Source organism: Bordetella ansorpii (genome assembly GCF_900078705.1).
GTDB lineage: Bacteria > Pseudomonadota > Gammaproteobacteria > Burkholderiales > Burkholderiaceae_B > Bordetella > Bordetella ansorpii_A.
In genome coordinates this window covers 804,897-861,526 of the sequence record NZ_FKIF01000001.1, presented here as the reverse complement: position 1 = coordinate 861,526, position 56,630 = coordinate 804,897, and the positions used below count along the sequence as shown (strand labels likewise).

The window sequence follows — 56,630 nt, the reverse complement described above, 5'->3', positions numbered from 1 at the left end:
GCCAGGCCGTCCGTTCGTACGGTCCCCAGACCCACCTAGTCAAGACCGGCACGCCCACCATGGGCGGCGCGCTGATCCTGATCTCCATCGCCATCAGCACGCTGTTCTGGGCCGACTGGACCAACCGCTTCGTGTGGGTGGTGCTGCTGGTCACCTTCGGCTTCGGCTGGATCGGCTGGATGGACGACTACAAGAAAGTGGTGCACCGCGATCCCGAGGGCATGCCGGCGCGCCAGAAGTTCTTCTGGCAGGCCACCATCGGCATGATCGCCGCCGTATACCTGGCCTTCGCCGTGTCCGCGCCGGCCAATGCCGAGCTGTGGCCGCTGTTCAAGGCCTGGGTGTCCAGCGGCTTCATCATGCCGCTGCCGACCCGCGCCGACCTGATCGTGCCGTTCTTCAAGAGCGTGAGCTATCCCCTGGGCGTGCTGGGCTTCGTGGGCCTGACCTGGGCCGTGATCGTCGGCACCAGCAACGCGGTGAACCTGACCGACGGCCTGGACGGCCTGGCCATCATGCCGACCGTCATGGTGGGCGCGGCGCTGGGCATCTTCGCCTACGTGGTGGGCCGCGTCGACTACTCGAAGTACCTGCTGTTCCCCTACATTCCCGGCGCGTCCGAGCTGATGGTGCTGTGCGCGGCCATCGGCGGGGCGGGGCTGGCCTTCCTGTGGTTCAACGCCTATCCGGCGCAGGTGTTCATGGGCGACGTCGGCGCGCTGGCGCTGGGCGGCGCGCTGGGCACCATCGCCGTGATCGTGCGCCAGGAAATCGTGTTGTTCATCATGGGCGGCGTGTTCGTGGTCGAGACGCTGTCGGTCATGGTGCAGGTCACCTGGTTCAAGTACACCAAGCGCCGCTATGGCGAAGGCAGGCGCATCTTCCGGATGGCGCCGCTGCACCACCACTTCGAAGTGGGCGGCTGGAAGGAAACGCAGGTGGTGGTCCGCTTCTGGATCATCACCATGATGCTGGTGCTGATTGGCCTGTCCACCCTGAAACTGCGATGAGCGAGATCGACGCAACCTCCCACGGCGCCCGTACCCTGATCCTCGGATTGGGCGAGACGGGCGCGGCTGCCGCGCGCTGGTGCGCCCGGCAGGGGGCGTCGCTGCGCGTGGCGGATACGCGGGCCGAACCCGCGGGCATCGAGGCGCTGAAGCAGTCGCTTGAGCAGGCCGACGTGCAGTACCGCCTGGGCTGCGGCAATGTCTTCGACGCCGACCTGCTGGACGGCGTCGGCCAGGTGGTGCTGAGCCCCGGCCTGGCGCCGGGCCAGGCGCCCGCGCTGGACCTGCTGACCGAGGCCGCCGTGCGCGGCATCGAAGTCATCGGCGAGATCGAGCTGTTCGCCCGCGCCCTGGCCGGCCTGGCGCAGACGCGCGAGTATCGGCCGCGCCTGCTGGCCATCACCGGCACCAACGGCAAGACCACGGTGACCGCGATGACGCGCCAACTGGTCGAGGCCTGCGGCCTGACCGCGCGCGCCGCCGGCAACATCAGCCCCGCCGCGCTGGCCGCGCTGATGGATGCGCTGGACAACGACGACCTCCCGCAGGTGTGGGTGCTGGAGCTTTCCAGCTTCCAGCTGGAAACCACGCATACGCTGTCGGCCGACGCCGCGGTGGTGCTGAACGTGACGCAGGATCACCTGGATTGGCACGGCGGCATGGACGCCTACGCCCAATCCAAGGCGCGTCTGTTACCCATGGCCCGGATCGCCATCGTCAACCGCGACGATCCGCTGACGGTGCGCATGGTCGAGGCGCTGAATGCCGAGCGCGTGCGCAGCTTCGGCCGCGACGTGCCCGAGCTGGTGGGCGACATGGGCCTGGAGCAGGGCCATGGCGTGGCCTGGCTGGCTGCCTGCGAGCCCAACGATTTCTACGAGCCGGCCCCCACGACCAGCCGCCGCAAGAAGGATGCGCCGCCGCCCGTCCGTCCGGCGGGCCGCCTGAGCCGCCTGATGCCGGTGGATGCGCTGCGCATCCGCGGCATGCACAACGCGATGAACGCGCTGGCTGCCATGCAACTGGCGCGCACGCTGGACCTGGGCTGGGGCCCGATGCTGCGGGCGCTGCGCGACTATGCGGGCGAGCCGCATCGCGCCGCCTTTGTGCGCAGCGTCGGCGGCGTGGACTACATCAACGACAGCAAGGGCACCAACGTGGGCGCCACCGTGGCCGCGCTGGAGGGCCTGGGCCAGCAGGCCGTGCTGATCGCCGGCGGCGTGGGCAAGGGCCAGGATTTCTCGCCGCTGGTGCCGGTGGTGACGCGCCATGCGCGCGCGGTGGTGCTGATCGGCGCCGATGCCGACGCGATCGGCCAGGTGCTGGAATCCACCGGCGTGACGTTGCAGCGTGCCGACGGCATGCGCGCCGCCGTGCGCGCCGCGGCCGATCTGGCGCAGCCCGGCGATGCCGTGCTGCTGTCGCCCGCGTGCGCCAGCTTCGACATGTTCCGCAACTATCCGCATCGCGGCGAGGTGTTCGCCGACGAGGTCGCGGAGCTGGCAATGGATCGGGGAGAAGTATGAGCCTGTTCGCCGACCTGACCGCCAGCGTCAACGCCGTTCCGCCCGGCCGCACCCGCATGCGCAATTGCGACATGGCCCTGATCGTGGCCGCGTCGACGCTGCTGTTGCTGGGCCTGCTGATGGTCTATTCGGCGTCCATCGGGCTGGCCGACGGGCCGCGCTACGCCTCGTATGGCCGCTACTACTTCATCCTGCGCCACGGCATCTTCATGGCCACCGGCGTGGTGGCCGCGCTGGTCGTGCTGACCATTCCGGTGCGGGTCTGGCAGCGCATGGCCGTGCCCTTGTTCATGGTGGCGATCCTGTTGCTGGCCGCGGTGCTGGTGCCGGGCATCGGCCGCGAGGTCAACGGCGCCCACCGCTGGATTCCGCTGGGACCGATCAACTTCCAGCCTTCCGAGCTGATGAAGCTGGCGGCGGTGGTGTATGCCGCCGACTACACGGTCCGCAAGCAGGAGCACATGCAGGCCTTCGCCCGCGGCTTCCTGCCGATGGCGGCCGCGTTGGGCGGCGTCGGCATGCTGCTGCTGCTAGAGCCCGACCTGGGCGCCTTCATGGTGATCGTGGCGATCGCCATCGGCATCCTGTTCCTGGGCGGCATCAACGGCAAGTACTTCAGCAGCCTGCTGGCCGTGCTGCTGGGCATGTTCCTGATGCTGATCTGGCTGTCGCCGTGGCGCCGGGCCCGCCTGTTCGCCTACCTGGATCCCTGGAACGAAGCCAATGCATACGGCAGCGCCTATCAACTGTCGCACTCGCTGATCGCCCTGGGGCGCGGCGAGTGGCTGGGCGTGGGCCTGGGCGCCAGCGTCGAGAAGCTGCATTACCTGCCCGAAGCGCACACCGACTTCCTGATGGCGGTGGTGGGCGAGGAACTGGGTTTCGCCGGCGTGATGCTGGTGATCTGCCTGTTCGCGGTCGTGGTGCAACGCGGCTTCGACATCGGCCGCCAGGCCATCGCCATGGAACGCACCTTCGCGGGCCTGGTCGCCAACGGCGTCGCCATGTGGTTCGGGGTGCAGGCCTTCATCAACATGGGGGTATGCCTGGGCCTGCTGCCCACCAAGGGCCTGACGCTGCCACTGATGAGCTACGGCGGTTCGGGCATCGTGATGAACCTGTGCGCGCTGGGCCTGCTGGTGCGCGTCGACATCGAGAACCGGGTCATGATGCGTGGGGGCAGGGTATGAACGCCCCGGCAAGGACCATCCTGATCATGGCCGGCGGCACCGGCGGGCACATCATGCCCGGCCTGGCCGTGGCCGACGTGCTGCGCCAGCGCGGCTGGCGCGTGATGTGGCTGGGCAACCCCGAGAAAATGGAAGGCCGCCTGGTGCCGGCGCGCGGTTTCGACCTGGTGCCGCTGCGCTTCGCGGGCCTGCGTGGGCGTGGCGCGGGCGCGATGCTGCGCCTGCCGTTCCTCTTGGCCAGCGCGCTGGGCCAGGCCTGGAGCCACCTGTCCGCCGTGCGTCCCGACGTGGTGCTGGGCATGGGCGGCTACGTCGCCTTCCCGGGCGGCGTCGTGGCCGCGCTGCGCGGCGTGCCGCTGGTGGTGCACGAACAGAATGCCGTGGCCGGCACGGCCAACCGCTGGCTGGCGCGACTGGCGCGCCGCGTGCTCAGCGGCTTCCCCGGCGTGTTGCCGAATGGCGATGCGCTGGGCAATCCGGTGCGCGCCGACCTGTGCGCCCTGCCCGAACCCGCGCGGCGCTATGCCGGACGCGGCGGTCCGCTGCGCCTGCTGGTGGTGGGCGGCAGCCTGGGGGCGCAGACCCTGAACGAAACCCTGCCGCGCGCGCTGGCGATGCTGCCTGAAGGACAGCGTCCGCAGGTGGTGCACCAGGCGGGCGAACAGCATATCCAGGCACTGGCGCAAGCCTATGCCGCTGCCGGTGTGCAGGCGGATTGCCGTGCCTTCATCGAAGACATGGCAAGCGCCATGGGCGAGGCCGACCTGATGGTGTGCCGCGCGGGCGCCATGACGGTGTCCGAGGTGGCGGCAGCCGGCGTCGCCGCGCTGTTCGTGCCGTTCCCGCACGCCATCGACGACCATCAAACCGCCAATGCGCGTTTCCTGGCCGACGGCCAGGCCGCCTGGCTGCAGCCCCAGCCGGGCCTGACGCCCGAATGGCTGGCGCAGTGGCTGGGCCAGCGCAGCCGGGATGAACTCCAGGCCGTGGCCGTACGGGCGCGCACGCAGGCGCGTCCGCAGGCCGCGGCCGACATCGCCGACGTCTGCGAACAAGCAGCGAGGCAAGAAAAATGACCCCCACGCTCACTATGTTCGCTGCCCCCCGAGGGGGCGTCAGCCTCCTCCGGGCGGCCGAGCGGAGGCTATGGGTTGCCCCCACGCTCACTGCGTTCGCTGCCCCCCGAGGGGGCGTCAGCCTCCTCCGGGCGGCCGAGCGGAGGCTGAATAAATGAAACACCGCATTCAACACATCCATTTCGTAGGCGTAGGCGGCTCGGGCATGAGCGGCATCGCCGAAGTGCTGCTGAACCTGGGTTACCAGGTCAGCGGTTCCGACCTGAACGACTCCGCCGTCACGCGCCGCCTGGCCAGTCTGGGCATGCGCGTGGCCATCGGCCATGACGCGGCCAACGTGGCCGACGCCGACGCCATCGTCACCTCCACCGCCGTGGCCGGCGACAACCCCGAAGTGATCGCGGCCCGGGCCGCGCGCATTCCGGTGGTGCCGCGCGCCGTGATGCTGGCCGAGCTGATGCGCCTGAAGCGCGGCATCGCCGTGGCCGGCACGCACGGCAAGACCACCACGACCAGCCTGGTGGCCAGCGTGCTGGCCGCGGGCGGCATGGACCCCACCTTCGTGATCGGCGGCCGCCTGAATTCGGCCGGCGCCAACGCGCAGTTGGGGCAGGGCGAGTACATCGTGGTCGAGGCCGACGAGTCCGACGCGTCGTTCCTGAACCTGCTGCCGGTGATGGCGGTCGTCACCAACATCGACGCCGACCACATGGACACCTATGGGCATGACGTCGCGCGCCTGAAGAGCGCCTTCATCGAATTCAGCCAGCGCCTGCCGTTCTATGGCAGCGCCGTGCTGTGCGTCGACGACGCCAACGTGCGCGAGATCATGCCGTTCGTGTCGCGTCCCATCACCACCTACGGGCTGAATCCCGAGGCGCAGGTGCGCGCCCTGGACGTACGGGCGGACGGCACGCGCATGCATTTCCGCGTGCAGCGCCAGGACCGCGACCCGGTCCAGTTGCCCGAACTGAACATCACGCTGAACCTGCCGGGCCTGCACAATGTGCGCAACGCCCTGGCCGCCATCGCGGTCGCCACGGAACTGGGCGTGTCCGATACCGCCATCGCCGAAGCCCTGGCCGCCTTCAAGGGCGTGGGACGCCGCTTCACGCAGTGGGGCGAGATCGAAGTGCCCGCCGAGCACGGTGGCGGCACGTTCACCCTGATCGACGACTACGGCCACCATCCCGTCGAGATGGCCGCCACGCTGGCCGCCGCGCGCGGCGCCTGGCCCGAGCGCCGCATCGTGCTGGCTTTCCAGCCGCACCGCTACACCCGTACCCGCGACTGCTTCGAGGACTTCGTGCGCGTGCTGGGCACCGCCGATGGCGTGCTGCTGACCGAAGTGTACTCGGCCGGCGAGGCGCCGCTGGTGGCCGCGGACGGCCGCGCGCTGACCCGCGCGCTGCGCGTGGCCGGCAAGGTCGAGCCCGTGTTCGTGGAAGACGTGAAGGAGCTGCCGCAGGCCGTGCGCGATTTCGTGCGCGACGGCGACGTGGTCATCGTGATGGGTGCCGGCACGATCAGCCGCGTGCCGGCTCAATTGGGGGGCAAGGCATGAGCATCATTGATCCCAAGTCCCTCGGCAAGGTGGGCGTGCTGTACGGAGGCCGTTCCGCGGAGCGCGAAGTCTCGCTGATGTCCGGCAATGGCGTGCATGACGCCCTGTTGTCGGCCGGCGTGGACGCGCATCTGTTCGACACCGGCGAACGCAGCCTGGCCGATCTGGCCCAGGCGGGCTTCGACCGCGTCTTCATCGCGCTGCACGGCCGCTACGGCGAGGACGGCACGATCCAGGGCGCGCTGGAATTGCTGGACATTCCGTACACGGGCAGCGGCCCGATGGCTTCCGCGCTGGCCATGGACAAGATCATGACCAAGCGCGTGTGGCAGCAGCATGGCCTGCCCACGCCGGCGTTCGAGGTGCTGGATGCCGCCACCGACCTGCGCCTGGTGCCGGACCGCCTGCAACTGCCGCTGATCCTGAAGCCGCCGCACGAGGGTTCCTCGGTGGGCATCACCAAGGTCGTCGGCTATTCGGACATGAAGTCCGCCTATGCCGAGGCCGCGCGCCTGGATAGCACGGTGCTGGCCGAGGCCTTCATCACCGGCCGCGAAATGACGGTGGCGGTGCTGGGCAGCGGTTCGCAAGCGCGTGCGCTGCCCGTGATCGAGATCGCGGCGCCGGGCGGCAACTACGATTTCGAGCACAAGTACTACTCGGACGAAACCCAGTACTTCTGCCCCGCGGACGTGCCGGCCGAGCTTGCCCTGCAGATGGGCGAGCTGGCGGTGCGGGCCTACCGCGTGCTGGGCTGCGAGGGCTGGGGCCGCGCCGACTTCATGCTGGACCGCCAGGGCAGGCCCTGGCTGCTGGAAATGAACACGTCTCCGGGCATGACCAGCCATTCGCTGGTGCCCATGGCCGCGCGGGCGGTAGGCATGAGCTATGCCGACCTGTGCGTGACGATTCTGGCCGGCGCCACCTGCAAGGTGCGCAGCCCGGCTCGCAAGGACTGACGGGAAGCTCTGTGTGGAACGACGCTCGCACCATCAACCTGATCGCCAACACGCTGGCCGTGCTGGCGGTTGCGGTCATGCTCGCCTGCGGCGTGGCATGGGTGGCGCAACGGCCCTACTTCACGCTGGCGGCCATCGAGCTCGAGCCCATGCCGGACAGCGAGCTGCATTACGTGTCGCCGGGTTCGGTGCGGGCCTCGATCGCCGGCCGTTTCCGGGGCAACTTCTTCACGATGGACCTGGACGAGGCCCGCGAGGTGTTCGAGTCGGTGCCCTGGGTGCGGCATGCCACGATCCGGCGCATCTGGCCGAATACGCTGCGCGTGCGCATCGAGGAGCAGCAGCCGCTGGCGCTGTGGAACGAGAACCAGATGATCAACACCTGGGGCGAAGCGTTCACGGCGAACACGGGCGAGCTGGACGACGACTCGGACCTGCCGCAGTTTTCCGGTCCGGAAGGCAGCCAGGAACTGGTGGTGCAGCGCTACGCCGAGCTGGCGCGCTGGTTCGCGCCGCTGGACCTGCGCGTGAAAGAGCTGGAACTGAGCCCGCGCTATGCGTGGCGCGCCAAGTTGTCCAACGACCTGCTGCTGGACCTGGGACGCGATCCGGCGGCCGACGCGCCGGACCCACTGGGCCTGCCCGGCGCGCTGCCGTTCGCCGCCCGCATTCAACGATTCGTGCAGGCCTGGCCTGCCGTTGCCACGCGCCTGGAAGGCCGCACGGTGACGCAGGCCGACCTGCGTTATCCGAACGGCTTCGCGCTGGCGCTGGCGCCGCTGCCCGAACCGCAATCTCATACGAAACCACCCAAGAAACGATAACGCCATGACTCGTGACATCAAGGACCTCATCGTCGCGCTCGACATCGGCACCAGCAAGGTGGTCGCGGTCGTCGCCGAAATCCTGCCGGAAGGCCGATTCGAAGTGCTCGGCCTGGGCCAGCACGAATCGCGCGGCATGCGCAAGGGCGTGGTCGTCAACATCGAGACCACCGTCAACTCCATCCAGCGCGCGCTGGAGGAAGCCGAGCTGATGGCCGACTGCAAGATCCGCGACGTCTACACCGGCATCGCGGGCAGCCACATCCGCAGCTTCAACTCCAGCGGCATGGTGGCGGTCAAGGACAAGGAGGTCACCGCCACCGACGTGGCGCGGGTGATCGAGACGGCCAAGGCGGTCAACATCCCGACCGACCAGCAGGTGCTGCACGTGCTGACGCAGGAATTCATCGTCGACGGCCAGGAAGATATCCGCGAGCCCATCGGCATGAGCGGCCTGCGCCTGGAAGTGCGCGTGCACATCGTCACCGGCGCCGTCAGCGCCGCGCAGAACATCGTCAAGTGCGTGCGCCGCTGCGGCCTGGAAGTACAGGACCTGATCCTGCAGCCGCTGGCCTCCAGCCTGGCCTGCCTGACGTCCGACGAGAAGGAACTGGGCGTGGTGCTGGTCGACATCGGCGGCGGCACCACCGACGTGGCGATCTTCACGGGCGGCGCGATCCGCCATACCGCCGTGATCCCGATCGCCGGCGACCAGATCACCAACGACATCGCGGCCATGCTGCGCACGCCGACGCCCGACGCCGAAGAGATCAAGCTGCGCTACGGCGTGGCCAAGCAGGTACTGGCGCGCCCCGAAGAGGCCGTGGAAGTGCCCGGCCTGGGCGACCGCGGCCCGCGCCAGGTCAAGCGCCAGGCGCTGGGCGCCGTGATCGAGCCGCGCGTGGAAGAGCTGTTCGGCCTGGTGCAGCAGGTGGTGCGCGATTCCGGCTACGAAGACCTGCTGGCCTCCGGCGTGGTGCTGACGGGCGGCACCGCCCAGATGCCCGGCATGATCGAGCTGGCCGAGGACGTCTTCCTGAAGCCGGTGCGCGTGGCCGTGCCCGAATACGAAGGCAGCCTGGCCGATGTGATGCGCAATCCGCGTTTCTCCACCGTGATGGGCCTGCTGCAGGAGGCGCGCATGCAACGCCTGCGCGGCCGCAAGGTGGCCGCGCAGACCGGCAACTTCAAGTCGCTGCTGCAGCGCATGAAGGAATGGTTCATGAATTAGGGAACGGTAGGCCTTGCGGCCCGCCGGAGGCCTGCCCACGAAGGCAGGCCCGAAGGAGGCGCTTCAAACCCGTAGCGGGCAACCCGGCCGGCTTCTGCTTTGAAGCGATTCACAAAAATAGGCAGTAATCGGGAATTTTGTGATTTGCAATTCTGACTTGTGAGGGAGTCATCATGATGAATTTCGAGATGCTTGAGAACAACACCAAAGGGACCGTGATAAAGGTCGTTGGTGTGGGCGGCGCGGGCGGCAATGCCGTGGCGCACATGATTCGCAGCGGCGTGAGCGGCGTGGATTTCATCTGCGCCAACACCGATGCGCAGGCACTGGCGGCGACCAACGCACCCGTGCAGATCCGCCTGGGCCGCACCGGCCTGGGCGCCGGCGCCAAGCCCGAGCAGGGCCGTGCCGCCGCCGAGACGGCGCGCGAAGAGATCCGTTCGGCCCTGAACGGCGCTCACATGGTGTTCATCACCGCCGGCATGGGCGGCGGTACGGGTACGGGCGCCGGTCCCGTGGTCGCGGAAGTGGCCAAGGAACTGGGCATCCTGACCGTGGGCGTGGTCACCAAGCCCTTCACCTTCGAAGGCAACAAGCGCCTGAAGATGGCGGAGGACGGCATCAACGAACTGGGCAAGCACGTCCACTCGCTGATCGTCGTGCTGAACGAAAACCTGTACGAACTGATGGACGAGGACGCGACGCAGGAAGACTGCTTCAAGTCCGCCGACGACATCCTGCACAACGCTTGCGCGGGCATCGCCGAAATCATCAATGTCGAAGGCAACGTCAACGTCGACTTCGAAGACGTCAAGACGATCATGGGCGAGCAGGGCCAGGCCATGATGGGCACGGCGACCGCTTCGGGCGCCGACCGCGCCCGCGTGGCCGCCGAAAAGGCCATCGCCTGCCCGCTGCTGGAAGGCGTGGACCTGAACGGCGCGCGCGGCGTGCTGGTCAACATCACCGCCAGCCGCTCGCTGAAGATGCGCGAAACGCGCGAAATCATGGAAACGATCCGCAGCTACGCTTCGGACGACGCCACCGTGATCTTCGGCACCGCCTATGACGAAACGATGGGCGAATCGCTGCGCGTGACCGTGGTCGCCACGGGCCTGGGCCGCGCCGTCGCGCGTCCGCAATTGGTCCAGAGCACCGAAGAGGCCCTGCGCACCGGCACGGACAACCTGCCGCTCGCCGGCATGATGGCCGGCGCTGGCCAGCAAGGCGGCGACTACCGCAACCTGGACATGCCCTCGGTGATGCGCAACCCGCGCAGCCAGGCCTCGGCCCAGGTGCGCGCGCTGGAAAGCTCGGGCATGGATCACTTCGACATCCCGGCCTTCCTGCGCAAGCAGGCTGACTGATCCGGCTCCCCGCCGAGGCCCTTCCGGGCTAAAGTAGTACCTCCCTCAACTCCGGTCCGTCTTCCCGAGGCGGACCGGACGCGGAGCTGCCAGAAGAATAAAATGGGGCCACAACGCCCGCTGAAACCATTTCGTCGTATTACAGACAAATGGCAAGGGTGGTCCTCCCGGGTTACAATGTTTGTCTCTTGCTGGCTATCCTGCTGCATTGCGGGAAGCGAGCCCAGTTGATCTCATAAGACATGTTCCGACAGCGCAGCATCCAGAACCTCGTTCGCACGACCGGTGTGGGCGTCCACTCGGGTCGCCGGGTCGAGCTCACCCTGCGTCCTGCCGAAGCCAATACCGGCATCGTCTTCCACCGCGTCGACCTGCCCCAGGTCGTCGACCTTCCGGCGCGCGCCGATGCGGTCGGCGATACGCGCATGGCCTCGGTGCTGCAGCAAGGCAACGTGCGTGTCTCCACGGTCGAGCACCTGATGTCGGCGCTGGCCGGCCTGGGCATCGACAACCTGCATATCGATCTCACCGCCGAAGAAGTTCCGATCATGGACGGCAGCGCCGCCACGTTCGTGTACCTGTTGCGCTCGGCGGGCATCGTCGAGCAGAACGCGCCCAAGCGCTTCATCCGGGTGCTGAAGCCCGTCGAGATCCGCGAAGGCGAGGGCCGCAACGAGAAGTGGGCCCGCCTCGAGCCGCACGAAGGCTATTCGTTGGCGTTCTCCATCGATTTTCGCCATCCCGCGATCGACTCCACGGCCAACTTCGCCGAAATCGACTTCGCCACGCATTCCTATGTGCGCGAGATCGCTCGCGCCCGTACCTTCGGCTTCGTCAACGAAGTCGAGGCGCTGCGCTCCATGGGCCTGGCCCGTGGCGGCAGCCTGGACAACGCCATCGTCATGGACGAGTACCGCGTGCTCAACAGCGACGGCCTTCGCTACGACGACGAGTTCGTCAAGCACAAGATCCTGGACGCCATCGGCGACCTGTATCTGCTGGGCAAGCCGCTGGTGGCGCGTTACGTGGCCTCCAAGTCGGGCCACAGCCTGAACAACCAGCTGGCGCGCGCGCTGCTGGCCCAGCAGGACGCCTGGGAATTGGTCAGCTACGAATCGCAGGCCGACGCGCCGCAGGCGTTCCGCCACGAGTGGCAGCTCGCCTGATGCGCTTCGGCGCGGGCCTGCATTGACTCTTGCGCGGCGTCCCGCGCAACGCTTTTCATACGCGGCATGGCAAAAGGCCCGGTACTTCCGTTACCGGCGGCCGCGCTATTTTTCCTTGTGATGCCGCAGCAGTCGGGCGATGGCGTCGGCCAGCGGCCCGGGGCGCACGTTCTGTCCCAGTTGCTCGAAAGCCTCCAGGGCTGACCCGGCCAGCGGCTGTGCCAGCTTGGGCGGGCGGGGCGCTTTTGCCCCAGGACGGGGCATCCCGGCTTGAACCTTCACGTTTATTTCGTTAAGGTTCCAGCCTTGTGCGGACAGTGTCTGCGCGATGCGCGGCGCCAGCTGACGCAGCTTGGCGGCATGCGCCGGGCCGGGAACGGCCAGGTACAGGCGCTGGCTTTCCATCTTGGCGACCACGCACACCGCGCCCAGGCCGGGCGGCAGAATCGCCGCCACGGCATGCTGGATCTGCAGGTGCACGCGCGCCGTGGCCAGTACGCCAGCGCCGCGGGTGTCCGAACCCAGCCAGCCCAGGGCGGTTTCGCCAGAGCGGCGGCTGGGCCGGGAACGCGAAGGGGGTGAGGCAGGTCTGACCATGCCGGCTCGAATTACAGGATACACACCTTGAAGATCGTGATTATGCACGCCCGGGGCGAACACAACGGGCATCTCATCCTGGAAGGCGTCCGTCTGGCCGCCATCCTGGGTGTGCTGCTGGTCGCCGCGGCGGTCTTCGGGGCCTCCCTGCAACGCTACCTGGCGCAGTCCACGGTCACCTCGGGCGGCATGCCCGACTACGCCGGCACGCCGCATCCCGAACGCGAAGCCGCGTTCCTGCGCGACACCGTCAACATGCTGGCCGCCAAGGTCGGCACGCTGCAGGCCCGCCTGGCCAGCATCGACGGCATGGGCAAGCGCGTGGCCGAAGTGGCCGGCGTGGCGTATACCGATCCCGAACTGGCCGTGGCACCCGCGATTCCCGCCCATCCCCAGGCCTCCGAGGTCATGGATGAACTGTTCACCGACCGCCAGCCGCCCAACGTCGAATCGGCCGAGGCCCTGGGGCGCCAACTGGATGAACTGCAGGAACGCATGACGCAGCAGTCGGACACGCTGCGCATGCTGGACGTGGCGCTCACCCGCCGCTCGGCCGACCAGGCCCGCCTGCCGACCACCTCGCCGGTCGTCGACTTCCCCTATCTCAGTTCCTCCTATGGCTGGCGCACCGATCCCTTCACCGGGCGCTATGCGATGCACGAGGGCCTGGATTTCGCCGCGCCCACCGGCACGCCCATCCTGGCCGCGGCGGGGGGTGTCGTGCTAGAGGCCAGTTTCCAACAGGGCTACGGCAACATGGTCGAGATCGACCATGGCGATGGCCTGATCACCCGTTATGCCCATGCTTCCAGCCTGACGGTCAAGCAGGGCGACCTGGTCGAACGCGGCCAGGAAGTGGCCCGCGTCGGTTCCACCGGCCGGTCCACCGGCTCGCATCTGCACTTCGAGGTGCGGCTGGCTGGCCAACCCCTCGATCCGCGCCTGTTCCTGGGCGCACCCCGCGTGGCCCCGCCGTCCGTCGCACAAGCCACCGCTTCCGGTTCGGCCTCGTCCACCGCCCCGCCCGCCACGCGCTGAGGCGCGCACAGCCGTGCCTGGGCTGGTTTGTTGCAGGTCATCAACACCCAGGTGCGTTACACTCGATCGTTTCCCGGCGGGGTCCGTCCCGCTCAACCGCACGCTCATACAAGACATGAGGCGTCGGCCAGTGCCCTTGGCGCGGCCGCCGTCCGTGCCGACGACGACAAGCATGGTTTCTCTGCTCAAAAAACTCATAGGCAGCCGCAACGACCGGCTGCTCAAGCAGTACCGCAAGCTGGTCAACCAGATCAACGGCCTGGAGCCGAAGATCTCTGCGCTCTCCGACGAAGAACTCGCCGGCAAGACACAGGAGTTCCGTAGCCGCGTCCAGCAGGGGACCTCGCTGGACGACCTGCTGCCCGAGGCTTTCGCCGTGGTGCGCGAGGCGGGCAAGCGCGTGTTCGGCATGCGCCACTTCGACGTCCAGTTGCTGGGCGGCATCGCGCTGCACAACGGCAAGATCGCCGAAATGCGCACGGGCGAAGGCAAGACGCTGATGGCCACGCTGCCCGTGTACCTGAACGCGCTGTCCGGCCGCGGCGTGCACGTGGTCACGGTCAACGACTACCTGGCCCGCCGCGACGCCGAAAGCATGGGGCGCCTGTACGGCTTCCTGGGCCTGACCACCGGCGTGGTCGTGCCGCAGCAGGCCAACGAAGAGAAGATCGCGGCCTACAAGGCCGACATCACCTACGGCACCAACAACGAGTTCGGTTTCGACTATCTGCGCGACAACATGGAGTACCGCGCGGAAGATCGCCGCCAGCGCGGCCTGTCGTACGCCATCGTCGACGAAGTCGACTCGATCCTGATCGACGAGGCCCGCACCCCGCTGATCATCTCGGGCCAGGCGGAAGACCACACCGAGCTGTACATCCGCATGAACACGGTGCCGCCGCTGCTGACGCGCATGGCTTCCGAACCCAAGCCGCACGAGCCCGAGCCCGAAGGCGACTACTGGGTCGACGAGAAAAGCCAGCAGGTGCACATGTCCGAGGCCGGGCACGTCCATGCCGAGGAAATCCTGTCGCGCGTGGGCCTGCTGCCTCCGGGCGAGTCGCTGTACGATCCGCGCCACATCGCGCTGATGCACCACATGATGGTGGCCCTGCGCGCCCACACGCTGTTCTTCCGCGACCAGCAGTACGTGGTGCAGGACGGCGAAGTCATCATCGTCGACGAATTCACCGGCCGCCTGATGGTGGGCCGCCGCTGGTCCGATGGCCTGCACCAGGCCGTCGAAGCCAAGGAAGGCGTGCGCATCCAGCACGAGAACCAGACGCTGGCCTCGATCACCTTCCAGAACTACTTCCGCATGTACGACAAGCTGTCGGGCATGACGGGCACGGCCGATACCGAAGCCTACGAATTCCAGGAAATCTACAGCCTGGAAACGATGCTGATCCCGACCAACCGTCCCATGATCCGCAAGGATCAGAACGATCAGGTCTTCAAGACGGCGCAAGAGAAGTACAACGCCATCCTCGAAGACATCCGCGACTGCCATCAGCGCGGCCAGCCCGTGCTGGTGGGCACCACCAGCATCGAGAACTCGGAACTGCTGGCCGGCCTGCTGAACAAGGCGCGCCTGCCCCATGAGGTGCTGAACGCCAAGCAGCATGCCCGCGAGGCCGAGATCGTGGCCGAGGCCGGCAAGCCCGGCCACATCACCATCGCCACCAATATGGCGGGCCGCGGCACCGACATCGTGCTGGGCGGCAGCGTCGACAAGCAGGTGGCGCTGATCCGCGCCGACGAATCCCTGTCCGAGGCCGAGCGCGAAGCCCGTATCGCCAAGGTTCGCGACGACTGGAAGCCGCTGAACGAGCAGGTCAAGGCCGCCGGCGGCCTGCGTATCATCGGCACCGAGCGCCATGAATCGCGCCGTATCGACAACCAGCTGCGTGGCCGTGCCGGCCGCCAGGGCGATCCGGGTTCGTCGCGCTTCTACCTGTCGCTGGAAGACTCGCTGATGCGCATCTTCGCGGGCGACCGGGTGCGCGGCATCATGGAGCGCCTGAAGCTGCCCGAGGGCGAGCCCATCGAGGCAGGCATGGTGACGCGCTCCATCGAGACCGCGCAGCGCAAGGTCGAAGGCCGCAACTTCGACATCCGCAAGCAGTTGCTCGAGTACGACGACGTCTCCAACGACCAGCGCAAGGTGCTGTACAGCCAGCGCAACGAGGTGCTCGAAGCCTCGAACATCGGTTCCACGGTCGAAAGCCTGATCGACGGCGCCGCGACCGAACTGTTCCGCTCGTTCATCCCGCCCGAGTCGGTCGAGGAGCAGTGGGACGTGGCCGGCCTGCAGCAGGCGCTGGCGGGCGACTGGAATCTCGAGCTGCCGCTGCTGGACATGGTCGAGAAGGAACCCAACCTGACCGACGAGGAACTGCTGGCGCGCGTGATCGAGGCCGCGCGCGCCGCGTATGCCGGCAAGGTCGCGCTGGTGGGCGCCGAATCCTGGGGCCAGTTCGAACGTTCGATCATGCTGCAGTCGATCGACACGCACTGGCGTGAACACCTGTCGTCGCTGGATTACCTGCGCCAGGGCATCCATCTGCGCGGCTATGCGCAGAAGAATCCCAAGCAGGAATACAAGCGCGAGGCCTTCGAGCTGTTCTCGGGCATGCTCGACCGCATCCGTTCCGACGTGGTCCGTGTGCTGATGACCGTGCGGGTGCAGTCGCCCGAACAGGTCGAGCAGGCCGCCGAGGCCGAGCCTTCGCACATGCAGAACGTGCAGTACCACCACTCCGACTACGATGAGGCGCTGGCCAATGCCAACGCCGATGCGCCGGCCGCCGCGGCGCCCGCTCGCAACGTCGTGCCGAAGGTGGGCCGCAACGATCCGTGCCCGTGCGGCAGCGGCAAGAAGTACAAGCAGTGCCATGGTCAACTGACCTGACAGGAGAAGCCGCCATGCTGCACGCCGTGGGACGAACCGAGTTCGATCATGCCGTCATCATGGTGCGCGACCGCCTGCGGGAACTGGCGCCGCACTACGAGCGCCAGGGATTCCTGCTCAGCGAGACCTCGGTCCACAACCTGGGGTCCTGCAACCGGCTGATCGCGCTGGAAGGCACCTACATCGAGCTGCTGGGCTGGCCGCCCGGCGCGCCGCCCGCGCGCAAGGAAATCGCCGACTCGCCGTTCGGGCTCGAGGCCCTGGTATTCCGCACCTACGACGCCGAGGCCACCTATCAGCGGCTGCTGGCGGCGGGCTTCGCCGTCAATCCGGTCCAGGAGCTCACGCGCGCGGCCCAGGTCGATGGCGAAACCGTGCAGGCGCGGTTCCACACGGTGCGTTTCGCGCAGCAGCCGATTCCCGGCATCCGCATGTATTTCTGCCGGCATCTCACGCCGGAGTGCGTGTGGGTGCCGTCCCTGATGGACCATCCCAACGGCGCGCAGGCCATCCATCGCATCGATGCCCGCGCGGCGCAGGCCGAACAAGTGGCCAGGCGGTTGGCCCAGGTGGTGGACGTGCCGGCGGAACAGGCCGCTGGCGGCTGGGATCTGCAACTGGGCAATCTCAAGATGCACGTGGCGCGGGATGTTGCCGCCGTCACGCCGGCGTTGTCCACGCTGACGCTGGCCAACCGCAGCGGCGCGCATTACACGCTGGATACCGGCCTGTAAGTCAGGCGGCCTGCACCAGATGGTTCACGCCGCTGGCGATGTCCGCCTCGGCCACGCCGTAGATATGCAGGGATATCGCGACGTCGTCGCTGGCGTTGCCCAGGCGATGGATCTGTTGCAGGCCCGGTGACGCCGTCACGATGTCGCCTGCGTGACGTACCGCCTGGCCACAGGCCTGGGCCTGCCGGCTGGCGGGATCCCAACGGTAATGCGTTTCCGACAGATCGCCTTGCAGCACGCGGTACGTGCACCAGGTCTTGTGGCCATGCACGGGGCTGAACTGCCCGGGGCGCCAGATCAGATACGCGATGGTGAAACTGCCGTGCGGATCGGCATAGGCGACATGGCGCGCGTAGCGTTCAGGACAACCTTGGCGCAGGGCTTCGGGCAGGCCGGCCAGCGCCTCGACACCGGCATCCGCCACGCTGGCATTCAGCTCGCGCAGCAACGCCTGCGCGGCGTTGCGCTGGGCAGACTCGACCGAGGCGCACAGGGCTTGCAGCGCAGCAGGGGTGGCGGACAAGGACATGGAAGAGATCGAAGGCAAGAGGGGGGCGGGACGCCGCCGGGTGTCTTCCATGCTATGCCCCTCGGGCCGGAATGGCTTTGCGTAATCCGGGGCGATGTGGTCCGGGATTGGAAAAAATTTCCTCTCCTGGCCTGCTTCCGCGCTTTTGGCCCGCGGAACGTGTTTGAATCACGCCAGTTGCGTGCCGGCGGGCGCGGATCGGCACGGCATGGCGCGGCAGCGGCCGGTCAAGCGCCCGGTGGACGCGGATTCATGGAAAGGGCAAGATGACGCCCGCACGGACCGCAGTCATGCGGCAGGGCCGTCGCCGCCATTCCGCCGGCGCATTTCGGGCGTTGCCTATCAAGGAAAGAACTGTGGACCAGACGGATCTAAAAATACTCAGATTGCTGCAGAAGGACGCCACCTGCTCGGTCGCGGACATCGCCGAGCAAGTGAACCTCTCCGTCACGCCGTGCTGGCGCCGTATCCAGAAGCTGAAGGACGATGGCGTCATCGCCCGGCATACCGTGCTGCTCGATCCCAAGTCGCTGGGGCTGAACCTGACCGTGTTCGTCACGATCAAGACCAGCCAGCACAACGCCAAGTGGACGCAGAGCCTGGTCGGCGCCGTGACGTCCCTGCCCAACGTGGTCGAATTCCACCGCATGGCGGGGGACATCGACTACCTGCTCAAGGTCGTGGTCGAGGACATGGCTGCGTACGACCGTTTCTACCGGCGCCTGATCGAGACGGTGGACCTGCTGGACGTCAGCGCCAGCTTTTCGATGGAAGTCATCAAGAGCACCACCGAGTTGCCGCTGAACATCGCCTGAGCAGGCCTGCCGCCAGGAAAAATTTTCCCGATCGGCCGGGTCCGCCGCGCTTGTCTTGCGTCGGGTCCGCGCCACAGGGGCTCATCCCGCAATCTTTTTCTCCGTCGACAGGCGTAGCATTATCGACATTCTTTTCGGGTATGAGGTCCAGGCAGGATCATGTCGTCGGAAGTGGCAGCCGCACGCAGCGGCACAGCATGCGCGTCGTCGTCGGTCGAGGCGCTGCTGGCGGATTGGAACGGTATCGACGACATCTGGGTCTTCGGCTACGGATCGCTGATCTGGCGACCGGGTTTCGCCTGGCAGGAGCGGCGCCTGGCCACCGTGCGCGGCTATCACCGCTCCCTGTGCCTGTGGTCGCATGACCATCGAGGCTCCCCGGACGCGCCGGGCCTGGTCTTCGGCCTGGACCGTGGCGGTTGCTGCCGGGGCGTGGCCTTCCGCGTGGCGGCAGCCGACGTCATCGCCGTTTTCCATACGCTATGGCAGCGCGAAATGCCCAACGGCGCCTATGTGCCGCGCTGGCTGGCCTGTTCGACCGAGGCTGGCCAGGTGCGCGGGCTGGTGTTCCTGCTCAACCGCGGATGCAGCCACTATGCGGGCGAGATCAGCGAGGACCATCTGATGGCGTCGGTGCGCCGCGCCGTGGGGCAGTCGGGCGCCTGCCTGGATTACGTCATCGAAACCGAACGGGCGCTGCGCGCCTGCGGCATCGACGATGGACGGCTGGGTGAACTGGTGCGCAAGCTGGGTGGCGCGCTGCAGCCGGCGGCCGCCTGAGCCCGGTGCAATACCCCGCCCAGGCCTTGGCCGTCTGGGCTTTTAAACTGTCCAGCCTCTTGGGGGGCGGTTCAAATCGCAGGCGCCCTCTATATTTGCAGGCTTGGCCGGCCCCCGCGGCTTCTACAGCAGGAACACCGTCGCCAATCCCAGGAAGATGAAGAACCCCAGCGAATCGGTGGCGAAGGTGAGCAGCACCGATGAGCCGATGGCGGGGTCGCGGCCGAAGCGCGCGCGCAGCATGGGCACCAGCACGCCGATGCCGGCGCCCACCAGCATGTTGCAGATCATGGCCGCCATCATCACGAAGGCCACCGCGAACGAGCGCGAGATGATCCAGGCGAACAGCGCGGCCATCAGGCTGCCGCACAGGCCGACCATCAGGGTGATGGTCATTTCGCGCTTGACCAGCGGCCACAGGTTGCGGCCGGTGATGCGGCCCATGGCCAGGGCACGGATGATCATCGTCATGGTCTGGTTGCCCGAGTTGCCGCCGATGCCGGCGACGATGGACATCAGGAAGGCCAGCACCACGATGTGGCTGACGGTGTCCTCGAATTGCGAGGCCACGAACGAGGCCGTGGCCGCGGTACAGATGTTGAACAACAGCCAGGGCGCGCGGTTGCGCAGCGCGCTGAACATGGGGGCGAAGATGTCCTCTTCCTGCAGGCCGGCGCGCGACAGGGCCTGTTCCTGCGAGTCTTCGCGCATCACGTCCACGACGTCGGCGATGGTGACGCGGCCGATGAGGCGGCCCTGGTCGTCGATCACGGGGGCCGACACCAGGTCGTAGCGCTCGAAGGCGCCGGCGGCGTCCGCATCGGAGTCCAGCGGGTTCAGCGTGAGGAAATCGGTGTTCATCACGCCAAGCACTTCGGACTCGGGGTCGGTGACCAGCAGCACCGAGATCGGCAGCACGCCCTGCAGCTTGTCCTGGCGGTCGACCACGAAGATCTGGTCGGTATGGTCGGGCAGCTCGTGCAGGCGGCGCAGGTAGCGCAGCACGACTTCGAGCGTGACGTCTTCGCGCACCCGGACCATCTCGAAGTCCATGATGGCGCCGACGCTGTCCTCGGGGTAGCCCATGGCCTCGAGCAGTTGCGCGCGCTCTTCCTCGGTCAGGCCCTTCTGCACCTCGGCCACCACGTCGGGCGGCAGGTCGGGCGCCAGGTCGGCCAGCTCGTCGGCATCCATGTTGCCGGTGGCCTTGACCAGGTCCTGCCGGTCCATCGCCTCGATCAGCGATTCCCGGACCCAGTCCTCGACTTCGAGCAGCACGTCCGCGTCGTGCTCGGAGCTGACCAGGTTCCACACCAGCTGGCGTTCTTCCTTGGGCAGCGATTCGAGGATGAACGCGATGTCCGCAGGGTGCAGGTCATCGACCAGGGCCTTCAGTTCGGCGGTGTGCTGGCGATGCACCAGGTCTTCGACCAGCGTGGCCTTGGCGTCGCCTTGCTCCTGGCGATGCACCAGGTGCTCGACCAGCATCTGGCGGCGCAGGCATTCCTGCACCGCGGCCAGGGCGTGCTGGGCGTCCTCGGGGTCGAGCCGGCGAGGCGCGGCGGCCGGTTTCTGCGCGACGGTTTCGGTCATGCTGGTTGCTTCAGATCGTGGGCAGGGGGCGGCTGCGGCGGGCTTCGTCGGTGGCCACGTAGGTGAGGGTGGCCTCGGTCACCTTGACGACCTCGGCGTCCAGGCGCTGGCGTTCGGCGTAGACCTCGACCGACACGGTGATGGAAGTGGACCCGGTCTTCACGATGGAAGCGTAGAAACTGAGCAGGTCGCCGACGAAGACGGGCTGCTTGAACTGGAAGGCATTGACGGCCACGGTGGCGACCCGGCCGGCGGCGCGCCGCGCCGCGGGGATGGACCCGGCGATGTCGACCTGGGCCATGATCCAGCCACCGAAGACGTCGCCATGGATGTTGGCGTCGGCCGGCATGGGCATGACGCGTAGAACGGGATCACGGCCTTCCGGCAGCCGGATCAGGGAGTGTTTTGCGGGGGAGGTCATGCGGCCGGCTCCGGAGCGGGAACCGGTCGATTATGCAGGAAAAACGTGAACGCGGTGCGGCAGTGCACACCGCGTTTCTTACAGGATCTGTCGGTTTGCCGTCAGCTCGAAATGGGCGCCGTTCAGACCGCCATCTTGACGATGGCGTAGCCGCCGAACAGCAGCCAGGCATACAGCACCGCCCCCAGCGCCAGCACACGGGGGCCGGCCTTGCGGATCTGCGCGAAGCGGGTCTCGATGCCCAGCGCCGTCATGGCCATGGTCAGGGCGAACACGTCGAGCTTGCGGATCGCGGTGACGGCGTCGGGAGGCAGCACGTCCAGCGAGTTGACGATGGCCAGCACCAGGAAGCCCACGGCGAACCAGGGGATGGGCAGCTTGCCCTGGCGCTGACCGTCGGCCTCGCGGCCGGCGGCGCGGCTTCGCAGCCACAGGCCCAGCGCCAGCAGCACGGGCACCAGCAGCGCCACGCGGGTCATCTTCACGATGGTGGCGACTTCGGTGGTGGCCGGATCGATGTTGCTGGCGGCGCCCACGACCTGCGCGACTTCATGCACGGTGCCGCCGATGTAGATGCCCAGCGCCTGGGTGTCGAACTGCAGCCAGCCGGCGTGATAGAACACCGGGTACAGGAACATGGACAGGGTGCCGAACAGCACCACGGTGGCCACGGCCACGGCGCTTTTGTGCGGGGCGGCGCGCAGGGTGGGCTCGAAGGCCAGCACGGCGGCGGCGCCGCAGATGGCGCTGCCGGCCGAGGTCAGTATGGCGGTGTCGCGGTCCAGGCCCAGCAGCCGCTGGCCCACGAAGGCGCCGATCGCCAGCGTGCTCAGCACCACGGCCACCGACACGGCCAGGCCCGGCAGGCCGACGGCCATGATCTGCTGGATGCTGATGTTCAGGCCGTAGAACGCGACGGCGATGCGCAACAGGCGCCGCGCGGTGAAGTTCACGCCCACGCCCCACTCGGCGGGCATGGTGCCGCGCAGGAAGTTGCCGTACAACATGCCACAGACGATCCCGACGACCAGCGGCGAGAAGCCCAGGCTGCGGATGGCGGGCAGGCTGGCCAATTGCACGACGGCACCCGCCATCAACGCAACGAACAGCACGCCGTTGAGTTTGTCGCGCCAGGGGGTGGGAGTGGGGAGGGGGAGCGAGGCGTCCATGTGCTGGTTCTGCTTATATCCAAATTACTTATTGAAATATTAAAGTCCGCGCTATTATCTGAAAAATGGTTATTCCAGATAGCTAATATCTGAAATCCCGATATCGTCGCTTTCTGTCATTTCTGCCATGACGCCAGACCAGTTGCTTACCTTCGCCTGCGTGGCCGACACCGGCAACATCAGCCGCGCCGCCGGCCTGCTGCACCTGTCGCAGCCCGCCGTCTCGGGCCAGTTGCGCGCCCTGCAGGACTGGTTCGGCGAGCCGCTGTACCGCCGCCAGGGCCATGGCATCGCGCTGACGGCCGCCGGCGAGCGGCTGGCCGAACAGGCCCGGCTGCTGCGGCAGATCTACCTGCGGGCCCAGGCCGAGCGCGATGCCTGGCGGGGCCTGGATGCGGGCGTGCTGCGGCTGGGGGCGAGCACCACGCCCGCCAGCTATCTCTTGCCCGGACTGGTGGCGCGTTTTCACCAGCGCTTTCCCGCCGTGGGCCTGCACCTGTCCGACGGCAATACCCGGCAGATCGTCGAGCGCCTGCCCGAACTGGATCTGGCGTTCATCGAGGGCGACGTACCGGCGGGCCTGTCGGAAGGCACCGCCGTGCATGCATGGCGCGAGGACGAGGTGGTGGCCGTGGTGCGCGCGGATCACGCGTTGGCAAGGCAAGCCGCCGCCACGCTGCCCGACCTGGCCGCCTGGCCGCTGGTGATGCGCGAGCCCGGGTCCGGGGTGCGCCAGTTGGTGGAGCGGGCCTTCGCGGCCGCGGATCTCAATCCCGAGGCCGCGCTGGAGCTGGCCGGGGTCGAGGGCGTGAAGCAGGCCGTGCGCGCCGGCCTGGGCGTGGGTTTCGTATCGGCGATGTCGATGCGCCACGAAGACGGCTCGCTGGCCGTGGTGCGCGTGTCGCCGCGCGCGCTCACCCGTCGCCTGAGCATCCTGGTGCCGCACGCGGACACCGCCGCGCGCGCCGCCCGGCGGTTCCTGGACAGCTGCCTGGCGTTCGACGAGAAGGACGGTGGGGGGTGAGGGCGCCGCGTGTGCGGCCGCTCACCGCTCGCGCGCCAGCCAGCGCGTGGCCAGTTGCACCCAGTACGTGGCGCCCAGCGGCAGCACTTCGTCGTTGAAATCGTAGCTGCCGTTGTGCAGCATGCAGGGTCCCATGCCGTGGCCGATGGTGCGGTGCGAGCCGTCGCCGTTGCCGATCCACACGTAGCAGCCCGGCCGTTCCTGCAGCATGAAGGCGAAGTCTTCGGCGCCCATGGTGGGCGTGACGTGGTCGTTGACGTTCTCGGCGCCGACGATGTCGCGGATGACCTCGGCGCAGAATGCCGATTCCGCCGGATGGTTGATCGTCGGCGGATAGTTGCGGTCGAACTGGAATTCCATCGTGCAGTCGAGCGCGGCGCAGGTGTGCTGCGCGATCTCGCGCATGCGGCGTTCGATCAGGTCGAGCGTTTCGAGCGTGAAGGTGCGCACCGTGCCGCGCATCTCGGCCACGTCGGGCACCACGTTGTCGGCGCTGCCGGTGTGGATCTGCGTGATGCTGAGCACGGCCGCATCCTGCGGATCGCGGTTGCGCGTGATGATGGTCTGCAGCGATTGCGCCAGTTGCACCGCCGCCATCACCGGGTCGACGCCCAGGTGCGGCATGCCGCCATGCGCGCCCTTGCCGTGGATGACGATGCGGAACTCGTTGGACGAGGCCATGATGGGGCCGGACGTCAGGCCGAAGTGGCCGGCCGGCACGCCGGGCCAGTTGTGCATGCCGAACACGGCTTCCATCGGAAAGCGCTGGAACAGCCCGTCGTCGATCATGCGCTTGGCGCCGCCGCCGCCCTCTTCGGCAGGCTGGAAAATCACGTATACGGTGCCCGCGAAATCCCGGTATTGGGACAGGTATCGCGCGGCGCCCATCAGCATGGCGGTATGGCCGTCGTGGCCGCACGCGTGCATCTTGCCCGCGTGCCGGCTGGCGTGTTCGAAGGTATTGACCTCTTGCATGGGCAGCGCATCCATGTCGGCGCGCAGGCCCACCGTGCCCTGGCCGGGCTGGTTGCCGCGGATGATGCCCACCACGCCGGTGCCTCCCAGGCCGCGGTCGATCTCGATGCCCCATTCCTGCAATTTGGCCGCCACCAGGTCGGCCGTGCGGAACTCTTCGAATGACAGTTCGGGGTGGGCGTGGATGTCGCGGCGCAACATGGCGAGATCCCGTTGCCAGGTCACGATGGGGTCTAGCAGGTTCATGATGGACTCATGGAGTAGAAGGCCGACTCAAGGGTATCATCAATCAAAACCCTACAAGAACGGAGGCAAAACATCATGTTGTCACGTCCCTGGCTCGCCCATTACCCGGAAGGGGTTTCCGCGGAAGTTTCCCTGAAGGGCTACACCTCGCTCACCGATCTGTTGGACCAGGCCTGCCGGCGCCATGCCGACCGTATCGCCTGCACGTCGATGGGCAGCGACATCCGTTACGCAGAGATCGACGCGCACGCCCGCGCGTTCGCCGCCTGGCTGCAATCGCTGGGCCTGGGGCGTGGCGCGCGCATCGCGTTGATGATGCCCAACGTGCCGGCCTACCTCGTCGCCATGCTGGGCGCCTTGCGGGCCGGCATGGTGGTGGTCAACGTCAATCCCCTGTACAAGCCCGACGAACTGGGCCATCAGTTGCGCGACAGCGGCGCCGAAGTCATCGTGATCTTCGAGAACTTCGCGCACACGCTGCAGAACGTGCGCGACCGCGGTTCGCTGCGCCACGTGATCATTGCCGCGCCTGGCGACCTGCTGGGCGGCCTGAAGGCGCCGCTGATCAACTTCGCGGCGCGCTACGTCAAGCGGATGATTCCGGCGTGGCACATCGACGGGGCCATGCGCCTGCCGCAAGTGCTGGTGGAGGGCGCGCGCGAGACCTACACGCCCGTCACGCTCGGCATGAGCGACCTGGCGGTGCTGCAATACACGGGCGGCACCACCGGCACGCCCAAGGGCGCCATGCTGTCGCACGGCAACCTGGTCAGCAACGTGCTGCAGGTGCAGGAAGTGGCACGGCCCGCGCTGGGCGACCTGTCCGGCCCGCCGCTCACCATCATCAGCGCCCTGCCGCTGTATCACGTGTTCGCCATGATGGTCTGCGGGCTGTTCGGCATGCATGCCGGCATGCGCAACCTGCTGATCATCAATCCGCGCGACCAGCCCGCGCTGATCCAGGCCTGGCGCAAGGTGCCGGTCAACGTGTTTCCGGGCGTCAACACCCTGTTCAACGCGCTGGCCAACAACCCGGATTTCGCCACGCTCGATTTCTCGGGCCTGCGCCTGACGCTGGGCGGCGGCATGGCCGTGCAGCCTTCGGTGGCCGAGCGTTGGCTGAAGCTGACGGGGCGTCCGTTGATCGAGGGCTACGGCCTGTCCGAGACTTCGCCCGTGGCGACCGTCAACCGCACCGATGCCACCGAATACACCGGCTCGATCGGCTTGCCGCTGCCGTCCACCGACGTGGCCATCCTGGACGACGCGGGCGCGGAAGTGCCGCTGGGCGAGCGCGGCGAAGTCTGCATCCGCGGGCCGCAGGTCATGCTGGGCTATTGGCAGAGGCCCGAGGAAACGCGCGCGGTAATGACGCAGGACGGTTATTTCCGCACGGGCGACATCGGCATCATGGACAGCGCGGGCTACACCCGCATCGTCGACCGCAAGAAGGACATGATCTCGGTGTCGGGCTTCAAGGTCTATCCGAACGAGGTCGAGGCGGTGCTGTCGTCGCACCCCGGCGTGCTGGAGTGCGCGGTGGTCGGCATTCCGGACGGCCACTCGGGCGAATCCGTGAAGGCCTTCGTGGTGCGGCGCGACGCCTCGCTGACCGAAGAGGAATTGTTGCAGTGGTGCCAGGACAAGCTGACGGGCTACAAGCGCCCGCGCCATGTCGAGTTCCGCAACGAACTGCCCAAGACCAACGTGGGCAAGATCCTGCGGCGCGAATTGCGGCCTGAAGAGCCGAAGCAGGCCGCCGCGGCATGAGGGCCGGTCACGCGGATCGCCGCGGCTCGTCCGGCGGCGTCGGCGTGGCCCGGTTTCAGGCGGAGGCGGCAGGCGTGGCGTCCAGGTGCGGCGTGACCATGTCCTGCAGCGCCTGATGGATCTTGGGATTGCCGGCCACCAGGCGACCGCCCACGGGCCACGGGTCGCGCAGGTGCATGTCGGTGCAGGTGCCGCCCGCTTCGCGCAGGATGACGGTGCCCGCCGCCACGTCCCACGGGGCCAGGCCCATTTCCCAGTAGCCATCGTAGCGGCCGCAGGCAGTCCAGGCCAGGTCGAGCGCGGCCGCGCCCATGCGGCGCACGCCGCGCGTGTGGTTGATGGCGTCGTGCAGCATGGGCATGTACTGCCCGGCGAACGAGAAGTCGCGGAACGGGAAGCCGGTGGCCACCACCGCGTCGTCCAGCGTGGCCGTGCGCGAGCACGAGATGCGGCGGCCGTTCAGCCATGAGCCGATGCCGTATACCGCGGTGAAGAGTTCTTCGCGGCAGGGATCGTAGACCACGCCGATGACGGGCGTGTCCTGCGTGATGCCCTGGTCGCCCGGCAGCTTGAGCCGGGTGCCCGGATGCGCGACCAGCGCGATCGATACCGCGTAGTGCGGGATGCCATGCAGGAAATTGGTGGTGCCGTCCAGTGGATCGATGTACCAGGTGGCGGGGCCCGATGCCGCGCCGCCGGTCTCTTCGGCGACGATGCCGAAGCCGGGTGTGCGGGCCCTCAGCACCGCAAGGATGGCTTCCTCGGCCTCGCGGTCGGCTTGCGAGACCAGATCGTTGCGCGCCTTGCGATCGATGACCAGGTCGTCCCGATGGTGGGCATACGATTGCAGGAGCGCGGCGCCGGCATGCGCCGCGCTGACGGCGGTGTCGATGGCGGCGCTCAGGTCGATGGGCGTGGCGGCGGGGTGGGGGGCGGCGGTCTGCATGCCTTCGAGTGTAAGCCCGTGTCCGGCGCGTCGTGCCGGATGAGGGATAAATGCGCGCGGGGCCGTGGCGCCGCGCCAACGGCCCGCCGCTCCGTCATCATTCAGTCTTCTGTTAATTTGGCGGCCCGTTGCCGTTTCCACCCCGCCCATGTCCACCTTACCGACCCCTCTGCAACCCGCCGCGTTCGCGCTGGATCAGGACGGCAGGCTCTACAGCGCGCTGTATGGCGACGTGTATCACTCGCCCATCGAAGACGCGTTGGGCCAGGCGCACGAGGTGTTCCTGCGCGGCAACGGCCTGCCGGATCGCTGGCGGGGGCGCAGCCGCTTCACGGTGTGCGAAACCGGTTTCGGCATGGGGCTGAATTTCCTGGCGCTGTGGCAGGCCTGGCGCGACGATCCGCAACGGCCGTCCCGGCTGCACATGGTGTCCATCGAAGGCCATCCCTTCGAGCGCGAGGTGCTGCGGCAGGTCTTGCGCAGCCGTGCCCCGGCCGCCTTGCAGGCGTTGGCCGGGCAGTTGGCGGATCAGTGGCCCGCGCTGCTGCCCGGCCTGCACCGGCTGGAGTTCGAGGACGGGGCGGTCACGCTGACCTTGGGTTTCGGCCCCGCGGCGGTGATGGCGCCGCGCCTGGCGGCCCGCGTCGATGCCTACTTCCTGGACGGTTTCGCGCCGGATCGCAATCCGGAGATGTGGACGCCAGCGCTGTTCGCCAGCCTGGCGCGCCTGGCCGCGCCCGACGCCACGCTGGCCTCGTGGGCCAGCGCCGGGCACGTGCGCCGCGCGTTGGCGGATGCGGGGTTCGCCGTGCGGCGCGAGCCCGGCTACGGCGGCAAATGGCATCGCATCGAAGGCCGGCGCCTGCCGCAGGCGGGCGCCGGGCCGGCGCTGCCGGATGATGACGGCGCGCCGGTGCTGGTGATCGGCGCGGGGCTGGCCGGGGCGGGCGTGGCGCAGGCGCTGGCCTTGCGCGGCAGGCGGGTGACGGTGATCGATCCCGTCGGTGCGGGGGGCGGGCATGCCGGGCATCCGGCGGCCGCGCTGACGCCGGTGGTGGCCCGCGACGACAACCCGCGTGCGCGGCTGTCGCGCGCGGGCAGCCAGCGCGCGCTGCGGCGCTGGGCCGTTTACGGCGAGGCGGTGGCGCTGCGTTGCGGCACGCTGCAACTGGAGCGGGACGAGGGCCGCGCGGCCGCGTTGGCGCAGACGATCGCCGGCCTGGGCTTCCCCGACGACTGGGTGCGCACCGTGGACGCCGCCGAAGCGGCGCGCCTGGCGGGAATGCCGGTCGCGCGGGGAGGGGTTTTCTTTGGCGACGGCATGCTGGTGCGGCCACGGCCGCTGATCGGGGCGCTGCTGGCCACGGCCGGCATCGTGCGCGTGGCGGGGCAGGTCGATGCCTTGACGCGTTCGGCGCACGCCTGGCAGGCCAGGGCGGCGGACGGCCGACTGCTGGGCGAGGCGCCGCAGGTGGTGCTGGCCAATGCCGCCGGCACGCCGGCGCTGCTGCAGGCCCATGGCCTGCTGGAAGCACTGCCCCGCATGGCGCAGATGCATGCTCTGGCCGGCGAGGTCACCCTGTTGCCCGCGCCGGTGCTGGGCGGCGGGCCGCGCTGCGTGGTGGGGGGCGAGGGTTATCTGCTGCCCGCCATTGAAGGCTGGTGCGTGGCCGGCAGTACCTATGTGCACGGCGCCACCGAATCCCGGGTGGGCGAGGCGGGCCAGCGCGTCAACCTGGCCAAGGCAGCGGGGCTGCTGGCCGAAGGAGCAGCGATGTTGCAACCCCTTGCGCCGGGCGCCTTGCCGGGCTGGGCGGGCTGGCGCGCGGTCCTGCCGGGCCGGCTGCCGGCCGTGGGGGCGGTGCCGCGGGCACCCGGCCTGTGGGTGGCCACGGGCTATGCCTCGCGGGGATTGAGCTGGTCCGCGTTGGCCGGCGACCTGATCGCCGCGCAGTTGTGCGGCGAACCGCTGCCCCTGGAAAAAGACCTGATCAGCCAGGTGACACCGCGCTGAAATCGCCCGCAAGCCCAATGCTGGCGCGGCTTTGCGCCGGTCGAACAGGCACAGTGAGTGGTCGCTGCGGCGTGCGCGGCGCGCCCGGCGCAGGCCAAGTTCGGGGGCGCCTGGCAGGCCGAAAGGGGCCCGAGTTTATTTCAAACGACAAATCCGTCAAAATAGCGTCTTTTGATGCATTTTTGGCTTAAACCGCTAAGCCGGGGGATGCTCTGTGCCGCCGAAGTTCGACTTTGCCCATACCAATCCGCTCGATACGGTCGAGCTGTTGACGTCTCGTCCCAGCCGTATCGATTTCGACGTGGGCGATGGTCTGCACCTGGTGGTCGAGGCTCATGCGCCGGGGGTGTTTCGCCTGCGTTGTGGCGAGCCCGGCCAGCTTACCGATGAAAAGACCAGCGCCCGCGCGCGCGCCGTGGCCGAGATGCTGCTGGCCCGCCAGGAGGCCGTCAGCGAGGCCACGATCGCGCCCCGCGACAGCGCCGACGGCTGGCGCGTCTCGCTGGGCGACGTCGCCATCGAGGTGCTGACCGACCCGGTCCGTATCGTGCTCTACCGCGGCGAACAGCCCGTGCTGTCGTCCGAAGTCTCCGAACACACGCCCGCCTTTGGCCACAACGCCCTGGACGAGCCCGACCATGCCGCCTGGACGGTCGGTTTCGCGCTCGAGGGCGACGAGGGCGTCTATGGCTTGGGCGAAACCCCCGGAGACCTGAACCGCCGGGGCGAAGAGGTCGTATCCGACGATCCCGAGCACCGCGCCTTGCCGCTGGCCTGGAGCCCGCGTGGCTGGGGCATCTACGCCAACACCATGCGCCGCGTGCAGCACGCCCCGGGCGTGGCGCCGGCCGATGGCGCCTATGTGCTCACCATCGACGATTCCGTGCTCGATCTCTTCCTGTTCGCAGGAGAACCCGGCGAGATCCTGAATCAATACACCGCGCTGACCGGCCGTGCCGGCCAGCCCGTGCTGTGGGCCATGGGCGCCTGGCTGCAACAGGCCGCCGGCGAGATGCCCACGCAGACCGTGACGCTGGTCGAGCAGATGCGCCAGCACCAGATTCCGCTGGATGTCGTGTCGCTGGCGCAGCCGGCGGCCTGGGGTTTCCAGTCGGACAAGCCCGCGCTCGAATGGGACGCGCGCCGTTTCCCCGACGCCCGCCAGATGCTGGCCCTGTTCCACAAGCACAACGTGCACGTCAGCGGCACCGGTTTTCCCGGCGTGCCGAAGGCCAGCCCGCTGTTCGAGGAACTGGAAGACCGCGGCTGGCTGCTGAGCCGCGAGGACGGCAGCGCGCAGGTGTTCGACGGCGTGCCCGCCACGGGCGGCCAGCCGTTCGGCCTGCTCGATCTCACCTACCGCGACGCCTATAACCTCTGGGTCGAGCGCCATCGCCAACTGGTCGACGATGGCCTGGACGCGCCCGCCTGCGATGCGCAACTGGCCATTCCCGACGGCGTCAGCGCCCGCAATGGCGAGACCGGTCCGGCCCTGCGCACCATGTATCCCCTGCTGGTCCGCCGCGCGCTGTTCGACGCCGTGGCGGGCCACAAGGTGCCGCCCGAAGGGGTGGTGCCCAGCACCGACCTGTTCCCCGCCGCGCAGCGCCTGCCTTGGCAGGCGGGCCCGCGCGTCACCAATGACTGGGCCGGCCTGGAACACAGCCTGCGCACCGCGCTGTCCATCGGCGCCTGCGGCGTGCCGGTGCAGACCCACAACCTGGGCAACATCGACGCCCCGCTGGACGCGATGGATGCCGAGTTGTACGTGCGCTGGCTGGCGGCGTCGGTGTTCTCGGCCAACTTCACCTTCCAGGGAGTCGCCGGCCTGATGCCGTGGGCCTTCGGCGAAGAGACGCTGGGCCACGTGCGCACCTGGATGAACTGGCGCTATCGCCTGATCCCGTACGTGCTGGGCGCGGTCGAAGACTCGGTGCGCACCGGCCTGCCGGTGCAACGGTCGATGGCGTTGTCCTTCCCCAACGACAGCGATGCCCACGCCTGGGATACGCAATACCTGCTGGGCCCCGCCCTGCTGGTGGCGCCCATCACCCAGCCCGGCGGCGAGGCGCGCGTGTACCTGCCCAAGGGCGAGGCCTGGTGGGACCTGGCCACCGGCCACCGCTACGAAGGCGGCACCACCTGGACCATGACCTGCGCCCCGGACCAGTTCCCGGTGTTCGGCCGCGAAGGCCACATGCTCTGTCTGGGGCCGATGGCCCAGCACGCCGGCGAGTTCAACTCGGCCCGCATCCTCGACGAAGTCTGGATGTTCGGCATGCCGGTGCACAACCCGGTGGTCATGCGCAACAAGATCCGCGTCATGCAGATGCAGGGTTCCAGCTACATCAAGGGCCTGGAGGGGTTGCGCATCCTTCCTTCCGAAGGGCTCGAGGTCAAGCGCCGCGGCGCCGAGGTACGTATCTCCCGCGCACGTTGATCATTCGCTGGCCGGCTTCGGTGCCTTTGCCGAGGCCGGCCGGTCCCCCCCGGGCGGCCCGGCCTCCCGGCCTCCGCGCCGCCGCGGTGTCCCGTTCCCCAGGAAGTGCCGATGCCTGCGGCGTGCCGCCGTGCAAGCGGGCTTTTGCCGTGCAAACGGCCCCACGGCAAGACACCACACACCAGCACGCCTCGATTTCATATTTCCAAAAGTTATTAAAGACGGAATAAACAGTCGTTCTAAACAGAAGGACGGCGTTAGAGAATTCTCCGCCATGATTCATATCGAAAACTTGTACAAGACGTACGCCACGCCGCACGGCCGGTTCGAGGCGCTGAAAGGCATCGACCTGCGCATCGAGCAGGGCGAGGTCTTTGGCATCATCGGCCCCAGCGGGGCGGGCAAGAGTACGCTGGTCCAGTGCATCAACCTGCTGGAGCGTCCCGACCGGGGCCGCATCACGCTGGGCGGCCAGGTGTTGACGGGCCTGTCCGAATCGCAGTTGCGCGACCAGCGCCGCCGCATCGGCATGGTGTTCCAGGGCTTCAACCTGCTGTCGCGCCGCACGGTGTACGCCAACGTGGCCCTGCCGCTGGAGATCGCGGGCGTGCCGTCGTCGCAGATTCCGGCCAGGGTCGAGCGCCTGCTGGCGCTGGTGGGCCTGGAGCATCTGCGCGACCGTTATCCCAGCCAGATCAGCGGTGGGCAGAAGCAGCGCGTGGGCATTGCGCGCGCGCTGGCCAACGATCCGGACGTGCTGCTGAGCGACGAGGCCACCTCGGCGCTCGACCCGGAAACCACGCACAACATCCTGGCGCTGCTGCGCGACATCAACCGCAAGACCGGCGTCACCGTCGTGATGATCACGCACCAGATGGAAGTGGTGCGCGAGATCTGCGACCGCGTGGCCGTGCTGTCCGATGGTCACGTCATCGAAGTGGGCCGTACCCAGGACGTGTTCGCCTCGCCGCGCCACGACGTCACTCGCGGCATGGTCTCCGCCGCCACGGCCTCCGAGCTGACCGACGCCACGCTGGCCGCCTCGCGCCAGCGCATCGCCGACCGCGCCACCGCGCGTCCCGGCCAGGCCGTGCGCCTGTTGCGCCTGCAACTGACCGGCAACGGCGCCGATACCCTGCTGTCCGACCTGACGCGCGCCTATGGGCTGGCGCTGGGCCTGGTGCAGGCCCGCGTCGAAGACATCCAGGGCGTCGCGGTGGGCACGCTGTTCGTGTTTGCCGAAGGGGAGCCCGAATCCATGCAACGCGCGCTGTCCGATCTGGCCCGCCGCAATATCCAAGTCGAAGAAATCGCCACCGAGTCCGACGTGTCGGGCCTGCGTGCTACGGAGGTGGTTGAATGAGCCCGCAGAGCCGCCTCAAGGGCGAATTCCCCCTCGGGGGGACGGCGCGTAGCGCCAAAGGGGGCAACATGAGCCCGCAGAGCCGCCTCAAGGGCGAATTCCCCCTCGGGGGGACGGCGCGTAGCGCCAAGGGGGCAATATGAATCCGCAGAGCCGCCTCAAGGGCGAATTCCCCCTCGGGGGGACGGCGCGTAGCGCCAAGGGGGCAATATGAATCCGCAACTGATCGACCTGCTCATCACTTCCCTGCTCGAAACGCTGCTGATGGTGGGCGTATCCGGCGGCATCGCCGTGCTGGTGGGCGTGCCGCTGGGCGTCACGCTGATCGTCACCGCGCGCGGCGCCATGCTGCAGAACCTGGGCGTGAACGCCGTGCTGGGCCTCATCGTGAACGCCACGCGCTCGGTGCCGTTCGTCATCCTGATGGTGGCGATCATCCCGTTCACGCGCTGGGTGGCCCAGACCTCCATCGGCACCACCGCGGCCATCGTGCCCCTGTCGGTGGCGGCCATTCCGTTCATGGCGCGTATCGCCGAGAACGCCATGCGCGAAGTCGATCCCGGCCTGATCACCGCCGCGCGCGCCATGGGCGCCTCGCCCCTGCAGATCATCCGCAAGGTGCTGCTGCCCGAGGCGCTGCCCGGCCTGGTGGCCGGCGCCATCGTCACCCTGGTCAGCCTGATCGGCTATTCGGCCATGGCTGGCGCCATCGGCGGCGGCGGCCTGGGCGACCTGGGGATCCGCTACGGCTACCAGCGCTTCCTGCCCGAAGTGATGCTGGCCGTGGTGCTCGTGTTGATTGTCCTGGTCCAGGCCGTGCAGAGCCTGGGCGATTGGGTGGTGCGGCGCATGTCGCACCGTTGAAAGCTGCTCCTTTCTTCTTTTCCGTCCGGAATTTTTCCATCATGCGTATCTCGTTCATCAAGTCCCTGGCCGCCGTGGCCCTGGGTGTCGCCGCTTTCGCGCAGCCCGCGCTGGCGCAGGACAAGCCGATCAAGGTCGGCGTCACCGCGGGCCCGCACGCCCAGATCTTCGAAGTGGTCAAGCAAGAGGCCGCCAAGCAGGGCCTGAACGTGCAGATCATCGAGTTCAGCGACTACGTGCAGCCCAACATGGCGCTGGCCTCGGGCGACCTGGACATGAACAGCTACCAGCACCAGCCCTACCTGGACAACGCCAACGCCGACCGCGGCTTCAAGCTGGTCAGCATCGGCAAGACGGTGATCTACCCGATCGGCATCTACAGCAAGAAGATCAAGACCCTGGACGCGCTGCCGCAGGGCGCCAGGTTCGGCCTGCCCAACGACCCGACCAACGGGGGCCGCGCGCTGCTGCTGCTGCAGGCCAAGGGCCTGATCAAGGTGAGCCCGGCCGCCGGCCTGAAGGCCACCCCGATCGACGTGATCGAGAATCCCAAGAAGCTGCGCTTCATCGAACTGGATGCGGCCCAGTTGGCCCGTTCCCTGGCGGACACCGATGCGTCGGCGATCAACACCAACTTCGCCCTGGAGGGCGGCCTGGATCCCACCAAGGACGCCATCGCGACGGAATCGCCGGATTCGCCTTACGTCAACGTGCTGGTGGTGCAGGAGAAGAACAAGGACCGCGCCGACCTGCAGAAGCTGGTCAGCATCTATCACAGCCAGCCCGTCAAGGATTTCATCCAGAGCAAGTTCAAGGGCGCGGTGATCGCGGCCTGGTAACCTCGGCCCGCGGCTACCCGAGCCTGGTTGACGAATGCCATTGCGATGTGCCATAATCGCCGGCTTGCTGGGTCGATAGCTCAGTCGGTAGAGCAGCGGACTTTTAATCCGTTGGTCGCGAGTTCGAGTCTCGCTCGACCCACCAGTGAATGCAGGAAAAACGCCACGGCGCAAGCCGTGGCGTTTTTTTTCGGGCGCCGACGTTGCGAGCGGACCGGACGGCCCGCGGTACCCACCGAGGGCTTGCTTGCCCTCGGTGTGCCGCAGCGCTTTCGGGCGTCAGGACGCCTTGCCCGGCGCCCGGATCAGCCCGAGCATCGAAATCGTCAGGTCCCGCACGTTGTCCAGCGCGATCGCGGTCTCCTGGGCCAGGGCCTGCCTGGCCTGCGCGGCGGGGTCGTTGCCCGCCTTGGTCTGGTTGGCGTCCGCCCGCAACTTCTGGCTGAATGCGTCGAACAGCACCGAGATGTTCTCGGGGCTGCGGTCGCCCTTGCTGGGCGTCGACGCAATGGCCAGCGTGATGGCCACGGCGACGAGGGCGGCTTCCGATTTGGCGGCGGCGCTGCCGGGTGCGGTGGTGCTCATTTCCTGCTCCTTCCCGGGGTTCGGGGGGTGATGGACCGATAGATCCCGCAAGTGTACGGGGCGGCGCCCGCCCGTTCACGCCTGGTCACTTCAAGAACAATCGGTATCAGCGCGATTCCCCATGGTGGGTAATATCCTTGATGTGTCTTCAACCCACAGGAGCCGAACCATGGCCATCGAGAGAGCAAGCGACAAAGCGAAAGATCTGGTCGAAGAGGGCGCCGACGTGGCGGAATCCGCCATCGACCAAGTGGCGCAGTCGGCGCGCCGCGGCACGCGTGCCGCCCGGGACACGATCGAGGATGTGGTGGACCGCAATGGCGACGCCGTCGAGAACGCAGTGATCTGCGCCAAGGACTTCATCCGCGAGAACCCGTTCACCGCCGTGGCCGCGGCCGCTGCGGTGGCCTATCTGTGGGGCCGTATCCGCGGTTGATGCCGGCCGGGCAAGCCCGGCCGGCAGGTACGGAAAAAGGCGCCGCTGACCCCAGCGGCGCCTTTCGCGTATCAGCGGGGTCGATACGCAAAAGGCAGCGCGTCCGGGGCGGGCGTTGCTGCCGTCAGGCTCAGGCCGGCGCGCCCTGATCCCCCATCGCCGGATCGCTTACCGAATGCTCGCCTGTCTCGACCCGGCCGGCGAAGCGGCGCACGAACTGCGCGTCGCTGCTGCATTTGACCTGGAAGTCGTACCAGCGGCCGCTGTCGGCCAGCTCCCAGTGCAGGGATTCCTGCGCGCCGGCCGCCACGGTGACGGACCACGGGCCGTCTTCGCGGTAGGCCAGGGATGACACCGTGAACGTGCAGGGCTTGTCGCCCCCGTTCATCAGTTCGGCATAGACGTTGCCGTTGGCGATGTCGTAGCAGACGCGGATCTCGGGCATGGCGCCGCTGTCGGCGATGCGCGCGACGTCGCCCGTGAACTGGCGGTGGTAGCCGTTGGGGCCCAGCACCCACAGGTCGTAGCGGCCCAGGTTGTCCAGGCCGGCGTTCCAGGTGTCGTCCAGCGTCTTGCCGGCTTCCACCGTGTAGCGGCGCGGGATGCGGTCCAGGTGGTGGCGGTCGTAGACGTGGAACACGGCGGCCTGCGTGCCGGTGTTCGAGAACAGCAGTTGGACCTGGCCGTTGCTGTTGGCGCGCGCGCTGGTGTGCAGCTCGTAGGGCAGGGCGCGCGAGGGACGCGTGCCGCTGGCCTGGATGGGCATCTGCCGGTCGATGGGCAGCGGCACGGCGGGCAGGGCTGCCTGGGTGTCACGCAACTGGTCGGCATCGGCCCGCGTCATGCGGCCTGCCAGCGTCGGCAGCACTTCTTCGTTGGGTGTGGCGAAGTTGAAGGCGCTGGTCAGGTCGCCGCAGACGGCGCGGCGGAACGGGCTGATGTGCGGCGCCTTCACACCGAAGCGGGCTTCCAGGAAGCGCAGCACCGAGGTGTGGTCGAACACTTGCGAGTTGACCCAGCCGCCGCGGCTCCACGGCGAGATCACGTACATGGGCACGCGCGGGCCGGGGCCGAAGACGCGGCCGTCGGCGGCGGGCTGGCCCGAGCTGCCGGCGGGCGAGACCTGCGTGTAGTACTCGTACGCCATGTCGGCATCGGCCAGCGTGGTCCTGCCGGCCAGGGTGCCATCGGCATTGCGCGATGGCGGCGACGGCGAGGGCACGTGGTCGAAGAAGCCATCGTTCTCGTCGAAATTGACCAGCAGCACCGTCTTGCTCCAGACCTCGGGGTTGGCCGTGAGCGCGTCCAGGATTTCCTGCAGGAACCAACTGCCCTGCACGGGGCTGGACGGGCCGGGATGCTCGCAATAGATCGAGGGCGCGTTCACCCACGACACCTGCGGCAGATTGCCTTGCAGCACGTCGCGGCGGAAGGTGTCCAGGTACGTGTCGGGCGTGGTGCCCGGCAGCGTGTTGGCGATGCCCTTGTACAGCGGGTTGCCGGGATTGTCGGTGGCGGCGTCGTAGGCCTTGTACGGCAGCGCCTGGCCGCTGTTGGCGTAGGCTGAGTTCGGCGAGCCGCCGCTGGAGACAGGGAAGCCCGAGTCGATGTTGGCCTGGCGGAACTGGCGGAACGCGCCGAGCATGTTGTCGCCCCACTCGTCGGGCATGTTCTGGTAGCAGATCCAGTCGACGCCAGCGTCTTCCAGTTCCTCGGCGTAGGTCTTCCAGGTGTAGCCGCGTGCCGCGTCGGTGCCGCTGATCCAGTCCCACTCGTTGTTCACGTAGGCCACGTTCTGCGCCGTCGGACCGTTGGTGCCGGTCAGGTGGAACGAACGGTTGGCGTCGGTGCCCGTGTGCATCGAGCAGTGATAGGCATCACAGAGCGTGAAGGCGTTGGCCAGGGCGAACTGGAAGGGCACTTCCTGTTCCTTGTAGTAGCCCATGGCCTGGTCCTGCTTGTAGCGTGGCCATTGCGTCATCTGGCCGTTGTTCCAGGCCTGCTGGCTGTCGACCCAGGTGTGGTTCGTGCCGGCCACGCGCTGTGCGTTGTTGGCCGTGCTGTCCAGGTGATAGGGCGTCAGCAGTTCGCCGTTGGTGCGCGCCTGCTGCCACACCTTGCGGCCGTTGGGCATCGGGATGGTGAAGCGGTCGCCGAAACCGCGCACGCCCTTCAGCGTGCCGAAGTAGTGGTCGAACGAACGGTTCTCCTGCATCAGGATCACGACGTGTTCGACGTCCTTGATGGTGCCGGTCTTGTTGTTGGCGGGAATGGCCAACGCCTTTCGGATGCTGGGCGGGAAGGTCGCGAGGACGGCGGCGGCAAGGCCGGCGCCCGCGGTGTTCTGCAGAAATTGGCGGCGGGAAGTCATGATGTCTGTACGGATTCGGGGAGGCAGTTACGGCGCGCAGCGCAGTTCGGGCTCGGGCTTGGTGGGCGCGGGCTGTTCGGTGCCGGGATCGGCGGGCGTGGACGGCTCGTCGTCGCCGTCGCTGCCACCACAGGCAGTCAGGAGAGCGGCCGTGGCGAGGGCCGCGGCAAGGACGCGCACAGAGTTCGGTTTGGGCATGGGATAGGCTTGCTCGGAAGGGATACGTCGGGCCGGATGCGACACGGCAGCAGGCCGAGCAAGGCTAAGAAGAGCAGATGACAGCGGGGTGAAAGCTGGGTGGATTTAGCGCAACGAAATGCAATGGTTTCGATACGTAACGCAATAATCGTGTCACCCCGGCGTGCGGCATAGTGCAGGGACGCGCAGCCCAAAGCAGAAGGGGCCGCGTTTCCGGCGGCCCCTTCGTCATGCGGCGTGAACACGCCTGGCGATCACTTGCCGGTCAGCTTCGGCGGCAGGTCGCGGCCGTGATATTTCTTGTAGATGTCGTTCAGCGTGCCGTTCTGCAGGTTGGCCTTCACCCATTGGTCGGTCCATTCCTTCAGCTTGGGTTCGCCCTTGCTCAGCGCGATGCCCAGGTCGAAGTTGGTCTGTTCGAACTTCAGTTCGAACTTCTTGCCGGGCGCGCGCTTCTGCATTTCGGCCAGGTTGGACGGCGTGCTCGAGAACAGGTTGATCTGGCCCGTGACCATCGACGTGATCAGCGTGGCGTCGTCCTCGTAGCGCACCATTTCCACGCCCTTGGCGTTCTGGGTGGTCAGCGAGTCGTTGACGGTGGCGCGGGTCACCCCGATGCGCTTGCCCGCCAGGTCTTCGTAGCCTTTCACTTTCACGTCCGCCACGCCGCCCACGATGATGGAGATCACCGCGTACGGCACCGAGAAGTCGATCACCTGCTGGCGTTCCGGCGTGATGGACAAGTCGGCGATGACCACGTCGGCGCGCTTGGCCTGCAGCGTGGGCACACGCGCCGCGTTGGTTACCGGCACGATCTCAAGCTGCACGCCCAGATCCTTGGCGAACAGCTTGGCGGTGTCCACGTCCGAGCCGGCGGGCTGCAGATTGGCGTCGGTATAGCTGAACAGCGGCGTGCCCATCGCAATGGCCACGCGGATCTTGCCGGCCTTCTTGATGTCGTCGAGCTGGTCCGCCATGGCGGTGTGGGCCAGGCCGCTCATCAGCAGGGCGGCGGTGCAGGCGCGCACCAGCAGTCGGGTGGGGGTCATGGTTGTCTCCGTGTACTTGTCGTTGGGGGAAAGAGCGCGGCCGCGTTCAGAGGCCGTTATCGAGAAAGGCGCGCAGTTCGGGCGTGCGCGGCGCGTCGAGCATCTCGCCCGGCCCGACCTCCCACACCTTGCCCTGGTGCATGTAGATGATCTGGTCGGCCACGCGGCGGGCGAAGGCCATTTCGTGCGTGACCAGCAGCATGGTCATGCCGTCCGAGGCCAGATCCTCCATCACGCGCAGCACTTCGCCCGTCAGTTGCGGGTCCAGCGCGGAGGTGACTTCGTCGAACAGCATCACCTTGGGCGACATGGCCAGCGAGCGCGCGATGGCCACCCGCTGCTGCTGGCCGCCCGACAACTGTTCCGGATAGCTGGCGGCCTTCTCGCCCAGGCCCACCTGGGCCAGCACCTTGCGCGCGATCTCGTCGGCGTCGCCGCGCTTCATGCCCTTGACGTGGCGCAGCGCCAGCGTGATGTTCTCGCGCACGGTCAGGTGCGGGAACAGGTTGTAGCTCTGGAACACGATGCCGACTTCGCGGCGCAACTGGTGCAGGTCGATGTCCGGGTCTTCGACGCGGATGCCGCAGACCTCTATCGAGCCTTCATCGATGGTCTCCAGCCGGTCGATGCAGCGCAGCGCGGTGCTCTTGCCCGAGCCGCTGGCGCCGATGATGGCGACCATCTTGCCCTTCTCGACCTCGAACGACACGCCCTTCAACACGGGGTTGTCGCCGAAGCGCTTATGGATCGCGTTGACCTTAACGATTGCCGACATTGAGCCTGTCCTCCAGGGCGGCGCTCCAGCGAGACAGCGGGTAGCACAGCAGGAAATAGAACACCCCGACCAGCGTGAAAATCAGGAAGGGCTGGAAAATGGAGTTGTTGATGATCTGGCCCGCGCGGGTCAGCTCGACGAAACCGATCACCGACGCCAGCGAGGTCATCTTGATGACCTGCACCAGGAAGCCGATGGTCGGCGGCAGCGACAGCCGCACGGCCTGCGGAATGATGACCAGCCGCAGCGTCTGCCAACGCGTGAACGACAGGCACTCGGCGGCCTCCCACTGCGGGCGCGGCATGGCCTCGACGCAGCCGCGCCAGATGTCGGCCAGGTAGGCGCTGGTGTAGATCATCAGCGCCAGCGCGGCCGCCACCAGCGCGGGCAGGGCCAGGCCATAGAACGACAGGCCGAAATACACGATGAACAGCAGGATCAGCAGCGGGATGCCCTGTATCAGTTCGATGAAGACCTGCGCCGGCATCCGCAGCCAGCGGCGCGGCGAGATGCGCGCCAGCATCAGCAGGAAACCGCCGGCGCCGCCCAGCGCGAAGGCCAGGGCGGACAACACCAGCGTCCAGCCGATCGACTGCACGAGATACCAGAGATAGGTCCAGGTGAAATCGCCCGTCATGTCGCGCTCCCCCCGGTCGAGGCGCGGGCCACCGGCGGGCGGCCCGCCAGGGCGTTGCGCCGGGCCGCCTTGGCCGATTGCGCGGCGGCGCGGCGCACCGTGCGGCGCCGCTTGAACGCGTACTCGCCCACGGCCCAGGCCAGCGCCTTGATCAGCAGCGACATCGCCACGTACAGCGCCGCCACCACCAGATACGTCTCCAGCGAGCGGAAGGTGTCCGACTGCACCGTGTTGGCCACGGCCGTCAGTTCCTCGGCGGAGATCTGCGAGGCCATCGCGGAGGCCTGCATCATCAGCAGGAACTGCGTGGTCAGGGCCGGATAGACTTTCTCGATGGAGGGTTGCAGCATGACATGCCAGGCAATGCGCCACTTGGACAGCCCCAGGCATTCGGCGGCTTCGATCTGGCCGCGCGGCACGGCTTCCAGGCCGGCGCGGATGATCTCGGCGGCATAGGCGGCGATGTTGATGCTCATCGCCAGCACGGCCGCGGCGAAGGTCGGCATGTGCACGCCCAGGCTGGCCAGGCCGAAATAGAACAGGAAGATCTGCACCAGGAACGGCGTGTTGCGCACCGCCTCGATGTAGGCAGTGCAGGCGCGCGACAGCCAGCGGCGCGGGCTGCGCTTGGCGAAGGCCACCAGCGTGCCGGCGGACACGCCCAGCAGCACGGCCAGCGCGGTCATCTTCAGCGTCAGCCACGCGCCGTTCAGGAATACCGGCCAGTACGGCGCCAGCGGGGCGAAGTTCAGGGAAAAGGACATGACGGGCTCTTGGTGAGCAGCCGTGGCGGCGCGCCACGGCCCGGACGGCAACGGCGTGCCGGCTTATTGCGGGTCGAACGGCCCGGTGACCGTGAACTTGCCGCCCTGCAGCGTCACCGCGGGATCGTCCGGCGCGAGCGCGGGTTGCGCGTCGATCTTGTCGCGGAAGACCTCGGAGGTGTCCTGCGGCGCGTAGCCCAGCCTGGCCGCATGGCGGTTGTCCCACCACACCTTCTTGTTGGCCGACATGCCGTAGACCACGGTGTGGCCGACCTCCGGCGTGAACAGGCAGCCGTGAAGCAGCGCGTCGAAATCGTCCAGGCTGATCCAGCTTGCCATCATGCGGCGATCGACGGGTTCGGGAAACAGCGAGCCGATGCGGATGCTGACGGTCTCGATGCCGTAGCGGTCGAAGTACAGCTGGGCCATGTCCTCGCCGAACGACTTGGACACGCCGTAATAGCCGTCGGGGCGGCGCCGCGCGTGGGTGTCGATCACCTCGTCCTGGCGATAGAAACCCGTGACGTGATTGGAGCTGGCGAACACGATGCGCTGGACACCGTGGCGGCGCGCGGCTTCGTACAGATTGAAGACGCCCTTGATGTTGGCTTCGAGGATTTCCTCGAACGGGCGTTCGACCGAGACGCCCCCGAGATGCACGACGGCATCGCAGTCCTGGACCAGCGCGTCGAACGCGGCGCGGTCGGAGATGTCGCAGGGCAGGGCTTCCTCGTGCGGGCCGAGCGGCTCGGCCTGTGCCTGCAACGCGGCGGGCAGGTCGGACAACCGCACGTGGCGGGCATAGGCGGCCAGGCGTGGCCTGATCGCGCGGCCCACGCCGCCGGCGGCGCCGGTCAGCAGCAGGCGGTTGAACCTCGGGATACTGCTCATGGCATTGTCTCCAGTCGCGCGCGCTGCTTTTTACCGCACTCAGGGGTAATGAGTACGGGCGCGGGCTGCTTTTTTCTTGTACGTCATCGTACAAGTCTGTGAATTCTATGCCTGCCTGATTGCCCCGTGCGAGTCGGTATATTCCCGAATAAGGGGAATTCGATGTTTCGTGCCCGGGCTGCCCGGCCACGGGCGGGCTTGTCCGATGAGGCTGGGCTCACACGTCGGCGCGGGCAGCGAGATCAGTTCGCGCCCCTTCAAGCCCTCCTTGGGGCTGCAGGCCGACCGCGGCACGTCAAGCCGCAATAAGCGCGCTGCCGCATGACGCCGCCCTGGCATGAACAGGATCAGCCCGCCGCCTGCAGCCTGCGCCAGCGCGTGGCGCGGGCCACCACGCGCTTCGTGTCGGATTTGCGCAGAAAGACGAACTTGTGCCGCGAGCCGTCGTCGATGCGGTGATGCGGACAGTCCACCCCCTCGATGGGCGGCGTGAACTCTTCCAGCAACCGGTAGCCTGCCACGCGCTCCGCGCGGAATGGCAGGCGATCCGGGCGGTCGTTGTAGCCCAACACCAGCACGCCGCCCGGCGCCAGGACCGCGTGGCAGGCCCGCATCATGCGGTCGAAATCGTTCGCGCGGTTCAAGCCATAGCCGATCAGGCCATTGGCGACGATCACGTCGAAACTGCCAGGGGCGTAGTGGCGAGCCAATTGTGTGGCGCAACCGACCACGTGCCGGCCGGGCTGTCCATACACGGCATGCTCGGGCTTGATGTCGATGGAATGAAACCCCGGCCCCAGCGCGCGGTGGTAGTGCCAGTTGTAGCGGTCCAGGCCGATGAACAGGCAGCGCCCGCCGGTTCGGCCCGCCGCCAGATGGCGCGCCAGGAATCCGAAGATCTGGTTTTCCAGGAAGGTGCGATTGGGCGCTTCCAGGCGGAACTCCACCTTGCAGCGCTCGGCCAAGCGGGGAGAGAGACGGAACAGCCAGCGTTTTGCCTTGCCGGCCAGTCTGGCGGAAAGTCGGTCCATGATTTCGCGGGGTTCTTTCTCGTTGGACTGAGGCAAGCGCGCTTTCGATGAAAGCGGCCCGAAATATTCAGTCCAATGTAAGAAAATGGCTCCCGCGATGCTGTCACCTGATGCCCCAATGGGTTACGGCATCTGTCCGTACCCCCGGATGATGACGGGCTCAGTTCTTGGGTCCGGACTTCTTTTTCAGGAAAGCCGGCGTGTCGTCCCGGGGTTTGAACAGGCGTGGAGAATCATCCGTGCCTGGGTTGGGGTTGCCGTCGAACTGCGTCGCCTTCTCCTCGGGGCTGTCCATCGACGGCCGGGGCTCGTCGGGCCCGATGGACCGGTCGTCCTGGGCATCAGGCTGGCCGGGATTCTCCTTGTCCGGAGCCTGGTGCGTTCTTGCCGAGGCATCTTGGGTGGGTGGCTGTCGTTGCGGATCTGTCATGAGGGCCTCCTGAAAGGCGGTAAGCGTGCGCCTGCCATGCAGCATGGGGCATGCCCGGCAGGCGCTTGTCCGCGGTCCGGCCACTGAACCGTCAGTAAGTCGTGCAGCGCGTTTCCTTGCCCTTCTGCTTGCAGGTGGTGTGCTTGGGGGCGGCGGCGCTGGCCGCCGCGCGTTCGGCGGCCAACTGCGCGGCTTCCGCGGCACGGGCCGCCCGATACTGGGCATTGACGATCTCCTGCTGCTGCAGCAGGGCGGTGCGTTCCTGCGCATAGTCCGCGACCAACTGCTGCTGGCCCTGGTTGAACTGTCCGAAGGTGAGCTTGCCTGCCCACAGCGTCGACACCAGGCTGCGCAGCCGCTGGCCGTAGTTGACGTAGGCGGCATGCGTGACCGGCCTGTCCAGCGCTTCGATCGCGGCTTGCTGCACATGGCAATCCGCCAGCAGGGTGTCCATCACTTCCAGGGCCTTCTTCTGCCTGGCGGTGGGCCGGGCCGTGTCGCCGAGTTGCCGCAGGCTGGGCTCTTGCGGCGGCGCGGGGATCTTCGTGCGCAACGCTTCTGTCTTGGGATCGGCATAGGGAAGGGCGCAGGCTGCTTGCGCATTGCTGATCTGCTGCCGCTTCTGCTCGTACAGCGCCTGACGGGCGGCGGCCTCCGCCGCCGCAGCGGCTTCCCGTTCCGCCACATAGCGCTCGTAGGCGGCGCAGCCGGATAGCGACAAACACAGCGACAGGCTGGCCATGGTAAGGATCGGTCTCATGCTTTTTGCCTTTCTTGTCTGGAAACCTGCTAGGGGCCGGTATCGGGTCGATGTCGCGGGGCGTGTGCCCCGTGCAGAGCCACTCTATTCAGGTGCCCGTCGGGTAGCCATAACGGATCCATTACGGGCGGCGGGCAGGCATTTCCATGCGTTACAAATCCGCGAAGGCGCGGTCAAAGCCCAGGCGATCCGCTTCGCTGCCGGGTCAGGTCGAGGCATCGGTCGCCCGGACGTCGTACCATTCGGGCAGCCCACCGTCCCTTTTTGTTCAGATACGCCCGATCCATGTCGTCCGCTTCCGACCCCAACGCCTTGTACCGAACCGCCACCGCCTGGGTGGCCCGCCGCAAATCCAAGGTTTGGAGCGAGTCGGACCAGCGTGAGTTGGACGCCTGGCTGCAGGCCGATCCCAGCCATGCGCAGGCCTATCGGCGCATGCAGGCCGCGCAGGGGGGGCCGGGCGATGCGCCCGCTGCCCAGACCGGCGCCGGCCTGCCCGGCGGGCAGGGCAAGCCCGCGCAGCGCAAAGCCAGCGCTTGGGGCTGGAAATGGTGGCTGGCTTCCGCCGTGGGCCTGGCGCTGGCCGTGGCCTTGACCGTCAGTTTCGTGCTGCGGGAAAGCACGCCCCAGTTCCGGGAACGTGTGAAGGTCGAGGGCGGCCAGGCGCGCGACTGGAAACTGCCCGGCGGATCGGTGGTCGTGCTCGACAGCGGCACCGAGGCCGCCGCCGCCTATTTCTCGCGCCGCCGCGAAGTGACCATGTCCAATGGCCGGGCGCTGTACCGCGCGGCCTACATGGCGCGCACGTCGTTCATCGTGCACGTGGGCGCCGAGGACATCCTCGTGGACGGCGGCCGCGTGCCGGTGCCCGACGTGGTGTTCGAGGTGGCGTCGACGCCGCAATCGCTGCAAGTGCGCGTGGCCGCGGGCAAGGTCAAGGTTCGTTCCGTGGCCGCCGGCGCGCGCGAGGAACTCGAGGTCGAGGGCGGCCAGGCGATCGTCATCGACCGGACCCGGCGCAGCTACGAGATCGTGAAAGTCGCGCCCGATGCCGTGGGCGGCTGGGCGCGATAGCTCCGCAGCCGTGCTAGGCGCGGCACAGGGCGGTCGCCTCGATCTCGACCAGCATGCCGTCCAGCGCCAGGCGCGGCACGGGAATCAGCGTGCAGGCCGGCGTCGGCCGCGTGCCCCAACGGGCGCGCAAGGCCGCGCTCCAGACCCGCAGGCGGGCCTCGCTGTGGTCCACCACCAGCACCGTCAGCTTGGCCACGTCGGCCAGCGCGGCATCCGCCGCGCCCAGCGCAATCACCACGTTGTCCAGGGCTTGCCTCACCTGCCCGCCGAAGTCGGGGTCGAGCTGGCCTTTGTCGTTTTCGCCGCCCTGGCCGGACACGTAGACCAGTCTCGACGGCATGGCCGTGGCCACGACGTGGCTGTAGCCGTTGGGGGCGGGATCGTACAGCCCGGTCGGATTGATGAAGCGCAGGTGCGGCGCGCCGCCGGGCAAGCTGTGGGAATTCATGGTGGGACTCCGGTCAAGGGGCCGCCAGTATCGAAGTTCAAGTCCGCTTGAGGTCAAGCGCTTGTTGGTTCCGGCGCTTGCTGGTGCGGGTTTGTTCGGACCTACGCTGCCTTGGGCTGGTTCGGATGCGCGGGGCCATCCGGATCGTTCTCGGCCGGCGGGCGTGGCGGCAACGCGGCCAGGCCCAGCGACAGGCGCAGCCGCTGGCAGTCGGGATTGACGCTGCCGTCGGGTTCCCAGGTCTCGAACTCGCGGCAGGGCGAGGGGCGCAACGGATAGATGTCGCAGTGGATGCCGGGCTTGCCGAGTTCGCCACGCAGGGCGACGCAACGGCCATTGCCCATTTCGGTGCCGCGCATGCAGGCGCGCAGGGGACCGATCTGCACGGCCATGTCTTCGGGGACCGTGCCGCCGGTTTCGCCGGCCATTTCGCCGCTGTAGAACGACACCCGGAAGTGGGAGCAGCATGCGCCGCAGTCCAGGCAGGGATTGGCGGGGATCGGCGTGGCGCCGGACGCATCGTGTGCGAACGGTAGGGACGTGCTGGACATGGGGGGAGCGGGCAGGGCCGGCCATGGAAAATCCCGGCTGCTGCCGGGGTCGATTCATAGTAGCAGGAAGGTCTCGCGGCGGGTGCGCGGGCCGTGCTGCGCTGCGGTAGCATCGTGGTCTTTTCGCCGCGCTGGCGGCGCGGAATTTATCGAGGAGGGATGAGGATGGGAGTGCGTACCGATTTCGCCGATGGGCTGGCGCGTTGCGGCTGGCTGGATCCCTCGCCGGGCTACATGGCCTATCACGACAAGGAATGGGGCATGCCGGTCGGCCAGGACCAGGCGCTATTCGAGCAACTGTGCCTGGAGGGCTTCCAGTCGGGCCTGAGCTGGCGCACCATCCTGAACAAGCGCGAGGGTTTTCGGGCGGGCTTCGACCATTTCGAGATCGACCGCGTCGCGCGCTTCGACGCGGCGCGCGTCGAGGCCCTGGTGCGGGATGCCGGCATCGTGCGGCACCGGGGCAAGATCGAGTCCGTCATCAACAATGCCAGGCGCGCCCAGGCGCTGCGCGACGAAGCCGGATCGCTGGCCGCCTTCTTCTGGCGCTACGAGGCGCCGGCCAAGCCCGAGGGGGCGCCACTGGTCGTGCAGGCGTCCACCGCGGAATCGACGGCCTTGTCCAAAGCCTTGAAGAAGCGGGGATGGTCGTTCGTCGGCCCCACGACCGTCTACGCCTTCATGCAGTCCGTGGGCATGGTCAACGATCATGATCCGGCCTGCCATCATCACGGGCCGTGCGAGCATGCGCGCCGCGCGTTCAAGCGGCCCGCCTGAGTGTCTTTTTGATTCAGCCACGCCCGGACACGAGAGCGTGCCCGGTTCTTGCGTTTTGTATCCATTGCGCGCAATGGGGTTCCGCCTGGCGGCCAGCGGCGTTACGCTGGCATGAAAGCAGGGCCGGATGATCCGCCATCCGGCCAAAGGACGGGGGCGGCATGACACGCAGAAAGAAGGTTCTCCTGGGCGTCCTGGCGACCCTCGCCGTGGTGGTGGCCGCGTTCGTCATCATCGTGGCGACGCTGGACTGGAACCGCTTCAAGCCCACCATCAACGCCAAGGTCTCCGAAGCCATCGGCCGTCCGTTCGCCATCAACGGCGACCTGTCCGTCGCCTGGCGCCGCGAACCCGATGAAACCGGCTGGCGCCGCTGGGTGCCCTGGCCGCGCGTCACCGCCAACGACCTGACGGTCGGCAACACCGAGTGGGCGCGCAAGCCCGTCATGGCCAATCTGCAGCGCGTGGAGTTCAGCCTGTCCCCCGTGCCGCTGATCGCGCATCAGGTGGTGATACGGCACGTGCAACTGACCGGCCCGGCCGCCGACCTGCAGCGCCTGGAGGATGGCCGCGCCAACTGGGTCTTCACGATGCCCGAGACGGGCGAGCCGTCGCCGTGGTCCATCGATGTGGACCAGATCGGGTTCGACAAGGGTGTCATCGGGTACGCCGATGCCAAGCTGAAGGCCGACGTCACGGTGCAGATCGATCCGCTGGGCAAGCCGATTCCGTTCGCGGAACTGGCGGGCAAGGGGCCCGATGGCAAGGGCGAACCGAACAAGGAAGGGGCTTCGAAGGCCGGAGCGGATGAATCCGGGCAGGCCAAGGCCGAGCCTTCCACGTCCTCGGAGAGTCGGAAGGCCGTTCAGGCCAAGTCCGACCGACAGGCATCGGGCGAGGCTGCTGGCGGTGATCAGGAAAATGACGAGACCGCCGACGGCACGCCCGACGATGCCAACGCCAAGTCGCTGGAACAGGCCCAGCGCGCCGGCGAGGTTCCGCGCCGACCGCCGCGCGACTATGTCTTCGCCTGGCAGGTCGAGGGCCAGTACAAGGATCTGCCCGTGAAGGGCGAGGGCAAGGTGGGCGGCCTGCTGGCGTTGCGCAATGCCGACGAGCCGTTCCCCGTGCAGGCCGACGTGTCGGTGGGCCGGACCCGCGCCTCGGCCGTGGGCACGTTGACCGACCCGCTGCACCTGGGCGCGCTGAACCTGCGGATGTCGCTGTCGGGTTCTTCCATGGCGAACCTGTATCCGCTGGTGGGCATCACGCTGCCCGACACGCCGCCGTACGCCACCAAGGGCCGCCTGATCGCCAGCCTGCAGAATCCCGCCGGTCCGGTTTTCGAGTATCGGCACTTCGACGGCACCGTCGGCAAGAGCGACCTGAGCGGCACGCTGCGCTTCACCATGCAGGCGCCGCGCCCGAAACTGGTGGGCAGGCTGCGGTCCGACCAATTGCGCATGGACGACCTGGGACCGCTGATCGGCGTCAAGCCCGATACGGGTGGCGCCAAGACCGCCGAGGCCGGCACCGAGAAGGTCGCGGACAAGCCCGCCTCGGGCAAGGTGCTGCCCACCCAGGAATTCCGTACCGAGCGTTGGCGCGACATGGATGCCGACGTGCATTTCGCCGGCAAGCGCATCATCCATGGCAGCAAGCTGCCCCTGTCCGACCTGTATACCCACGTGGTGATGGACGAAGGCAGGCTGCTGATGGATCCGATCCGCTTCGGCATCGCCGGCGGCGGCATCGGCGGCACCGTGCAACTGGACGGTTCGCAGACGCCGATGCAGGGCCGCGTGAAGCTGCGCGCCCGCAGCCTGAAACTCAAGCAGTTGTTCCCCTCGGTCGAGTCCATGCAGACGGCCCTGGGCCAGATGAACGGCGAGGTGTCGCTGGCCGGCCGCGGCAATTCCGTGGCGGCGCTGCTGGCGACCGGCGACGGCGAGGTGCGCATGCTGGTCAGCGACGGCGTCGTCAGCCGCAGCCTGATGGAAATCGCCGGATTGAACGTGGGCAACTACGTGGTCAGCAAGCTGTTCGGCGACGACGAGGTGCACATCAACTGCACGGCGGCGGACATGGGCATCCAGGATGGACTGATGAAGACGCGGGCGTTCGTCATCGATACCGACAATGCGGTGGTGACCATCGACGGCACGGTGAACTTCAAGAAAGAGGCGCTGGACCTGGATATCTCGCCCGAGAGCAAGGGATTCCGGATCTTCTCGCTGCGTTCGCCGTTGTATGTGCGCGGGACGTTCGGCAATCCGCAGGCGGGGGTGCATACCGGGCCGCTGCTGGCGCGCGGAGCGGGGATGGTGGCGCTCGGTGTGGTGCTGACGCCGGCGGCCGGGTTGCTGGCGCTGGTGGCGCCCAGTGCGGACGAGCCGGATAGCCAGTGCGCGGCGTTGTTGCAGGAGGCGCGCAAGCCGACGAAGGCGCCCCCGCACGTGCCGGCTCGCCGCCGGTGAGGCGCAGGCCGGGGAAGAGCGGGCGCGGCAAGGAGCCAGTTCGCACGCTCTTGGGGTCTGTGGCACAAAGATGACGGCTTGTTTGGACAAATCCCAAAAAGCATGTATAATCTCGCTTCTTGACTGATCGCACGCATTTGAAAGTGTGACGCAGCAATGGGTTGTTAGCTCAGTTGGTAGAGCAGCGGACTCTTAATCCGTAGGTCGAGTGTTCGAGCCACTCACAACCCACCAGAATTCTCTAGTAGTATCAAACGCTTATAGCCCACCGGAAACGGTGGGCTTTTTGCTTTCTGGGAATTTTGACCGTACTTCTCACGCACCACCGACGTGTTGCCACGGCTGACCCAGCACCAGCGCCGGCCACTGCTCGCCGTCGACCGCGACGTGGGCGTCGCGCAAGGCATCTGCCCATACGAACTTGCCACGCTTCAGCCGCCGCGCGGCCAGTCAGTCACACGCCGATCCCGTCGTGTACCAGCACCTTCATGCGGTTGGCGCGCCGGTTTGCAAAGCAATAGGCATGGTGCGGCCGTGCGACGCCTAACACCGCCACCACCCGTGCGAGCCCCGCCTCGGTGCTGCCACGCATGTCCAGCGGCTCGGTGGGCAGCCAGATCGCATCGACACGGATCACCGCAGGCGCCGCTTCAGCGGAAACGTCAGTAGCGCTTATCTGGCCGGCAACATCCGGCGCAACGCGGCGAAGAACAGGTCGGACTGCATCCGTTCTCCCTTGATCTGTGCTGCCGTGCGCCGCGCCAGCGCCATGTCGGCGATGGGCCGCAGCGCACTGCCGGCGGAAGCCGCCAGGACTTGCTGCCGCGCCGCGCGTTCCAGGAAATAGAGGTCGTCGTAGGCATGAGCCAACGACTCGCCGGCAACGATCACACCGTGGTTGCCCAGGAAGGCGACGTCCTTGTCCCGCATGGCGCGGGCGATGCGCTCGCCTTCACTATGGTCCAGGGCCAGTCCGTTGTAGGTGCGGTCGACCGCGATGCGGTCCATGAAGCGCAGGGCATTCTGGCTGAGCAGGGGATCGATGGCGCCGGCCTCCGTCAGCGTCAGACAGCTGGCGTAGGGCATGTGGGTGTGCAGCACGACCTTGTGGCCGGCGATCCGGTGCACCGCCGCATGAATGAACAGGGCGGAGGGCTCGACATCGTGCCGGCCTTCCAGCACGGCGCCGTCCGCGTCTACCAGCAGGATGTCGTCGGCCTGGATCTCGCTCCAGTGCAGGCCGCGCGGATTGAGCAGGAACCGGCTGTCGTCCACCGCCACGCTGAAGTGATTGCAGACGCCCTCCGAAAAATCGTGGAAGGCGGCAGCGCGCAGCGCCAGCGCCAAGTCGTCGCGCAGTGCATGCGTGGCAGGGTCCAAGGGCTTTGAGGGCGTTTTCATATCGAGGTTGTCCTGGCTTGCGTGAAAGCGCGCTCGCCGCAGGGCAGGGCGCGGGAAGGTGATATCGACACCCACATGGCGGGTGGACCGCCGCTCGGATCCGCCCAGCAGCATGTCCGGGGCCCGATATCTGTCAAAAAACGTGCTCCCGTATCGCCGGCGTCTTCATGACGGTGCGGTTAACCGTGGGAAATGGACACGATTTAAAACCTATGTAAATAAGTTTATGCCCACTACTTTTTTGATGTTTGTGTAATGAGTGTAATTCTTTGCCCCCCGTTCTCCCCTTGCCACTGGTAAACCCTGATTCATCTTCACGGCAATAAAAATATTTAGAAAGAATATTGCCTGTCTTTGCGCCTAGGATTCGTTCGCCGAGGTCCTGGCAGCCCGACGACTGGATGGCTTTGCGCCGTCCATCCTTTTTTTGGGTGACGTGCCAGAGATCGGGTGGATCACCGCATCATGAAATTGTTTCTGTTTGTATGCGGCGTTCCTCCTCTCGTGCCTCCCTGGCACGACGACAAAGCAGTGAGGTACCAGTGGTGAAGCACATTGCAGTTCCCGGCCCCGAGCATGCGGGCCGATCCGTAGCCGGGGCGCTCCGCGAGCGCCTTGACGCCATCGGTCTGGACGTCGAGCAACGACGCATAGCGCGCCTGAAACAGGTGACGATTGGACGGGCCATCTCGAGCCCGATGTACGCAAGCCGAAGCTAGCCGGCCCCAGAGACTTGGGCGCGCCGGCAGCGCTCGGACACAGTCCGATCTCTATTACTGAACTCTCCGGGTTCAGCCCGTCAATCCACCTTATCTAGGACTCTGAATGGCTGATTTCACGATCGCTCCGATTGGCACTTGCCGCATCCATAACCCGCTGCGCGAAGCGGCTTCCCGCTACCCGATCAAGCTGGAGATCGGACGCAACTATGGATTCGTCCACACCAGCTCCGAGGCCCTGCAGCAGGTGCGCTTCATGTACGACCAGTGCGAGATTCCCGCCGACGTGCAGCGCCTGGTGTTCCGCCCCTCGAATGGCGGCAAGGCCCGCAACGCCGCGCACAAGCCGGCCAGCCTCTACATGGTCGAAGTCTCGTCGCGCAAGCTGCTGACCATCGATGGCTACCCCATCCAATCCAACTACCTGACGCGCCACTACAGCGAATTCTTCGCCGACCGCGCGCGCGCCAGGATGTTCTGGTCGCTGTCCACCGCCGACAAGCTGGCCGAGCGCCGGGCGCTGCTGGACCAGGACCCGGTGTTCAAGAGCCTGTCCGCCCAGGATCGCGACCTGCTGGCCCGTATCGTCAAGCGCGATCTCTCGGACGACGAGATCGCCAACGAAATGCGCCAGCTCGTCGAGCTGCTGGGCAAGGACAAGGTGGTGTTCGTCACGCACGTCAACGCCCTGGCCGAGGACAACGCGCCCATCGAATCCCGCCAGCACCTGATCGCCACCGTGGCCGATGCCGCGCAGCGCCTCGGCGTGCCGTGCTATGACCCGACCCCGTTGATGAACAGGATCGGCCAGGCCGAGGCCATGGAAGAGGGCGGCCTCGACCTGACGCATTACACGACGCTGTTCTCGGATCGCCTGGGCGCCGAGTGGTTCAAGACCTACGTGCGTCCGAAGATCAGCACCTCGGTGCCGCAGCCCGTGGCCGCGAAGCTGGCCGCCGACGAGACCGCCGAAAGCATCGAGAGGACCTGGGACGCGGGCGACGTGCGCGATGCCTCGCAACGGGTGCGTGCCGTATTGCGCCGTCATCCGGGCCTGTCCGAACACGTCGTGCTGCTGGCGCGCATGCAATCGGAGCTGGGCGCCTATGAGGAAGCGATCTCGATGCTGGAAGGCGCCGGCGGCGTCGTGGCCTCCGGCAGCAAGGCCGAGCAGATCCTGATGCGCAGCCAGTTCAAGCTGGGCCGTTACGACGTGGCCTACTCGCTGTCGGCCGGCCTGCTCGGTGACGAGAAGGAGACGCCGGAGATCGTGCGCGTGGCGGCCATCTCCGCCGCGCAGCTCGGCCATGCCGACGAGGCGCTGAGCAACTGGAAGCAGTTGTTCCGCATTCCGTCCGCCGAGCCGGCCTGGGCCCATGAGGCGGCCGACACGGTGCTGGGCATTCTGCAGGCCAGCGGCGACATGCAGGCGGTGCTGCGTTGGGTGGACGAGGTGCGCGCCTCGTTGCCGTCGCATGGCCGCAGCTTCGCCGTGCTGTGGCGTGACCGCCTGATCGCGGGCGATCGCGGCGCGCTGCGCAGCCTGGCCGCCGAATCCCCCGTCCTGGCCGACGCCGAGGCGCTGGAGCTGGTGCAGGAAGCCTCGTGGCGCGGCTGCCTGGTGGCGGCGGCGGCGCTGGCCGTGTCGACCAACCTGGTCAAGAGCGACCAGGAAGGGATCCGGACGTGGCTGCGGACACAGTCGGCGGCATGGGCCGAGGAAGGCGCCCGCGCGATGGAGGAGAACCGCCTGCGCGACGCCGCCGAGCGTATCTGCGCGCACCGGATGCTCGACCCCGATGCGCTGGCCGGCGCCCGGGCGCAGCGCGCCTTCGAGCGCGCGATGCGCGTGGCCGTGCGCGCCGCGCTGGTGGCGGGCAACCACAAGGAAGTCATCGAACTGACGGACATCGCACTGGATGCGCAGGTCGACTTTCCCGAACTGGACGCCATGCGCGGCCGCGCCGCGGATGCGCTGGGCGACACCAAGACCGCCATGCGCCACCTCGAGCGCGCCGTCTCCGACGAGGCCGCCCAGTTCAGCACCCGCCTGTACTTCGCCCGCGTGGCGTTCAACGGCGGCTGGTTCGGTGAAGCCATCGATGCCTACACCGCGGTGCGCGACCACGCGTCGGCGGACCAGAGTGCGAGGGACGAAGCCGAGCGCCAGCTGGGCCGCCTGGGCGCCCGTTCGGTCCGCGCCGCCCGCCAGTTGCTGGCCGAAGGCGATTACCGCGCCGCATGGGAACTGCTGGAGCGCATCGAGCAATCGTGGCCGCAGATGCAGGAAGTCGCGCAGGAGAAGCGCCGCGTGCTCGGCGTGCTGTATGCCGAAGTGCGCGCCCTGGATCCGGCCAGCACCAGCGAGCGCCTTGCCGTGGGCGAGAAGATCCTGGCGCTGGCGCCGAACGATCTCATCGGGCTGCGCACCGCGGCCGTCGGTGCGATGCGCCTGCACCTGTTCGAGAAGGCCTTGCCCTACTGGCAACGACTCCAGCAGCAGTCGGACGCCCCTGAACAGTTCGATCACTACATCCACCGTTGCCAGGTGTGGATCGACAAGGCCAATCGCAGGAGAGCGGCATGACGCACCTGAAGGAATCCGTGCAAGAGGTGGATGAAGCGTCCAATCTGGAATGGGTCCAGGCCCAGTTGGAGGAGATCGTCGCCGCATCTGGCCGCGTGCTGCTCGCGCAGGAGAACCTGCCGCGTGCCGAGGCCCTGGCCGCCGATCACATGCAGGATCCGAAGGTGCGTTTCCTGCTGCTGCGCCTGAAGGAAACGGCGGGCCGCAATGAAGGCATGGCGCAGCAGTGGTCGGAGTTGCTGCGCCAGTGCCCGGGCGACCTGCAGATCGTGCGCTATTGCGCGACGCGGCTGGTCAAGGACCGGAACCTGGACGATGCCCTGGCGCTGATCGACCGGCACATTCCGAAGACGACCCGCAAGCCGGACCGCCTGTTCGCGCGCGCCAAGCTGCTGGGAGACATCCGCGCGTACGAACAGTCGGATGCGCTGTTCCGCCGCCTGATCGCGCGCCATGACGACCGCAACGTGCGCATCGAGTTCGCCAAGCGGCTGCGCAAGCGCGGCCTGCTGCTGGATGCGCACGCGGCGATCGCGCCGGTGGCCGATCAGCTGGCGCCGGGCAGCAAGGCGGCCGACCTGGCCGCCGCGCTGGCCGAGGACCATGCGTTCTTCCGCAGCTTCGAGTCGGAAGAGGAACTGGCCGGCAAGGACATCAAGATCGTCTCGATGAAGCATGCGATCCTGCATTTCAAGGATCGGGACATCGAGGAGCAGGCGCCCGAGAACCCCGTCTCGATCGCGCTGGTCACCGGCAGCCTGGGGCCTGGCGGGGCCGAGCGCCAATTGACGCGCCTGGCCGGCGAACTGCACCGCATGGCGTCGTCCGCCGACCAGCGGCCGTCCTTCATGCACGTGCGGCCCGAGAAGGTCGAAGTGCTGGTCAAGCAGCACACCGACACCTCGGGGGCCAAGAAGCAGGGCCTGGATTTCTTCCTGCCCATCCTGACCAAGGCGAATATCCCGGTTACCGAGATCAATGGCCTGCCGGCGATCTCCGCCTCGCACCAGCCGGCCGACGATCCTCATCTGGCCCGCCTGCTGGAGCAGTTGCCGCCGCCGGTGCACTATGGCGTGACGCGTCTGACGCCGATGCTGCGCGAGAACGCGTTCGACGTGGTGAGCCTGTGGCAGGACGGCACGTGCCTGTTCGGCGCGCTGGCCGCGCTGCTGGCCGGCGTGCCCACGATTCACCTGGTGTTCCGCGGCCTGCCGCCGAACATCCGCAAGGACCGCTTCCGCGAAGAGTATCCGGTGCTGTACCAGGCGCTGGCGCAGGTGCCGGGCGTGCACTTCGTCAGCAACAGCCACACGGCCGCGGTGGAGTATTCGAAGTGGCTCGACATCCCGATCGAGCGCTTCCACATCCTCTACAACGGCGTGCCGGAACTGAACACCGAGCCTTCCGAAGAGGATGAGCGAAAGTGGGAAGCCTTCAACGCCAGCACGGCCGACGCCACGGAGACCATCGGCGGCGTCTTCCGCCTGGAGCCCGACAAGCGCCCGCAGCTCTGGATCAAGCTCGCCGCGCAGTACCTGAAACGGCGGCCCCTGGCGCGCTTCTTCATCGTGGGTGACGGCCGCCTGCAGGACAACATGACGGCGCTGGCGCAAGAGCTGGGCGTGATGGACCGCTTCCTGTTCGTGGGCCTGTCCAAGCACGTGGGCTATTGGTACTCGCAGATGGAC

Annotated in this window: 50 protein-coding genes and 2 tRNA genes (2 of these 52 cut by a window edge); 30 read left to right on the top strand and 22 right to left on the bottom strand. The window is 67.5% G+C overall.

The window, feature by feature from the left end; genetic code table 11:
- From mraY to lpxC, 10 genes are all read left to right on the top strand, one after another.
- Positions 1-1,010, top strand: partial view of a phospho-N-acetylmuramoyl-pentapeptide-transferase gene (mraY, locus tag A6745_RS03500; protein ID WP_066123562.1) — the 3' portion only. Its footprint begins 160 nt before the window's first position; the window shows 1,010 of its 1,170 coding nt (coding positions 161-1,170); the start codon falls outside the window, past its left edge; its stop codon occupies positions 1,008-1,010.
- A complete protein-coding gene (murD, locus tag A6745_RS03495) occupies positions 1,007-2,536 on the top strand; it encodes a UDP-N-acetylmuramoyl-L-alanine--D-glutamate ligase (RefSeq protein WP_066123559.1) in 1,530 nt (509 codons plus the stop codon). Before mraY ends, murD begins: the two co-directional genes overlap by 4 nt.
- Positions 2,533-3,726, top strand: a complete 1,194-nt coding sequence (ftsW, locus tag A6745_RS03490; protein WP_066123558.1) for a putative lipid II flippase FtsW — start codon at positions 2,533-2,535, stop codon at positions 3,724-3,726. The genes murD and ftsW overlap by 4 nt, the downstream gene beginning before the upstream one ends.
- Complete coding sequence (gene murG / locus A6745_RS03485) at positions 3,723-4,802, top strand: undecaprenyldiphospho-muramoylpentapeptide beta-N-acetylglucosaminyltransferase (protein ID WP_066123554.1); 1,080 nt, start codon at positions 3,723-3,725, stop codon at positions 4,800-4,802. Before ftsW ends, murG begins: the two co-directional genes overlap by 4 nt.
- Before the next feature lie 154 nt (positions 4,803-4,956).
- A complete protein-coding gene (gene murC, locus A6745_RS03480; protein ID WP_066123553.1) occupies positions 4,957-6,366 on the top strand; it encodes a UDP-N-acetylmuramate--L-alanine ligase in 1,410 nt (469 codons plus the stop codon).
- Positions 6,363-7,325: a D-alanine--D-alanine ligase gene (locus A6745_RS03475; RefSeq protein ID WP_066123551.1), complete on the top strand. Its 963-nt coding sequence runs from the start codon at positions 6,363-6,365 to the stop codon at positions 7,323-7,325. The genes murC and A6745_RS03475 overlap by 4 nt, the downstream gene beginning before the upstream one ends.
- Positions 7,326-7,336: 11 nt before the next feature.
- Positions 7,337-8,149, top strand: coding sequence for a cell division protein FtsQ/DivIB (locus A6745_RS03470; RefSeq protein ID WP_066123548.1), 813 nt, complete (start codon positions 7,337-7,339; stop codon positions 8,147-8,149).
- 4 nt (positions 8,150-8,153) lie between these two features.
- Positions 8,154-9,380, top strand: coding sequence for a cell division protein FtsA (gene ftsA / locus A6745_RS03465; protein WP_066123541.1), 1,227 nt, complete (start codon positions 8,154-8,156; stop codon positions 9,378-9,380).
- Positions 9,381-9,553: 173 nt separating this feature from the next.
- Entirely contained in the window at positions 9,554-10,747 is a 1,194-nt protein-coding gene (gene ftsZ / locus A6745_RS03460; protein ID WP_066123532.1) for a cell division protein FtsZ, read from the top strand.
- Between the two features lie 242 nt (positions 10,748-10,989).
- On the top strand, positions 10,990-11,913 hold the full coding sequence (gene lpxC, locus A6745_RS03455) for a UDP-3-O-acyl-N-acetylglucosamine deacetylase (RefSeq protein ID WP_066123529.1): 924 nt from the start codon (positions 10,990-10,992) through the stop codon (positions 11,911-11,913).
- Between the two features lie 105 nt (positions 11,914-12,018).
- Here the strand turns inward: lpxC and A6745_RS03450 are convergent, their stop codons facing one another.
- Positions 12,019-12,510 (bottom strand): flagellar hook-length control protein FliK, encoded by a 492-nt coding sequence (locus tag A6745_RS03450; RefSeq protein WP_066123526.1) that lies wholly within the window; start codon positions 12,508-12,510, stop codon positions 12,019-12,021.
- A 42-nt stretch (positions 12,511-12,552) separates the two neighbouring features.
- Between A6745_RS03450 and A6745_RS03445 the strand changes: the two genes are divergently transcribed.
- From A6745_RS03445 to A6745_RS03435, 3 genes are all read left to right on the top strand, one after another.
- Positions 12,553-13,548, top strand: coding sequence for a M23 family metallopeptidase (locus A6745_RS03445; protein ID WP_066123789.1), 996 nt, complete (start codon positions 12,553-12,555; stop codon positions 13,546-13,548).
- Positions 13,549-13,720: 172 nt separating this feature from the next.
- Positions 13,721-16,459 carry a preprotein translocase subunit SecA gene (gene secA / locus A6745_RS03440; protein WP_066123524.1) on the top strand — a complete coding sequence of 913 codons (2,739 nt, stop codon included), beginning with the start codon at positions 13,721-13,723 and terminating at the stop codon, positions 16,457-16,459.
- Between the two features lie 14 nt (positions 16,460-16,473).
- Positions 16,474-17,193 carry a VOC family protein gene (locus A6745_RS03435; RefSeq protein ID WP_066123521.1) on the top strand — a complete coding sequence of 240 codons (720 nt, stop codon included), beginning with the start codon at positions 16,474-16,476 and terminating at the stop codon, positions 17,191-17,193.
- Between the two features lies 1 nt (position 17,194).
- On the opposite strand, the gene A6745_RS03430 is transcribed toward A6745_RS03435, so the two are convergent.
- Positions 17,195-17,722: a cysteine dioxygenase family protein gene (locus A6745_RS03430; RefSeq protein ID WP_066123519.1), complete on the bottom strand. Its 528-nt coding sequence runs from the start codon at positions 17,720-17,722 to the stop codon at positions 17,195-17,197.
- A gap of 356 nt (positions 17,723-18,078) precedes the next feature.
- Here A6745_RS03430 and A6745_RS03425 point away from each other — a divergent pair, with 356 nt between their 5' ends.
- Both A6745_RS03425 and A6745_RS03420 read left to right on the top strand, forming a co-directional pair.
- Positions 18,079-18,537, top strand: coding sequence for an Lrp/AsnC family transcriptional regulator (locus tag A6745_RS03425; protein ID WP_066123517.1), 459 nt, complete (start codon positions 18,079-18,081; stop codon positions 18,535-18,537).
- 159 nt (positions 18,538-18,696) lie between these two features.
- A complete protein-coding gene (locus A6745_RS03420) occupies positions 18,697-19,317 on the top strand; it encodes a gamma-glutamylcyclotransferase (RefSeq protein ID WP_066123516.1) in 621 nt (206 codons plus the stop codon).
- Positions 19,318-19,440: 123 nt separating this feature from the next.
- On the opposite strand, the gene mgtE is transcribed toward A6745_RS03420, so the two are convergent.
- The 3 genes from mgtE to A6745_RS03405 form a co-directional block, all read right to left on the bottom strand.
- Positions 19,441-20,910, bottom strand: a complete 1,470-nt coding sequence (gene mgtE / locus A6745_RS03415) for a magnesium transporter (protein WP_066123513.1) — start codon at positions 20,908-20,910, stop codon at positions 19,441-19,443.
- 10 nt (positions 20,911-20,920) lie between these two features.
- Positions 20,921-21,331 carry an acyl-CoA thioesterase gene (locus A6745_RS03410; RefSeq protein WP_066123511.1) on the bottom strand — a complete coding sequence of 137 codons (411 nt, stop codon included), beginning with the start codon at positions 21,329-21,331 and terminating at the stop codon, positions 20,921-20,923.
- A 122-nt stretch (positions 21,332-21,453) separates the two neighbouring features.
- Positions 21,454-22,500 carry a YeiH family protein gene (locus tag A6745_RS03405; protein WP_066123506.1) on the bottom strand — a complete coding sequence of 349 codons (1,047 nt, stop codon included), beginning with the start codon at positions 22,498-22,500 and terminating at the stop codon, positions 21,454-21,456.
- A 127-nt stretch (positions 22,501-22,627) separates the two neighbouring features.
- On the opposite strand from A6745_RS03405, the gene A6745_RS03400 reads away from it, so the two are divergent.
- On the top strand, positions 22,628-23,524 hold the full coding sequence (locus tag A6745_RS03400) for a LysR family transcriptional regulator (RefSeq protein ID WP_066123503.1): 897 nt from the start codon (positions 22,628-22,630) through the stop codon (positions 23,522-23,524).
- A 21-nt stretch (positions 23,525-23,545) separates the two neighbouring features.
- Here A6745_RS03400 and A6745_RS03395 read toward each other — a convergent pair whose 3' ends face one another.
- Positions 23,546-24,745, bottom strand: a complete 1,200-nt coding sequence (locus tag A6745_RS03395) for a M20 aminoacylase family protein (RefSeq protein WP_066123501.1) — start codon at positions 24,743-24,745, stop codon at positions 23,546-23,548.
- A 75-nt stretch (positions 24,746-24,820) separates the two neighbouring features.
- Here A6745_RS03395 and A6745_RS03390 point away from each other — a divergent pair, with 75 nt between their 5' ends.
- On the top strand, positions 24,821-26,515 hold the full coding sequence (locus A6745_RS03390; protein WP_066123498.1) for an AMP-binding protein: 1,695 nt from the start codon (positions 24,821-24,823) through the stop codon (positions 26,513-26,515).
- A 55-nt stretch (positions 26,516-26,570) separates the two neighbouring features.
- On the opposite strand, the gene A6745_RS03385 is transcribed toward A6745_RS03390, so the two are convergent.
- A complete protein-coding gene (locus A6745_RS03385; RefSeq protein WP_066123495.1) occupies positions 26,571-27,461 on the bottom strand; it encodes an inositol monophosphatase family protein in 891 nt (296 codons plus the stop codon).
- A gap of 148 nt (positions 27,462-27,609) precedes the next feature.
- Here A6745_RS03385 and mnmC point away from each other — a divergent pair, with 148 nt between their 5' ends.
- From mnmC to A6745_RS03355, 6 genes are all read left to right on the top strand, one after another.
- Entirely contained in the window at positions 27,610-29,475 is a 1,866-nt protein-coding gene (gene mnmC / locus A6745_RS03380; protein WP_066123492.1) for an FAD-dependent 5-carboxymethylaminomethyl-2-thiouridine(34) oxidoreductase MnmC, read from the top strand.
- A 214-nt stretch (positions 29,476-29,689) separates the two neighbouring features.
- The gene (locus A6745_RS03375) at positions 29,690-31,915 is read left to right on the top strand and encodes a glycoside hydrolase family 31 protein (RefSeq protein ID WP_066123489.1); all 2,226 of its coding nucleotides are present in this window, start codon (positions 29,690-29,692) and stop codon (positions 31,913-31,915) included.
- A gap of 274 nt (positions 31,916-32,189) precedes the next feature.
- Complete coding sequence (locus A6745_RS03370) at positions 32,190-33,278, top strand: methionine ABC transporter ATP-binding protein (protein WP_066123486.1); 1,089 nt, start codon at positions 32,190-32,192, stop codon at positions 33,276-33,278.
- A 210-nt stretch (positions 33,279-33,488) separates the two neighbouring features.
- Positions 33,489-34,142, top strand: a complete 654-nt coding sequence (locus A6745_RS03365; RefSeq protein WP_066123483.1) for a methionine ABC transporter permease — start codon at positions 33,489-33,491, stop codon at positions 34,140-34,142.
- Between the two features lie 41 nt (positions 34,143-34,183).
- On the top strand, positions 34,184-34,981 hold the full coding sequence (locus A6745_RS03360) for a MetQ/NlpA family ABC transporter substrate-binding protein (RefSeq protein ID WP_066123481.1): 798 nt from the start codon (positions 34,184-34,186) through the stop codon (positions 34,979-34,981).
- A gap of 69 nt (positions 34,982-35,050) precedes the next feature.
- Positions 35,051-35,126 (top strand) — tRNA-Lys (locus tag A6745_RS03355).
- Positions 35,127-35,260: 134 nt separating this feature from the next.
- On the opposite strand, the gene A6745_RS03350 is transcribed toward A6745_RS03355, so the two are convergent.
- The gene (locus A6745_RS03350) at positions 35,261-35,566 is read right to left on the bottom strand and encodes a hypothetical protein (protein WP_066123479.1); all 306 of its coding nucleotides are present in this window, start codon (positions 35,564-35,566) and stop codon (positions 35,261-35,263) included.
- 169 nt (positions 35,567-35,735) lie between these two features.
- Between A6745_RS03350 and A6745_RS03345 the strand changes: the two genes are divergently transcribed.
- The gene (locus A6745_RS03345; RefSeq protein WP_066123476.1) at positions 35,736-36,002 is read left to right on the top strand and encodes a DUF883 family protein; all 267 of its coding nucleotides are present in this window, start codon (positions 35,736-35,738) and stop codon (positions 36,000-36,002) included.
- A 130-nt stretch (positions 36,003-36,132) separates the two neighbouring features.
- Here A6745_RS03345 and A6745_RS03340 read toward each other — a convergent pair whose 3' ends face one another.
- The 10 genes from A6745_RS03340 to A6745_RS03300 all read right to left on the bottom strand — a co-directional run bounded on the left by A6745_RS03340 (position 36,133) and on the right by A6745_RS03300 (position 44,908).
- Complete coding sequence (locus A6745_RS03340) at positions 36,133-38,373, bottom strand: phosphocholine-specific phospholipase C (protein ID WP_066123473.1); 2,241 nt, start codon at positions 38,371-38,373, stop codon at positions 36,133-36,135.
- A gap of 27 nt (positions 38,374-38,400) precedes the next feature.
- A complete protein-coding gene (locus A6745_RS28930) occupies positions 38,401-38,571 on the bottom strand; it encodes a hypothetical protein (protein ID WP_197488083.1) in 171 nt (56 codons plus the stop codon).
- Positions 38,572-38,825: 254 nt separating this feature from the next.
- Entirely contained in the window at positions 38,826-39,620 is a 795-nt protein-coding gene (locus A6745_RS03335) for a transporter substrate-binding domain-containing protein (protein ID WP_066123472.1), read from the bottom strand.
- A 46-nt stretch (positions 39,621-39,666) separates the two neighbouring features.
- Positions 39,667-40,395 (bottom strand): amino acid ABC transporter ATP-binding protein, encoded by a 729-nt coding sequence (locus A6745_RS03330; protein WP_066123470.1) that lies wholly within the window; start codon positions 40,393-40,395, stop codon positions 39,667-39,669.
- Positions 40,379-41,032: an amino acid ABC transporter permease gene (locus A6745_RS03325; RefSeq protein ID WP_066123467.1), complete on the bottom strand. Its 654-nt coding sequence runs from the start codon at positions 41,030-41,032 to the stop codon at positions 40,379-40,381. The genes A6745_RS03330 and A6745_RS03325 overlap by 17 nt, the downstream gene beginning before the upstream one ends.
- Positions 41,029-41,796 (bottom strand): amino acid ABC transporter permease, encoded by a 768-nt coding sequence (locus A6745_RS03320; protein ID WP_066123466.1) that lies wholly within the window; start codon positions 41,794-41,796, stop codon positions 41,029-41,031. Before A6745_RS03320 ends, A6745_RS03325 begins: the two co-directional genes overlap by 4 nt.
- A gap of 63 nt (positions 41,797-41,859) precedes the next feature.
- The gene (locus A6745_RS03315) at positions 41,860-42,687 is read right to left on the bottom strand and encodes an NAD-dependent epimerase/dehydratase family protein (RefSeq protein ID WP_066123461.1); all 828 of its coding nucleotides are present in this window, start codon (positions 42,685-42,687) and stop codon (positions 41,860-41,862) included.
- A gap of 347 nt (positions 42,688-43,034) precedes the next feature.
- Positions 43,035-43,718, bottom strand: a complete 684-nt coding sequence (locus tag A6745_RS03310) for a class I SAM-dependent methyltransferase (protein WP_066123786.1) — start codon at positions 43,716-43,718, stop codon at positions 43,035-43,037.
- 160 nt (positions 43,719-43,878) lie between these two features.
- Positions 43,879-44,148, bottom strand: coding sequence for a hypothetical protein (locus tag A6745_RS03305; RefSeq protein WP_156513263.1), 270 nt, complete (start codon positions 44,146-44,148; stop codon positions 43,879-43,881).
- A 91-nt stretch (positions 44,149-44,239) separates the two neighbouring features.
- Complete coding sequence (locus A6745_RS03300; protein WP_156513262.1) at positions 44,240-44,908, bottom strand: hypothetical protein; 669 nt, start codon at positions 44,906-44,908, stop codon at positions 44,240-44,242.
- A 285-nt stretch (positions 44,909-45,193) separates the two neighbouring features.
- On the opposite strand from A6745_RS03300, the gene A6745_RS03295 reads away from it, so the two are divergent.
- Entirely contained in the window at positions 45,194-45,982 is a 789-nt protein-coding gene (locus A6745_RS03295; protein WP_066123452.1) for a FecR family protein, read from the top strand.
- Between the two features lie 13 nt (positions 45,983-45,995).
- Here A6745_RS03295 and A6745_RS03290 read toward each other — a convergent pair whose 3' ends face one another.
- Both A6745_RS03290 and A6745_RS03285 read right to left on the bottom strand, forming a co-directional pair.
- Complete coding sequence (locus A6745_RS03290) at positions 45,996-46,430, bottom strand: RidA family protein (RefSeq protein WP_066123449.1); 435 nt, start codon at positions 46,428-46,430, stop codon at positions 45,996-45,998.
- A 101-nt stretch (positions 46,431-46,531) separates the two neighbouring features.
- Positions 46,532-46,981, bottom strand: coding sequence for a YkgJ family cysteine cluster protein (locus A6745_RS03285; RefSeq protein WP_066123446.1), 450 nt, complete (start codon positions 46,979-46,981; stop codon positions 46,532-46,534).
- A 165-nt stretch (positions 46,982-47,146) separates the two neighbouring features.
- Here A6745_RS03285 and A6745_RS03280 point away from each other — a divergent pair, with 165 nt between their 5' ends.
- The 3 genes from A6745_RS03280 (at position 47,147) to A6745_RS03270 (ending at position 50,469) form a co-directional block, all read left to right on the top strand.
- Positions 47,147-47,758 carry a DNA-3-methyladenine glycosylase I gene (locus A6745_RS03280; RefSeq protein ID WP_066123443.1) on the top strand — a complete coding sequence of 204 codons (612 nt, stop codon included), beginning with the start codon at positions 47,147-47,149 and terminating at the stop codon, positions 47,756-47,758.
- 161 nt (positions 47,759-47,919) lie between these two features.
- Positions 47,920-50,235, top strand: a complete 2,316-nt coding sequence (locus A6745_RS03275) for an AsmA family protein (protein ID WP_066123435.1) — start codon at positions 47,920-47,922, stop codon at positions 50,233-50,235.
- 158 nt (positions 50,236-50,393) lie between these two features.
- A tRNA-Lys gene (locus A6745_RS03270) sits at positions 50,394-50,469 on the top strand.
- Positions 50,470-50,689: 220 nt separating this feature from the next.
- Here the strand turns inward: A6745_RS03270 and tnpB are convergent.
- Both tnpB and A6745_RS03260 read right to left on the bottom strand, forming a co-directional pair.
- Positions 50,690-50,872, bottom strand: a complete 183-nt coding sequence (gene tnpB / locus A6745_RS27600; protein ID WP_197488082.1) for an IS66 family insertion sequence element accessory protein TnpB — start codon at positions 50,870-50,872, stop codon at positions 50,690-50,692.
- Positions 50,873-50,907: 35 nt separating this feature from the next.
- Positions 50,908-51,636, bottom strand: coding sequence for an aldolase (locus A6745_RS03260; protein ID WP_066123432.1), 729 nt, complete (start codon positions 51,634-51,636; stop codon positions 50,908-50,910).
- 825 nt (positions 51,637-52,461) lie between these two features.
- Between A6745_RS03260 and A6745_RS03255 the strand changes: the two genes are divergently transcribed.
- Together A6745_RS03255 and A6745_RS03250 are read left to right on the top strand one after the other, a co-directional pair.
- Complete coding sequence (locus tag A6745_RS03255) at positions 52,462-54,942, top strand: hypothetical protein (protein ID WP_066123428.1); 2,481 nt, start codon at positions 52,462-52,464, stop codon at positions 54,940-54,942.
- Positions 54,939-56,630, top strand: partial view of a glycosyltransferase gene (locus A6745_RS03250; RefSeq protein ID WP_066123425.1) — the 5' portion only. The gene runs 366 nt beyond the window's last position; only the first 1,692 of its 2,058 coding nucleotides appear in the window; its start codon is at positions 54,939-54,941; the stop codon falls past the right edge of the window. The genes A6745_RS03255 and A6745_RS03250 overlap by 4 nt, the downstream gene beginning before the upstream one ends.

What these genes read in the sequence shown, in the direction of transcription:
- A6745_RS03315 (WP_066123461.1), bottom strand. Translation starts at nt 42,687, where the DNA reads ATGAGCAGTATCCCGAGGTTCAACCGCCTGCTGCTGACCGGCGCCGCC.
- A6745_RS03300 (WP_156513262.1), bottom strand. Translation starts at nt 44,908, where the DNA reads ATGAGACCGATCCTTACCATGGCCAGCCTGTCGCTGTGTTTGTCGCTA.
- mgtE (WP_066123513.1), bottom strand. Translation starts at nt 20,910, where the DNA reads ATGACCGAAACCGTCGCGCAGAAACCGGCCGCCGCGCCTCGCCGGCTC.
- A6745_RS03325 (WP_066123467.1), bottom strand. Translation starts at nt 41,032, where the DNA reads ATGACGGGCGATTTCACCTGGACCTATCTCTGGTATCTCGTGCAGTCG.
- A6745_RS03260 (WP_066123432.1), bottom strand. Translation starts at nt 51,636, where the DNA reads ATGAAAACGCCCTCAAAGCCCTTGGACCCTGCCACGCATGCACTGCGC.
- A6745_RS03400 (WP_066123503.1), top strand. Translation starts at nt 22,628, where the DNA reads ATGACGCCAGACCAGTTGCTTACCTTCGCCTGCGTGGCCGACACCGGC.
- ftsZ (WP_066123532.1), top strand. Translation starts at nt 9,554, where the DNA reads ATGATGAATTTCGAGATGCTTGAGAACAACACCAAAGGGACCGTGATA.
- A6745_RS03365 (WP_066123483.1), top strand. Translation starts at nt 33,489, where the DNA reads ATGAATCCGCAACTGATCGACCTGCTCATCACTTCCCTGCTCGAAACG.
- murD (WP_066123559.1), top strand. Translation starts at nt 1,007, where the DNA reads ATGAGCGAGATCGACGCAACCTCCCACGGCGCCCGTACCCTGATCCTC.
- A6745_RS03445 (WP_066123789.1), top strand. Translation starts at nt 12,553, where the DNA reads ATGCACGCCCGGGGCGAACACAACGGGCATCTCATCCTGGAAGGCGTC.
- A6745_RS03385 (WP_066123495.1), bottom strand. Translation starts at nt 27,461, where the DNA reads ATGCAGACCGCCGCCCCCCACCCCGCCGCCACGCCCATCGACCTGAGC.
- A6745_RS03295 (WP_066123452.1), top strand. Translation starts at nt 45,194, where the DNA reads ATGTCGTCCGCTTCCGACCCCAACGCCTTGTACCGAACCGCCACCGCC.
- ftsW (WP_066123558.1), top strand. Translation starts at nt 2,533, where the DNA reads ATGAGCCTGTTCGCCGACCTGACCGCCAGCGTCAACGCCGTTCCGCCC.
- A6745_RS03285 (WP_066123446.1), bottom strand. Translation starts at nt 46,981, where the DNA reads ATGTCCAGCACGTCCCTACCGTTCGCACACGATGCGTCCGGCGCCACG.
- A6745_RS03320 (WP_066123466.1), bottom strand. Translation starts at nt 41,796, where the DNA reads ATGTCCTTTTCCCTGAACTTCGCCCCGCTGGCGCCGTACTGGCCGGTA.
- murC (WP_066123553.1), top strand. Translation starts at nt 4,957, where the DNA reads ATGAAACACCGCATTCAACACATCCATTTCGTAGGCGTAGGCGGCTCG.
- A6745_RS03275 (WP_066123435.1), top strand. Translation starts at nt 47,920, where the DNA reads ATGACACGCAGAAAGAAGGTTCTCCTGGGCGTCCTGGCGACCCTCGCC.
- A6745_RS03435 (WP_066123521.1), top strand. Translation starts at nt 16,474, where the DNA reads ATGCTGCACGCCGTGGGACGAACCGAGTTCGATCATGCCGTCATCATG.
- murG (WP_066123554.1), top strand. Translation starts at nt 3,723, where the DNA reads ATGAACGCCCCGGCAAGGACCATCCTGATCATGGCCGGCGGCACCGGC.
- A6745_RS28930 (WP_197488083.1), bottom strand. Translation starts at nt 38,571, where the DNA reads ATGCCCAAACCGAACTCTGTGCGCGTCCTTGCCGCGGCCCTCGCCACG.
- A6745_RS03430 (WP_066123519.1), bottom strand. Translation starts at nt 17,722, where the DNA reads ATGTCCTTGTCCGCCACCCCTGCTGCGCTGCAAGCCCTGTGCGCCTCG.
- secA (WP_066123524.1), top strand. Translation starts at nt 13,721, where the DNA reads ATGGTTTCTCTGCTCAAAAAACTCATAGGCAGCCGCAACGACCGGCTG.
- A6745_RS03395 (WP_066123501.1), bottom strand. Translation starts at nt 24,745, where the DNA reads ATGAACCTGCTAGACCCCATCGTGACCTGGCAACGGGATCTCGCCATG.
- A6745_RS03360 (WP_066123481.1), top strand. Translation starts at nt 34,184, where the DNA reads ATGCGTATCTCGTTCATCAAGTCCCTGGCCGCCGTGGCCCTGGGTGTC.
- A6745_RS03330 (WP_066123470.1), bottom strand. Translation starts at nt 40,395, where the DNA reads ATGTCGGCAATCGTTAAGGTCAACGCGATCCATAAGCGCTTCGGCGAC.
- A6745_RS03450 (WP_066123526.1), bottom strand. Translation starts at nt 12,510, where the DNA reads ATGGTCAGACCTGCCTCACCCCCTTCGCGTTCCCGGCCCAGCCGCCGC.
- A6745_RS03370 (WP_066123486.1), top strand. Translation starts at nt 32,190, where the DNA reads ATGATTCATATCGAAAACTTGTACAAGACGTACGCCACGCCGCACGGC.
- A6745_RS03290 (WP_066123449.1), bottom strand. Translation starts at nt 46,430, where the DNA reads ATGAATTCCCACAGCTTGCCCGGCGGCGCGCCGCACCTGCGCTTCATC.
- ftsA (WP_066123541.1), top strand. Translation starts at nt 8,154, where the DNA reads ATGACTCGTGACATCAAGGACCTCATCGTCGCGCTCGACATCGGCACC.
- A6745_RS03310 (WP_066123786.1), bottom strand. Translation starts at nt 43,718, where the DNA reads ATGGACCGACTTTCCGCCAGACTGGCCGGCAAGGCAAAACGCTGGCTG.
- A6745_RS03475 (WP_066123551.1), top strand. Translation starts at nt 6,363, where the DNA reads ATGAGCATCATTGATCCCAAGTCCCTCGGCAAGGTGGGCGTGCTGTAC.
- A6745_RS03255 (WP_066123428.1), top strand. Translation starts at nt 52,462, where the DNA reads ATGGCTGATTTCACGATCGCTCCGATTGGCACTTGCCGCATCCATAAC.
- A6745_RS03410 (WP_066123511.1), bottom strand. Translation starts at nt 21,331, where the DNA reads ATGACCTCCCCCGCAAAACACTCCCTGATCCGGCTGCCGGAAGGCCGT.
- A6745_RS03280 (WP_066123443.1), top strand. Translation starts at nt 47,147, where the DNA reads ATGGGAGTGCGTACCGATTTCGCCGATGGGCTGGCGCGTTGCGGCTGG.
- A6745_RS03350 (WP_066123479.1), bottom strand. Translation starts at nt 35,566, where the DNA reads ATGAGCACCACCGCACCCGGCAGCGCCGCCGCCAAATCGGAAGCCGCC.
- A6745_RS03305 (WP_156513263.1), bottom strand. Translation starts at nt 44,148, where the DNA reads ATGACAGATCCGCAACGACAGCCACCCACCCAAGATGCCTCGGCAAGA.
- mnmC (WP_066123492.1), top strand. Translation starts at nt 27,610, where the DNA reads ATGTCCACCTTACCGACCCCTCTGCAACCCGCCGCGTTCGCGCTGGAT.
- A6745_RS03390 (WP_066123498.1), top strand. Translation starts at nt 24,821, where the DNA reads ATGTTGTCACGTCCCTGGCTCGCCCATTACCCGGAAGGGGTTTCCGCG.
- A6745_RS03420 (WP_066123516.1), top strand. Translation starts at nt 18,697, where the DNA reads ATGTCGTCGGAAGTGGCAGCCGCACGCAGCGGCACAGCATGCGCGTCG.
- A6745_RS03405 (WP_066123506.1), bottom strand. Translation starts at nt 22,500, where the DNA reads ATGGACGCCTCGCTCCCCCTCCCCACTCCCACCCCCTGGCGCGACAAA.
- A6745_RS03335 (WP_066123472.1), bottom strand. Translation starts at nt 39,620, where the DNA reads ATGACCCCCACCCGACTGCTGGTGCGCGCCTGCACCGCCGCCCTGCTG.
- A6745_RS03340 (WP_066123473.1), bottom strand. Translation starts at nt 38,373, where the DNA reads ATGACTTCCCGCCGCCAATTTCTGCAGAACACCGCGGGCGCCGGCCTT.
- A6745_RS03345 (WP_066123476.1), top strand. Translation starts at nt 35,736, where the DNA reads ATGGCCATCGAGAGAGCAAGCGACAAAGCGAAAGATCTGGTCGAAGAG.
- lpxC (WP_066123529.1), top strand. Translation starts at nt 10,990, where the DNA reads ATGTTCCGACAGCGCAGCATCCAGAACCTCGTTCGCACGACCGGTGTG.